We start from the raw sequence: 49829 nt of genomic DNA, 5'->3' as shown, positions 1-49829 counted from the left end.
TTCGAGCCGGCGATCGGTTCACAATCATTTATAAAGCATTTTTTATTGAAAATAAGCTGGTTGGCACAGGCGAGATTATTGCTGTAAGTTACACCAATCGCGGCAAAACCTTTTCAGCTATTCGTCATAAAAACAAAAATGGAGAATATGAATATTTTACACCTGAAGGCAACAGCCTTAAAAAAGCCTTTTCTCGTTATCCACTAAAATTCAGCCACATCAGCTCAACTTTCAGCCTATCACGGATGCATCCAATTTTACATCGGAGAAGACCACATAAAGGAGTAGATTTGGCAGCACCTATCGGAACCCCAATTCGCGCTGTAGGGGATGGTAAAATTGCAATTATCGGCCGGCAAAGCGGCTACGGTAATATGATTAAGATTATTCATAACAAAACATATAGCACGGTATATGCCCATATGCTTAAATTTCAAAAGGGGCTGGTGCAAGGTGACCGTGTCAAACGAGGCCAAATCATTGGTTATGTTGGGCAAACCGGACTGGCGACAGGCCCCCATTGTCATTACGAAGTACATATCAATCATCAACCGAAAAACCCAACAACGGTTGAACTGCCCCGCTCCTCTCCGGTTCCCGCACGGGAACTGGCTTCTTTTAAAAGCACAGCCAGTACCTTGCTGGCACAAATGCGCCTTTTTGAAGAAGCGCAATTTGCTTCCGGCCAAAATGTAATGCACGGTTAACCTAAGTTCCTGCCGACAATTGTAAATTCTTGCGTCGAGTTTTAGTTACATAAAAAAATAACGGCAAACACAAATCGCTGCGATAATTCCTGCCAAATCTGCTAATAATCCTGCAGGTATTGCGTGCCGGGTATGGCGTATTCCAATTGCGCCAAAATACACTGCGACCACATAAAATGTGGTTTCCGTGCTGCCCATCATAGTAGCTGCTGTTTTAGCAATAAATGAATTGCCGCCGTGCTCATGAATAAGCTCTGCCATGATTGCATTTGCCGCACTCCCGGAGAAGGGGCGGATTAAAGCTAAAGGCAGTAAATCTGCCGGCATGCCAATAGCGGATAAAAATGGAGAAAGCCAGTTATACAGTAAATCAAAAAAGCCGGATGCCCTGAGCATCCCAATGGCAACCAGCATAGCAATCAAGTAGGGAATAATACTGACGCTGGTTTCAAAACCTTGTTTGGCGCCTAAGATAAATGCATCAAATACATTAATTCTTTTTACTGCTCCAAAAAATGGGATTCCGACGATAAACAGTAGAAATACCACATTGGAGATATGCGTTGCCCAATCAATCATATTTCCCCATCTGGTTTTATTTGATAGCGAGGTAATTTAGCAAGCTGTTTAACCGCAACTATGCCAACCAAAGTCGAAATAGCTGTAGCAATTAGCGAGGTGATAATGACATTACTTGGATGCAAATTTCCATTAGCAGCAAGGTAAGCTATTGCGGTGGCGGGAATAAGTTGCACGCTTGAAGTGTTAATTGCTAAAAACATACACATTGAATTACTGGCTGTATGGATATGGATATTTAAACGCTGCAATTCCTTCATTGCCTGCAGGCCAAACGGGGTAGCGGCATTGGCAAGCCCCAACATATTTGCTGCAATATTCATGATGATTGCACCCATTGCCGGGTGTTCTGCCGGTATCTCGGGAAAAAGCCTGCGTAAAACAGGCTTTAACGCCCTGGCCAGGACTGCAACCAGGCCGGACTCTGAGGCTATTCCCATAATGCCTAGCCACAAGGCCATGATGCCGGTTAAGCCGATAGCAATTTCAAATCCCAGTTTGGCAGAGTCAGTGACTGCATGAACAACTTGATCGATGCGACCTTGAATAATCCCAACAATCACAGCTGTAAACATCATTCCCAGCCAAATTATGTTAAGCACTGTTGTCCTCCAGTCGCATTACCCGCTATCATCACAATTTTATCAGGAAAAAATAATGGCTCAGTCAACATTTTTTAAATGGATTTTTTTGCTTTTTTGGGCGTTTATGCCCGCGGCAAGTCTATGTTTTGCCGTATCTAACGCCGAGAATAAGCTGATTGAGCAATTGTATCACAAGCTCAGTCATTTGCCGCAAAATGACATGCAAAACCGCATCACAGCCATAAGCAGTTGGTTTTTAGGGAAGCCATATCTTCTGGGCGCATTGGGAGAAGGCAATCATGGAGCTTATGATCAATTTCCCTTACACCGCTTTGATGCCTTTGATTGTGAAACCTTTGTTGATACTGTATTAGCCCTTGCCCTGGCAGAAGATGCGCAAACGTTTAAACAATGTATCAATCAAATCCGCTATCGCGACGGCAAGGTATCATTTTTTAATCGCAATCACTTTGCGTCGCTAGACTGGAATCTCAATAATCAGAAACAAGGTTTTTTAAAGGACATTACACCGGGTTTCACAAACAAACACAATAAACCTGTGGCCAAAATTGCTAAAGCTTATATCGACAAACCGGCATGGTATCGGCATTTCGACTCAAAAATTATTCGCATTGCGGATGCTGATGAGCGGCTGATAAATCAAAAGCTCCAATCACTAAAGGAGAGGGGGGGGAAACTTCAAGGCGCTGTTTCTGTCATTCCCTATATTCCTTTATCAGTCTTATTTACGAAAAAAGGCGAACCTAATCAGCATTTGTTTAAACAGATTCCTAATGCATCAATTATTGAAATCGTAAGGCCTAATTGGGATTTACGATCCAGGATAGGAACCTGTCTAAACGTTTCCCATCTTGGTTTTGCAATTTGGAAAGATGATACCCTCATGTTCCGCGAAGCTTCTTCTATCCACCAGCGCACCGTTGATGTACCCTTGATAGACTATTTGCAAGACGCGCTAAAAAGCCCGACCATTAAAGGCATTAATGTACAGATTGTATTGCCGGAAAAAACGTTTAAGGGAGATTGCAGAAATGTGGGGAAAAATCCTTAAGAGGCTCTAAAAATCATCGCTTAATGAATGGCGTCATGAATTGATAACTCCGTCCCCCCAAGGGCAAAAGAACTCCTGTGGCCTTAGCATATGGGTAAATTGCTCCCCAATATTTTCGGTAAATAGCAAGCAATTCGCCATTGTTTTCCATTTCCACAAGCGTAGAATTGATCAAGTCGATTAAGCGCTGATTTTTTTTCAAGCTCATTACCATCATCCCATGGTGAAGGCTGACAATAGGCCCTGTCACCCTGTAAGCTCCTGCCGATTCATCGACCCAGTATTGGGCCGCTCCTGCATCCAAAAAAATGGCATCGACTTGTTCCCTGTTCAATCCATCCAATAAATCGGGAAGATTTTTGAAAAATTTAAAATGAATGACATCTTCCTGTTTTTGATAAGCATCATCAATAAAAATTAAATCAAAAAAATACTTCATTGGAACCAGGGTATTTTTCACAACGCCAACCGTCTTATGATCCAAAGAAGAAAATTGGCTTGCAGAGCGCGTTAAAAAAACCGCATTTCCAATAAAATAAGGATTACTAAATGCATACCTGCCCATGTGGATAGGCTCTAGTGAAATGCCAACAATAATTGCATCTACTTTATTTTCGTTTAAAGCGGTCAGCAATTCATCAAAGCGCATCGGCACCATCGTGCATTGATATTGAATGAGCTTGCACAGGCGCTGCATTATTTCAATATTAAATCCATAAGAATAATGTTTATTGAGCAGCGAGATCTCATAAGGAGGATTATAAATCAGGGTGCCAACCTTTAAAGTATTGTTCAGTGTTGCAGCATGAAGCTTGCATGTTATGAACAAAAGCAATACCACTATGATTTTATTTTGCATAAGTTCGATGCTCAGCAAGAAATGAAAGAAAATGATTGGTGATTCAAATCAGATAATATGTTCCCATCGCTATCGTTCTATTGAAAGGTAATTGATAAAATTCTATATTCAAATTTGCAGAATAATTTCTCACCAAAAAAGAAAACAATCGTTCCTGCCAATAAAACCACAATGTTTTTCTTTTTTTAGATGCTACAACATTTGGAATTTCAATCAGATAAGTTGCCGTATCAACGTTAACCTCAAAAGGCAGAATTCCCCGATCATTGGCGACGTATAATGCCTGAGGCACAGAGACGGTATCCTTAAATCCATAATGCAGGGTCAGTTCGCAAATATTTTCTTTCATGCAATTGATTTCAAATCGATTCTGCGAACTGACATATGGGATACTTTCTACTGTGTAATTTACAATCAGAATATGCTCTGGCAAAGTTCGGTTCAGCTTCAAAAAATGCAGAAAACTGCCCCCGCTTTTATCATAAATATCCGTGATAAATATGGCTGTTGTCCCAGGAAGCCTGTTTAGACTTTTATAATCAAACTGCTTTAGAATTTTCGATAATTCGTCTTTCTTCATGTAATAAGCTGAACGCAAAAACTGCCTCCCGCTATGCCAGGTATACATAATAAATGCGCATACTAATGCAAATACAATGGGAACCCAGCCTCCTGTTGCAATTTTTTGAATATTTGCACCCAAAAATGCCAAATCAATAAAGCCAAAAAAAGAAGCCAACAGCATTAATTTCATCCAACCCCATTTCCATTTTTTAACGGCAAGATAAAATACAAGTGTTGTTGTCAATGCCATATCCAGGTTAACTGCTATTCCGTATGCGTGAGCCAAGGCATTGGAACTTTGAAACACTAAAATTAACAAGACGGTGCCGATTGCCAGGATCATATTCATTTGGGGAATATATATTTGTCCGCGCATCCCTGAAGTTTGAACTATGGGTAGATGCGGATATAGCCCAAGCAAAACAGCTTGTTTGGTTAACGAAAAAGTAGCCGTAATCACCGCCTGGGAAGCAATCACAGTCGCAAGCGTTGCAATGATTAAAAGCCATATCGAAAAGCCTGGCGGCGCTAACATGTAAAAGGGATTGACAATGGCTTCGGGGTTATTTAGCAGATAAGCGCCCTGGCCAAAATAATTCAGCAAAAGTCCAGGCAATGCTACTGCAAACCAACTGATGCGAATGGGTTTTTTACCAAAATGACCGAGATCGGCATACAATGCTTCTGCGCCGGTAATTACTAAAAAAACACCACCTAAAAGGGCATATCCTCTCCATCCATTTTCCATGAAAAACCGAACTGCATAGACTGGATTTATGCCTTTTAAAACCATCGGATTATCAATAATCTGTATGATGCCAAGAACTGCTATGGTTATAAACCAGATAAAAATGATCGGCCCAAAAACAACACCGATTTTTGCTGTACCAAATGACTGCAGGGAAAAAAGAATGATCAGAATGACTAGTGTCAGCGGTATGACCCAATCTGAAAGGGAAGGCATAATCACATACATGCCTTCCACAGCAGAAATAACCGAAATAGCCGGCGTCAACATCCCATCGCCGAGCAACAATCCCGCTCCAAATATTCCTAAAACAAAAAAAATTTTTGTCCTGTTGCCGATATAACCTCTAATAAGCGCAAGAAGTGACAGGATGCCGCCTTCGCCTTCGTTATCAGCACGAAAAAGAATAATTAAATATTTAATCGAAATAACGAGGATAAGAGACCAAAAAATGAGCGATAACACCCCTAAAACATCGGGTATGTTAATTGGAATGCCGTTCAGCGACTCACGCATCGCATACAATGGGCTGGTACCGATATCGCCATATACCACACCCAAAGCTGCCAAGGACAATGAAAATGCTGAATGAGACGTGTTGTTAGTCCCTTCGCTCAAAGCAGAAAATCCTTTATAAACCTTTAAAAAAGAATATCAGCGCCTTTAGGATAAATCAATTGCTCCAACATTGCCCATTATCGACTGCGGTAGATGCAAAGGATTAAATAACAGAGCCGCAAATGGATCAGCCGCTGTTTTGGGCACAATCAACATCCGCACCTTTCTTGCATCGCCATCATATTCAAATAACCATTCAGCGCGATAACCTTCCGGCGTTTTGGAGATTCGCTGAGCTTCCTGTAAAAGGTGAAAAAATCCCCATGTACCTTGAAATTCTTTTACGGCCTGGGCATCGGAAAAAGTATCGGTGATGCGGATGAAGGTTTCATTCTCCATACTATCCTGTCCCGGCCAAAGAAATGTTATCCACTCCTGAGGGCCATTGCGATATGGGTAAGTCTGCCCGTTGACTGCTATCAATATTTCTTTTAAACCGGGCGTTGGAATAGGATAAATTGCGTAGTGTAAAGCCAAATCACTATCCCCGTGGGGAAATAAACTGCGGGAAACATTTTGTATTTTAGCTATTGCGGCTAAAAAGGATGGGGAAAAGGTGAGTCCCATTCCCAACCATTGATTTGATGCATACCCTGCTCCTTGTTGCCGGAGAAATGGCTCAAGGATAGCCATAAATTGAGCAAAAACACCCTGTTTCGGCATAAAGAAAGCATTAAAACTGGATAAATCCACATCTTTTCCTTGATGGTTAAAAGGGAAACGCGTTGCCAACTGCTGTTGATAAACTTGTAAAACGGTTTGCTGCCAAACAAACTGCAATTTCTGTTGCGTTTCATCCAGTACAACCTGAAAGCTCTCTTTTACGGGCCGCAATAATAGTTTTTTGAACACCTGACGAGCCTCGAGAGATGAAATTTGATTGGTCAAATCTTCAATCACCGCAAAAGTTTTAAATAGTTCCGTATCACGTCCCTGATTGCTGCATAAACCTGCGGCATAGTTCAGGGAATCATTGCCAGGATCAGAACTCATTGCCATCCTTTTCATGTCCTCCTGCAAGGCTGCGAGCTGCTTGGTATATTTAACCAATAAACCCTGCCCGCTGCCGGCCAATGAGCCAATTTCTTTCATTTGCTGTCGTATACGCACCGGGACGTGGTCTATCTCTTCAGCATTCAGCATTTTTTGTAAATTGATATTTTGATTAAAAACCGCAAATAATTGAGAGATGGGACCTGGTATTTGCTCCATCGCCTGCAATTGCTGATGAGCGTTTTCAAACGTACTGTACGGTGAAATTTGAATAGAACCAATCAATTGCAGCCAAGCATGCAAATATTTTGACAAATACAGCGAATAAAGCCCGGAAAGAATAAACTTTTTCTGCTTTTCATCAGATGTATTTTTTACGACGAAAGATGAGTAACCAGGACCTGTCAGCGCCATATGAATCACCCAATCCTGATTTGCATTAAATCGCGCATATTCACGAAAGGCTGGTTTTACAAACTGTTTAAATCCTTTTAGGGTGTAAAATACCGGTAGTTTATATTCGCTGTGCCAGGTATCATCATTTGCTTCCAGCAATGCGGCAAGATTAGTGTAGCCCAAAGCCTTAAGGCCCTGCATCTCTATTAAAGAAAAAATATTGCTGATGCCATTAGCTGACAAATCATTGCGGGCAGCTTGAATGAGATCACTCTGATAATCAGTCAACCTGCACTGTTTATCGGAACTTGGGCAGAATAGATTTTCCAAAAAGATTCTGCTTAGAAGCTTTAATCCGTCAAAGTCTTGCCCTTGTTCTTCGAAATGCAATTCTTTCATATTCTTCCAGATATCTGCCAATTCATCCCTTGCAAACTCTATTTCCATCTGTTGTGGGAAATAAAGCATTAAATAAAGCTTTAAAGCAGCATAATAACTGCCCCGCAGATTCTCTCGCTCTTTGCTGTCTCCTTTTTGCCATTGTTGGTGAAATTCATTTAATGAACGCTCAAGAAAATATTTTGCCGGTTTGTAAAAATCCTTATCCATCATCCTCGCAAGCAACATTTCACATAACTCAAGCTGACTGGCAAACCGGTTCATGCCAAATGTTTGATACCAGGAATGTTTTTTATCGAAATTTCTTAGCTGTTCGACATGGTTAGCCGCCTTGATGAGAAAAGCCAGCTTCACATATTGACCGGTATTTTGGGTTAAAAATTCACTTCCTTTCCTCGCCAGGTCATTTCCATATTTTAGTAACCGCGAGGTGGTTAAGTAAGCTTTAGTCAGAAGACTCAAGCCGCCAAGAAGCAGAACGAGAAGCAACATCATTTGGCCAAGCCTTCGCCACGCTCTCAGTTTGCATCTTCGTCGGGTATAAACGGGCTTGGGTTCATCATTAAAAAGCTTCTTCTGTAAAAAATCATGAATAAAATACGAAGATACTTGAGATCCCTCTTTTATCGCGCCTGTAAAATAAATGCCTTGCAGATTCAGTTTTTCCTGGTAAATCGAATCACGCGATAAAAGCTTAATGGCCTTGATTAAAAGGGTAGAAAATTGATAAAAATATTGCGGAAAACGCAGCACCGCAATTTTGTCTTCCAAACTGGCCGGCACATGGAGCTGGTTGAGTTGACGAATGGCTAATTTTTTTTCAAGGGCATCGATATTCTGTTCAAGTTTACACTCACTTTGCCCTGCGCCAAAGAGATCAATACCCCAAATCTGCTTTCTAGCATTCGCGTTTAAAGACGAAAAAAATTGTGAAAACCCCTCGATCTGCTCGCATTTGCTTATCAGAATATAAACAGGAATACATGATCCCAGGCGATGATAAAGCTCGGCAATTCTCTTTTGAATCTCTGAAATATTGGTATAAAGATTTGCCTCATCCATCATCCATTCATAACTTAAAATCAGTAAAACACCTTTTAATCCATGCCTTTTATGAATGCGCTTTAACTCTTTCTGTAATCTTTGCCAGCTTCCGCTGGCTTCCGGACTGAGAAGTGAAGAGCCCTTGCTGTCAATAAAGACTGCTTCCTCCGCAAACTTCAGGCTGAAATCGGCATTGCCCGAACCGGCTGGTTCTGAAAAATGGAGGTCTGATTGGTTCAGTAATGCCGTTTTACCTGCATCGGTTGGCCCAATTACGAGAAACCAGGGAAGAGCTTTGCTTCGTGCACGCCGCTGGAAAGGTCTGGCAGGATAAAATCTTTTAGCATTGTCAAACAGACTAACAATTCGCTGCCTTGCGGCTCTTGGAAAATCTTTATAAAGCTTATTTTTAAAAAGTAACCATGCGCAATAGATCCCAGCTGCAATACCTGCAATCAGCAGCAATGAAACGCCTATTGCCAGCAATGTTTGCCGGGAATAAAACCCAAGAATAAACATCACGGCCGTTATTGCAGTTGATAGCAAAACCACTGCAAGGGGACGGGATTTAATTGGGTTATATATTAAAAGTCTAAGATCCATTTTCTCTCCACTGACTCGCCTGGGACTTGCTGGTGTATGCGTGCGAAGCTTTCACGGTCAATACGCAGCGATTCAACTAAACATCAACATGAAGGCCCTGAGCTTTTATCTTTTGTTGATAGATGTGATCAATGAATTTTCTATCCTGTTTTACCTGATACCCTATTGCAAATTGGTAACTGGCAAAAAATCCAAACATCAAAAGCACTGAACCTATCGCCATTTTTAGCACGGAAAATCGGTTTTTTGGGGGCATGAATGCCGACGCTTTGGGCTCTGCGACATATAGACCCGGATCATTGAATTGACGAATATGTTGAACCTGGGCAAATAGCTCTTTTTTTAATTGCAGGAGAATAAATTTATCATTTAAACGATATTGGCCTTCATAACCAAGCTCCAGACAAATGTAGTATATTTCCAAAATATCAATCCACTTTTCGGCTTGTAAACGCATATCTGCCAGGAATTTAAAAAATCGGGCACCAGCTGAAACCTCGCCAAAAAGCTCAAGTTGCAGGGGGTAGCCCAACCAGCTGTTTACTCCTTGCACGTGAATCATGCATTCATCAACCAAGGCAACCAAAGCGTATTTGGCTTTGTAAATGAACTCTGGATCAACCATTTGTTCAGTAGCTTCCAATTCAAAGCTTGTTAATGCTTCCTTGATGCGGTTGCGAAAAGGTTGAATTGAGCCGCCTTCCTGGATTGCGCAAATTTTAGGACTTAACTCTGCCATTGCTGTAAAAAAATTTGCAAGAGTTGGTAAAATAGTATTGGCTTGAAGCATGGCTTTCCTATTGATATTACATTCAAAATCAGTTGACGAAGAGCTCTTAGTCATAACAGATGAGCTCAAATGGCAATGCTGCCAAATCCTGACTGATAAAAAAAGAAATTCTGCCCTCAGCGATCACTTCCCTCCATTCGGCACATCCTTTATTCATTAAAAAATAATGATAATTGCGCTTTGCAAGTAAATCTTTTCCTGGAGAAGCAAGATAAGTTAAGGAAATACCTTGTGTAAAACTTTTTACAATATTTATCAGCCTGGAAGGAGCGGCAACTTTGATACATTGAAGAATCCGGTTTATTAACTCCTGAGTCAGGTTTTCATGGTACAGGGCTAGACAAAATTGCTTTTCTTCCAAGTCTGATTCACTGAGGCAATCAGATTGATACTGCATTTCAAAGACATGCTGTAGAGGTATATCCAGCGTATTTACAGGCGTGATTCGTTCGACCAGCTCATCAAATCTCACTCTGAGCTTTTTAAATACATCGCCAAGGTTTTGCAGCTCAAACCGAGGCAAATCAGGCTCGCTCAAGGGGGAGTCTGTATATCCCCATAATTCGCCAATCATGAAGGAGCACAGTGAATATAAATAAAAGGGAGGCAAATGGGGAGACTGTTGAATCAGATTCATTTGAGGCAAATAGGTGGTTATGGTTTTGATTAAATTAAAATAGATAAAATCTCCATAGCTAAATTGATTTTGAACATGACGGTATTTTTCTCTTTGCTCCTGCAGTAATTTTAAAAACTGCCTCATTTTGCCAATCCATGATGCAATCCATGCAAAGAGGTTGCCGGATGCGCTGATTTTCAACAAGGGAGGTATGAAATTTCGGCTTAGGCGGTAACTGGCTTGCTGGGCATTGTACTCAAGTTCTGCAATTTGTATAGCAGATGATCCGCTTGGTATATCGTCTTCTAAAGTCAAGCGTAAATGCTGCTTGCCAAGTAATACCTCCCTCTCCCGAGAAGCATCATAAAGATCATGCACTATCTGATAATCCGCCACCCAGGCAGGCGGCTTTTGTAATGCTTGATAACCGCTGATACCCGAGACATAATCTGTCTCGGGTATCGTCAGAAACACCTTCAAGGGAGTTATTGACTGCTCGGGAAGCTTAAGGCTCAGCACATCATCAAATTGATGATTAAAATCTATCCAACGTCCATCTTTTAAAAGCGCAACACAGCAATTGAGGCGAAAAACACCCTGCGGCAGAAACGATTCCTCCCAATGAAGCTCCGCTAATCCCCAGCAAAAAGAATGAGCATGACAATAGGTTAAACTTTGCTGCTTTTGCAGAAAACTGTCCCAGTGCTGAAAATGCTGCTGGCCAAGAAGAACCCCTTCCGCCCAGACTACTTTTCTAAAAGCCATTATTGAATCTCCAGGGCATCATTCTTAACGACGATGTTTAAAGGTTTTAACCAGGAGTTGACCTGGCCAGGCAGGCTTTTTATTGCCTTCCAATCCAGGGCATGATGTTTGCGAAAAATCCCCACCACAGCAATATATTCAGCCTGTGGATGTCTTGGCATTTTGATGAGCTGTTTTTCACCAGGAACTAAGGTTAGTTCCCGTTTATCAAGTAAGGAAGAACCCAAACAGGCTTTATCCGACTTCCATAATTGCCTGAAAGTAGCCTCTTTAAATGGCAAGGCATCGGTTAACTGATAAATTTTGATTCTTACCGGCAAGGCAACCAGTTTGGGATCTGGATTTAAGTACTTATCAGCGGTCAGTTGCACTTGAACCGGGGGCTTTGGCAAAGAATTGCAAGCAGATAAAAAAAGCAAGCCGCATCCAAAAACTGCTTTTATAATATTCATATCCCTATTCCTCGTGTTCTTCGGCAAAAAGACGATTCAATCAAGATGAAAGCAAGAAAAACAGGGGAAGAGATGTAAGATGCATTGAATTTCCATAGAAGTTCCTTCTAAAAATGCTGAAGTTGGGTTTAATCAATTTCCTGTAAATTACACAAACTTTAAAGCAGGTTTGTGAAGGCGCTAAAAATATCACTTAAGCCCCAAAAGCACAAGTGTTGATTGCGAAATAGCAGCAGATGCTTAATAATGTATTTTTAATTGCTTGTAACTGCTCCATATGCAACAGTGGGTAGTTACCGTTGTTTTTGCGGAACAGCACACTTTATTACAGGAGTTATAATGCCAGTTAAAAAGTCCGCTGGTCAGTTAGCTTGCGTCTGTTTTTTTTCCCTGATTCTCTGCGGTTGCTTTCAGCCACCCTACAACCATTTCCGCGAAGATAAGCGCGCATTGCGCCAGACTGGTTTTGGCGCGGCCTTTGGAACTGCGGTCGGCGCCATGGCTGGAACAGTTGCAGGCAGCGCTGGAGCCGGGGCAATTGTCGGCGGTGTAACGGGAGCCGCTGTCGGTATGTATAAAAACAGTAAAAAAGCCATCATCCATGAATTAAAGCAGCAGGATATTGAATTTGTGCAATATGGCGACACACTAACTCTCATTGTACCAACAGATAAATATTTTGAATTTAATAGCCCAAGATTAAACGACATTTGTTATCCGGGCCTTATAAACATTATTCGTCTTTTAAAGTTTTATCCCTGTACGCCTATCTATGTCGCAGGTTTTACTGATGACATCGGCTCCAGGCGTCATAAAAAAATGCTGTCTCAGGCACAGGCCGAGACGATGTTGACTTTCCTTTGGGCCAATAATATTGACGCTCACCGCCTTCATGCAGAAGGGTATGCCGACAAATATGCAATTGGCGACAATAAATTGATAAGGGGCAGCGCTTATAACCGCCGCATTGAAATCCAGTGGTTAAATGCCGCAGCGCCGCAAAAACCGCTTTCGTTCATGGGGGTTACCAAATAGCTGCTGTTTTTTTGCGATCACAGCTATAGCAATTGTCCAGAATGCTTGCTTTTGATACCATGAACGTTTAACTATTCAAGTTTGTTTTCATGCGATCTAGGTTTATCGGCGGTATTCTTCTCATCGTTGGCACATCCATTGGAGGCGGCATGCTTGCCTTACCCGTGGCCAACGCTGCTACTGGCTTTTGGCAATCCTCGCTGTTTTTATTTTTATGCTGGGTTGTCATGACACTTGGCGCCCTTTTCATCCTCGAAGTTAATCTATATCTGCCGCCTGGTAAAAACATGATTTCCATGGCAGCGGCAACCCTTGGTAAACCGGGCATGATCGCAGCCTGGTTAAGTTATCTTTTTTTATTATACACCCTGCTTTCGGCCTATATTTCTGGTGGCGCTGATGTTTTGGGAGGATTGCTCAGGTATGCCGATCTGCATCTCAGTGAGTGGTTCCTGGCTGCACTCTTTACCCTTCTATTTGGCCTTGTAGTCTATGGCGGAATCCGTAAAGTGGATCTATTAAACCGGGGGTTAATGTTTGCCAAACTGGGCACTTACTTTATCCTGATCTTACTCATTGCGCCTTATACCCGTCTTGAAAATTTTGACAATGGGGATTTTCGCAACATCACTGCCACAGTGATGATTTTGATTACTTCCTTTGGATTTGCCATCATTGTTCCTAACCTTCGCGAATATTTCAATGATGATATCAAAGCACTGAAAAAGGTCGTTTTGATCGGTTCCCTGATTCCTTTATTATGTTATCTGGCCTGGGATGCCGTCATTATGGGCAGTTTGCCCTCCGGCGGAGACCATGGTTTGGTTGAGCTGATGCGCGACGAACATACCACAAGCTCCCTTGCTATCATGCTTTCTAATGCAGTCAATAATCATTTCATTTCTTCCTTGTTCAATTTTTTTACTTCAGTTTGCATGCTGACCGCATTTCTTGGCGTTTCCTTATGCCTTATCAGCTTTCTTGGCGACGGGTTGAATATGGTACAAAAAGGCCGCCAGGGGCTCGGGTTATTTTTGTTAACCTTTCTCCCCCCTCTCCTCATCGTCGTTTATTATCCTGGAGCTTATTTGCATGCCTTAAACTATGCCGGTTTTCTTTGTGTAATCTTGCTATTATTGCTGCCGGCAATGATGTCATATGCAGGGAGAAAACGTTTTTCAAACCCATATGTTGTACCTGGAGGCAAAGCAACCCAGCTGTTTGTGATTTTAGCTTCCTTTCTCTTATTGTTCATTGCCTTTTAAGCAAGCTTGCATATCTGCCAGGGATACTGAATACTAAGTCTGAATATATTGACAATTATTGCAATTTTAAATATCATATTGTTTAATTTTTATTCAATAAGGGTGCGTGGTGCCTGATTCCAAATTGATAGGCGGTATATTACTGATTGTAGGTACTTCTATTGGCGGCGGCATGCTGGCTCTTCCCGTAGCCACGGCATCAGCTGGAATGGTTTCCTCCATAATTTTCCTCATTTTATGTTGGCTTATCATGACTGCCGGCGCCTTGTTGATTCTTGAAGTGAATCTTCGTTTGCCTGTAGGCAGCAACATGGTTTCCATGGCCCGCTCAACACTTGGGCTTCCGGGACAGGTCATTTCCTGGGTTACCTATCTTTTTTTTCTCTATACCCTGCTTGCGGCTTATATTTCCGGAGGGAGTGATGTTTTTCAGGATTTGCTGCATAAGGCACATCTCGATATACCCGCCTGGCTTACCTCTGTTTTATTTACTTTATTATTTAGCCTTGTTATTTACAGCGGCATTCGTGCTGTCGATTTTGTGAATCGTGGACTTATGTTCGGCAAGCTTGGCGTTTATCTGCTGCTTGTTTTAACCATCAGCCCCCATGTTCATGCCTCGATGTGGAAAGGTGGTTCATTTGCAACCATAACCGGCAGTTTGATGATCCTGATTACTTCCTTTGGCTTTGCATCCATCGTCCCCAGTTTACGGGAATACTTTAATGACGATATCAAAGCGCTGCGCCGGGTTATATTATTTGGCTCCCTAATCCCTTTATTCTGCTACATTATTTGGGAAGCAGTGATTATGGGCGTAATCGAACGGGAGGGCAGCCATGGTCTTGTGGTTTTAATGGGGAGCAACCATGCAACCAGCGGTTTAACTGCGGCGCTTAGTTCAGCTGTGCACAGTAACTGGATCACAGCGTTTTTTGGCTTTTTTACCTCCATTTGCATGATTACCGCATTTCTTGGGGTATCTCTTGGCTTGTTTGATTTTTTGGCTGACGGATTAAAACTTGCCAAGCAAGGAGTTCAAAAAAAATGCACGTTGGCTTTAACTTTTTTGCCGCCCCTTGCCGTTGTTCTCATAAATCCCGGCATTTATCTGAAAGCGTTAAACTATGCGGGTATTTGTTGTGTGATTCTGCTGCTGTTACTGCCCATGCTGATGGCATGGAGAGGTCGTAAAATGCAGGCCGCCGCCCAAGTTATCTTCCTCCCTGGCGGTAATGTAAGCCTCGCATTGATTGGTATTGCATCCCTCATATTACTGGCCTATGCGGGAAATTTACTATAAATATCAATGCCCGCTTCCAACTGTCTGACTGAACTTTAATAAAAGGGCGCTGAACTAACCATTATTTATAAAGCTTACTTTTAAAACTCCAGTAAGGAATTGATATTGAGTTTTTGCGCAACCTCGAGTTTTGCCGCATCCTTAAATAAGTCTTCTATTTTCATGAAATCAGGCCATAAAGTTTGTAATAAAGTCAATGTTTTATAACCCATTTCAATATCATTACTTAACAGTTGGTCAAGAGTCGCCAACATTTCCCGATCTTTTCCCTGAAATGGCAAAGGCGATTTCTCGTGTGTCTTCATGCGCTTAAACATCTCTTGAAAGGTGCTGGAAATCAGTTTGGGAATCGGCAAATTTCCGTCAAAAACCCGATGATCAGCACTGATGGATACCGGTAAAATATCTTTCGCTATGAATTGCCGAGCTTCCTTATCCCAAACCGGTCGGCGCTCAACTTCAAGCAAGGTAAATTTTAATGCCTCATTGGCCCGGAGCGGCGATTTTGCCTGTTGGTACCCGCAAAAACCGATATTACTGAGAGATACAACTGAATTGCCAGGCATAGGATAAGGATAGACTCCATTTTGAAAGTCGTATAAAAACTCAGCCAATACTTCTTTGAGATATGGATGTTTTTTTTCAAGTTTTTCACGTTTTTTATAACAATACACCATTAGACGCACTATTTGTTTTATTCGCATCGATAAGGTTTGCAAAGGCATCTTATGACAATTGGCAAAAACAATGGTGCCGATATGATCGCCGCAATTCGGAAGCTTTACGACAAGGGCCGTGTATGCTTCCTGACTTTGATAGAGCTTGTGATGGCTTAAGAAATTACGGAATGAATCTTCCAGCATCAAGCCTTGGCTAATGGTTTGCAACATGAGCGTTGTCAGGGTTTCAGAGGGATATTTTTTATTAAAAATATCAAGGCAGCTGACATCAACGCCAAACTGCCCAACCATCGTTGGATCGCTCGGATTGCTCCATTGCGTCATGAACACCTGCCGGAGGGGAGAAAGTTCTATTTCCCTGTGCAAATGATTGTGTTCCTGTATTTGGGGTAGCAGTTTAAGTCCCAAAGAAGTAAAAAATTGCCATTTCATGCTGGGTTGCAAATTAATTTTTTTAAGCTGCTGCTCGTGCTTTTTATTCAGGGATAAAATAAATTCAGCCGTTCCCTGCACACCCAGTAAGGTACATATTGAAAGAACATATTTATATTGCAAAAAAACTTCTGTCAGTAACAATCCTTCAAGATATTCAAGCTTCCGGCTTACCGCCTGAGGATCTGGCAAGCCAATATCCCGATATAAATCTGCTTCGGAAACATGTCGATGTTCGTCTTCAAGTATCGCTGAAAACACTCTTGGGGCGATATCATGTTTTTTTAAGCAACGAAATATTTCTTCTATCCATCCCTCACCAATTAAATTCAACAGGACAACAGCCGTTTTAGGGCACTCTTCCTGGCGGATGAAGTTACATAAGGTTTCAATATCTTCACAATAGGCAGGCGGTAGAGCATAAGGAGCGCAAAGCATATAGACGATTTTCGTAAAAACCAGCCCATGAAAAATTTCATCAAGCAGCTGAACATGCATTCTCTCGCGGTGTGAACGCGAAGCCATTTGAGAGGCAAACTTTAAAGGTATCTGTATTGCAAGAACTTCGAGCTGAGCCAAAAGAGAAAAAGTGTAAATATAGAAAATCTTGTCGTGTTTTAGCTCAAAAGGAAGTCCATGCTGAAAAAGCGTTTGCATACGATGATGGATTAATTCCTTTTCTTCAGGATTTAGCGTTGCCCATCCTTCCTGTATCCATTTTTCTGAGCCCCAGCAAGGCCTTAATAACGCATTCAACTCATTCACAAGAGATTCCATTTATACTACCGTTCGCTGCATCATACAGAGGCAAAAAGCAAATGGTCAAGTCATGAGGGCTGGTCTTTTTTCTTTGCATAAGCGATACTTCCACTGCTTAAATCAGTTCTGCAATTATGGTAAAAGTAAAACCTTTTTTAAAATGGGCAGGCAATAAATACCGCTGCCTTGAGCATATTCTGAATTCCTTGCCGCCCGCGAAACGCTTGATTGAACCGTTTACCGGTTCTGCCGCAGTTTTTATCAATACCAATTACCCAAATTATTTTCTGGGGGAGGAGAATCAAGACTTAATCAACTTGTTCAGGCATTTAAAGGAAGAAGGAGAGCATTTTATTTCCTATTGTGAAGCTTTTTTTATTCCCCAAAACAATCAGGCTGAACAGTATTACAAATTAAGGCACTATTTTAATCATTGCCAAAATGCCAGAGAGCGTGCCGCAATTTTTTTATATCTGAACCGTCACGGTTATAACGGCCTATGCCGTTATAACCGGCAGGGAAGTTATAATGTGCCTTTTGGCCGCTATACCAAACCTTATTTCCCTCGCAAAGAAATGGACTATTTCCACCAAAAAAGCCAGATTGCAGAATTCAGCCATGGTGATTTTCGCCAAACCTTTGCCATCGCTCAAAAGGGCGATTTAATATACTGCGATCCACCCTATGCTCCAAGATCAAAAACCAGCAATTTTTCTTCTTATATTCAAAAAAAATTTGGTGAAAGCGAACAAATCGCCCTGGCTCAGCTTGCCAAAGAATGCGCCCTCAAGGGAATTACAGTCATCATTTCCAATCATGATACTGAATTTACCCGGCATCATTATCAGGGCGGAGAAATAAAAAGCTTTATTGTCCAACGCTCAATCAGCTGCATCGGACAAAACCGCGAAGCCGTCAGGGAGTTACTCGCGGTTTTCCGCTAAGCCAAATTTCATGCACCGCAGCCGCAGTACTTTTCAAAAGCAAGGCTGCTTTGCCAATACATCATTGAATGGTCTGGTTAACATCTCGCCTTTCTTGGCTCATGTGCGAGCGCACAATTGTCTTTGAGAAAAAAGGCAATAATCATGACCAAGAGCAGAGATAAGGGCAAAATAGACAAGGCCAGCTGATAATCAAAAGCTGAATAAATATGTTCTTCAGCTATTGTTGAGGTGCCCTCAAAAGTATCAAGCAACTTGCCAACCAACGGTTGAAAGATAACTCCGCCAAGAGTCACAATCATGTTCGTAGCCGCAAATACCGTTCCTGATAATTCTGCGCCGCTATTCTCTTTCGCCATGACAAATACAATAATTTCTGTCGCACTGAAAAATCCGTATAAGAACAGTAATATGTTCAGGCTGGCATAGGAGAGCCCAGGCCAATAAAGCACAATGCAAATACAGATTAAAGACATTAAAGCGCCAATAAATAATGGCAACACCCGCTTCCCGCTCGCATCAGACAAGTAACCTGCCACTGGCGCGCCAACTGCCCATCCAAGAAACATGGCTGAAACCGTTTTTGCAGCTTGAAGCTTGGTTAAGTGGTGCGCCTGCTCCAAATAAGTTTTACCCCATAACTCGCCGAATACGGATAATGAAGTATATAAACAGGCTCCCACCAAGCCTATCAACCACACTTGCGGTGACATCAGAACCTTCAATACATGATTAAAAAATACTCTTAATGGCTGGGATTTGACTTCGATGCCGCCTGGGCCATCGCGTACGATTAAATAAATAAAAATACTTAAAAATGCGCCAAAAAAGACCATAAGAAACAAGACTCGCTGTAAACCAATCACAACCACAAGTTCAGTCAGCTTTACTTCGCCATAGACCAATCCCATCATACCTAGAGTCGTGATCAGGCCGGCAACGAGAGAAAAGTAACGCCTGGGCAACCAGTGCATGGCCAATGATAAAACACCGACAAAAGCGAAAGACGATCCAAACCCCACCAAAAATCGCCCGCTGCCGGCAATCAACATTGACGAAGAGTAAGTAAACATAAAAGAGCCAATCGTGCAGCAGATGCAAGCGAATGTCAGCAACTTTCGGGGGCCGAAACGGTCCATGAGCATGCCAACGGGTAATTGCATAGGTGAGTAGGCAAAATAATAAAACGCAGACAGCTGGCCAAATGAATAAGCCGAAATATGACCAAAAGCCGCGCTTAGCTCGCTTTGCAATGCACCTGGGATGATCCGTAAGACAAATTCATAGCAATAAAATATCGCCCCAATCGTACAAACCAAAGAGCCAAAAAAAATCTGTCTTTTGGCGGACAGGTTAATTGTTTGCATTTTTATCCGCATGAGCATGGGTTTCTCTTAAGAAAAAAGTCAAAATCGCGGCAATTAAAATGCCAAGCGGAATAATTGACAAGGCAAATTGATAATCCTGAGCTGTGTAGAATTGCTGCATCTTATCGATATGCAAGTCATGCAAGGGAAAATAGGTTGAACGCATATGGGCACTCCAGACCAACAAATCTCCAACTAAAGGCTGTAAAAACATAGCGCCAATCATGACAATCATATTCGTCATCGCTATGGCAGTCCCTGCCGCCTCCCTTGGGCTCAATTCGCGACCAACTGCAAAAACAATGGCTTGAGCGCTGTATAATAAACCCAATAACAGCATCAGTACATTTAAAACAGTATGGTTAAGACCTGGTACATACAGAATGATCACCATGATAATGCCGGCGCCAGCCGCCCCCACCAGCATAGGTAATTTTCGCCGCTTCAATTTATCGGATATCCACCCCATTAATGGTGCGCCAATGGTAAAACCTAAGAATAATAAAGAATTAGAAAAATGCGCATTGGCTTCTGTTAAACCCTGGGCATGGCGCAAATAAGGAATTCCCCAAAGCTCGGCGAATACTGTCGTTGGCAAATAGACTAAACAGCCGTAAAAGCCGTTTATCCAAATTTGCTTGTTCCGCGAAATAAGCATCAAATCAGACATATTTCTTTTGAAGCTGCTGACAGTTCCTCCGGACTTTTTGGATCGCCTGTGATCCCTGATGCCATACCACAGGATGATCATTAAGCCAACCCCGAATATTGCGGTATAATTTGCCGTACTTTGCCAACCAAGCCGGATGACCATGTACCCCAATAAATTATCTCCCGCCATGGCGCCAATGGTGCCTAATGCTGCGGCAATACCTGCAACCAGAGCCAGCTTATCTTCCGGCAGCCAAATAGTCGCTAGCTTTAAAACGCCCACAAAGGCAAAAGCCGAACCCAGGCCTACCAAAAAACGACCTAATGCGGCTACCGAAAACACTTGCGTATCAGCAAACATCAAGGTGCCAATAACGCAAAGTCCGCAAGCCACAGTTAAAAGGCGTTTTGGGCCGTATCGGTCCATTAGGACGCCAACAGGCAATTGCATTGGAACGTAGGCGTAATAGTAAAAAGCCGATAAGAAACCAAAGCCTGCGGCTGATAAATTAAAATGATTACGCAATTCAGTTTCCATAACACTCGGTGAAATTCGCAACAAGTATTCATAGGCGTAATAGATGGCACCTAAAGTACAAATAAACCAAGCAATCAAATTATGTTTCTTATTGTCATGAATAAGCAAAACGATCTCCTTAACGTAATAGGTTAAGCTGAGTTTAAAAATTGAGCGGTGCTATACAGCACCTTTTTGGCTGACCCCGCTCGCGATCGCTGCGTTGGCTACAGCAACGGGCACACGTTCGCGCAGGCGCGGATCAATAGGCTTGGGAATTATATAGTGTGGGCCAAATTCCCACTCGGTTACACCGGGATAATTATCTTTTACTTCCTGCGGCACAGGCTCATGGACAAGCTGACGGATTGCATCAACAGCAGCTATGTGCATGGCCTGGTTAATACAGGTCGCACGAACATCCAACGCGCCACGGAAAATATAGGGAAAACACAAAACATTGTTTACCTGATTCGGATAATCGCTGCGCCCTGTCGCAATAATCAAATTATCGCAAATGGCTTGAGCCAATTCCGGTTTAATTTCCGGATTGGGGTTGGAAAGGGCAAATATAATCGGCCTTGGCGCCATTAATTTTAATAAATTAGCGTTCAATAAATCCGGTTTGGCGACCCCTATAAATACGTCAGCGCCTTCCAGTGCGTCTCCTAACGTTCTTCGCTCTGTGGCCCGCGCAAAAGCATATTTATATACATTCAAGTCCTCACGGCCAGTATGGATAACTCCTTTGCTATCCAGGAGCAGCATATTTTTTTTATCTGCGCCCAAAGCAACCAAAAGCCGCATGGAAGCGATTCCGGCAGCGCCCGCGCCGATACATACAATCCTCGCTTCAGATAAGCGCTTGCCTTGCAGTTCCAGGGCATTGAGCAGCCCTGCCGCAACCACAATGGCAGTACCGTGCTGATCATCATGAAAGACTGGTATGTTAAGCTGCTCGCTCAATGCCTTTTCAATATCAAAACATTCTGGCGCCTTGATATCTTCCAAATTGATGCCGCCGAAAGTAGGCGCAATGCTCTTTGCGGTGGTAATGAAAGCCTGTGGGTCATTGGCATCAATTTCTATATCAAAAACATCGATGCCGGCAAAGCGTTTAAATAAAACAGCCTTGCCTTCCATGACAGGCTTACTCGCCAGAGGCCCTACATCACCAAGACCCAGCACCGCTGTTCCATTGGTCATAACGGCAATTAAATTCCCCTTGGAAGTATAGCGGTACACCGCATCATGATTCTCAGCAATGGCCAATACCGGTTCTGCAACGCCTGGAGTATACGCCAGTGATAAGTCATTTTGAGAGTTGGTAGGCTTGGTCACATGTACGCCGAGTTTTCCAGGAACAGGAAATTCGTGATAATGCAATGCCCGTTCTTTTAAAACATCTTTATTCAAAGTGCTTGCTCACTCTTCAAATAATCCAGCAAAAAATCATATAGAAAAATTTATTCAATGAACAGTTTTTTTCGCAAAAAAAAGGCGCAAATTGCTGCGCCTATGATTTTTAGCTTATTTTCTATTATAAAATCAATACATTAAACTTCAGTTTGAGATGCATCAAGCTTTTTATAGCGATCACGGAATTTTTGAACGCGCCCGCCAGTATCTACTAATTTTTGTTTACCCGTGTAGAATGGATGGCAGTTAGAACAGACTTCAATATTCAAATCATGATCTAAAGTAGAACGGGTTTCAAATGAGTGACCGCAACTACAGGTCACTTTCACGGTGTTATATTCAGGATGAATTGCAGATTTCATAATACCACTCACTAAATTTTACATTCAGCACCGCCACTTGAGCGCTGCAGCATATTCTATATCCAGCTGTAAGATATGCTTTATTACCTCAAGCACCATGCCCTTTATAAGCTAATGCGGAACATTAACAGATAGAGCGATATAAATCAAATACAATTTGGCTTTTGATAACATTAGCGCCAATGAGAGACAATCGCATTTGATCCACGCTGCAAGCCTGGTTCATGATACCAAACATATGCCGGTTGCTCTGGGTCTGGTTTTTCTGCGCTTATAATATAAGCTATCGTATGGTATCGTAACCATTGCTGTTAGAGAAGGCGTTATCATGAATAACGCTTCTTTTTACATTGCCAAGCGTGGGACATAAAAGGACAGGCGCCCGTCTCAACACTTCCTATTTATTAAACAGGCGTCATCTGCAGGCTGATAAATTAGGTTGAAACAACATATGAAAGACTGGAGTGCCAGGTTAATTCCCAAGGTTCTATCAGGAGACAAAAAATTACAAAATAATTTTTTCTTATCCATATTATTAAGTATCATTCCGGCTGCTTTTGCAATCGGCACAACGGTATTTAATTATTCGATTTTTCTCTCTATTTATCCCTCAAGCTGGATTCCTTATTGGATGCTCGGGGAAGGATTCACCATTTTCATACTGGGAAATATCTTCTCCCTATACACCCCGAAAAATTTTAAAAAATACATCCAGGCCAATTTTTTGGCAATCAGTCTTATCCTGATTTTAATATTGCTTCTAAACTGGTCAACCTGGTACTGGGCTCCATTTATCAGTATTTTGCTCTTAAGGGCATGCTCAAGCCTCCTTGGGGCAATTATCTGGAGTTTTATCTCTACATTATTTTTCTATCGTCAATATAAAGCCATTTTCAATCGCTTTACCATTACTGCCTCGCTGTCATCAATTATTGCGCCGCTTTTATATGCGGGTATAACTTCTGTTCTGAATGTATCGGTATTGCCTCTTTTGTTTCTGATTTTTTTAGTGATTGCTTTTTTTCTTACAAGCTTTACCGCGCAAATCATTGACACAGAACCAAGTGGGGAAAATCATAAGAAAACCGTCTCCAGCTCGCCGATACGTTATCCGTTGTTTAGGGTGCTAGTCATCATATTTATACTTTTTAGCACTATATTTCAGGCGGCCGAGTTTTTATTTAGAAAACAATTAGAAATGAATTTTGCTGATAAAGAACAAATCGGTACCTTTGTCTCACTCTTTATGTTATTAGGCAATGCAGGATCATTAGGCACACAATTCATCGCTTCATCAGTTTTTTCAAGGGTTAAATTTCATATTATTCTGCAGTTTATTTTTTCACTGATTTTAATAGCAGGAATAATTTATTGGATAACGCCTGCGCTTTGGCCAGCTGTAATATTGTGTGGAATTGGAATTGTGTTCGACTATGGTTGGCTTTCTATGATTTATAAAAATATTATCAACATTTTCCCGCCACTCATTATCATAAAAAGTCAAATTTTCATTAAATCTTATTGCAATCCGCTTTCTTCTTTGATAGCCGCATTTTTTGCACTGCTTTCCACTCAATCAACCATTATTATCAATTACTTTCCCATATTCTTTATCGTGCTTTCCATCATAGGCATTATACTCTCCATTCAGTTGTTTAAACGTTATTCCCTAACGCTAAAAGAAATGATTATGACCAGCGGCTTTTCCTTTGCAATGCAAGATGAGAAAGAGAAAGAATATATAAAAAATTTGATTTTGACGACAATAAACAAACCTTCCGCGGGTTCAATGGAGATTGCATTAGTCACGCCGAGGCTGTTTGAAACGCCTCCTTCTTCGCTCTATAAGATACTCGCTGATAATAGCAAAAAAGAACTTCATAATATTGTCATCAAGGTTTTGGATCAATACCCTTCAACTATTTTAGATTCTAATAAATTAATCGAACTGTATCAGAAAGCGGACTTAAATCAAGAAACCCAGGATTTACTGTATAAGCTTTTAAGTAATGTTCATTCAGGCATATTAATTAAAGATGCAAAAGCGCGGCTGGAAGAAAATCCTACCGCAAAAAATGCATTATTAATTTTATTAAAACACGGCGACATATCTGACTATATTTTTGCTATTAATTTAACGAAAAAATTTGCTGATTCAACAAGTGCTAAAAACCGTATCATTGCCGCAAAATTACTGAGTTCATTAGGACCAGGCCGGCTGTATGATATCAAAGAAAAATTGCTGACAGACAAAGAACCATTAGTGCGCATCACAGCCTTTCACCATTTACCCGCGCAAGATGTGGTAGACATGTTGCCAATTTTAGGAAAATTTCTTAATCACAATACCATAAAAATCCTGCACCAAAGGTTTGAAATAGCAGAGTTGCTTCCTCTGGCAAATCAACTCATGGATCTTTATTACAAGAATCCACATGAATACAGTGAATCCGCACAAAATTTTATTGTTCCCCTGCCTGATCAAGGCGTGGAACCCTTTATTATTGAATTCCTGAAAGAAAAAAACACTTATTTAAGAACAATTATTGCCAGGCAATTATTGGAACGAAAAAAGAGCGTGACTTTCTCTAAAAAATTATGCGAATCGTTACTGGATGCAATGCATTTTGAAGTCAAGCTCATTCAACAATATCAATTGTTGATGGCTTTAGAATCCCTGCGACAGCTAAAACCCTTGTTGCATAATCGTATTTATTACGCCAAAGAACGTTTTTTATATTGGTATGCGGCGTATCATGTAAATACAGCCAATATTTCTTCCAATATCCCAAGAATAAACCCCTTTCATGTAACTCCTGACAATAAAAACATTCAAGATAAAGGCATTGAATTTCTCACCACTCATGAAAACAAACTGCTCGTTTGCAAACTTATAGAAAAGGCCTTTGATGATACAGTGAATTTAAACGTGGCGGAGCAAGACTGGCAAAGCATATTGCTTGATGACCCCTGGCTTGTTAATTGCTTATCGCAACATCCAATTGGAGATATGGCAGACATGAATCTTTTACAAAGGACTATCGCGCTTCAACAAACCGATTTTTTTGAATCATTACCCGATGAAGTGTTATACGAGCTTGGACAATCATGCGAGATTTTAGATTGCGCTCCTGAACAGATAATCATCACTGAGGGGGAGGAAGGCGACAGCCTGTATGTCCTTGTTCAAGGAGAAATATTAATTTATAAAAATAATGAACTGCTTGCTACCCTCAAACCTTTTAATTGTTTTGGGGAAATGGCTTTGTTTGGGGCAAATAAACGCACTTCTACAGCCATAGCAAAGGATCGCGCAATGTTGCTTGTTTTGAACAAAGCGGACTTTTTCACCATCACCAATGCGTTCCCGCAAATTTTGCAGAATATTACTCGAATTATCTCGCAACGGTTTCAGGAACAAATTGCCATGTTGGAAAGTAAAATACAAGCTCTTGAAACAATGAATCGCAAAGCAGGCAATTCTTTTACTATATAAATTAAATCTTTAAATAAAAGCGCTTGATATATGGTACGCCTCCCAGTGACGATGAGATCCCTTACAATGCATTAAGCAAATTTTGATCATGATTCACTTTAATTGAACCCAGACTGGCGCATGATCTGAAGGCCTTGCAGCTCTCCTTGGCTCGATATCAATCCCGCTTTGCTCACAACGCTTCAGCATGTCATCGCTCAACAAGATGTGATCAATTCTTAAGCCGTTATTGCGCCGGAAACCGCCTGCGCGATAATCCCACCAGCTAAATTTTTGCTCATCGGGATTAAGCGTGCGAAAGCTGTCTTTTAAACCCAGTTTTAGCAATTCAAAAAATGCTTCTCGCTCCGGCGGGCTAACATGGATACACCCCTCCCAGGCTTTCGGGTCATGCACATCGATATCTTTTGGCGCGATATTAAAGTCGCCCACCACTGCAAGATTGGTATATTGCTTAAGCTGATGAGCAATATAATCCCTGATTTTTTCAAGCCAACTTAACTTATATTGATATTTATCAGAACCGATTTCACTTCCGTTTGGCACATATAGATTAAGCACGCGGCACCCTGCGGTAGTTGCAGCGATCATCCTGCGCTGCGTATCTTCAAATCCTGGTATTTCACAGGTTACTTCTGCTATCGGTTGCCGGCTGATAAGGGCAACGCCATTGTATGTTTTTTGCCCAGAAAACGCCACGTTGTATCCTAAACCCTCAAATGGCTCTTTGGGAAAGTATTCATCTAAAATTTTAGTTTCCTGCAGAGCCAAAATATCAACATTGGTTTTTTTTATCCAATCGAGCACTTGCGGCAAGCGTACTTTTAATGAATTAACGTTCCAGCTTGCAAGTTTAAGCATACCATTTTCCTTTATATTCAATTAGCAGGGGAGCATGGTCTGAAAAACGCTCATCACGGTAAATTTCCGCGCTGTGCACACTGCTTGCCAGACCTTGGGTAATGACTTGATAATCTATGCGCCAACCAACATTTTTTTCAAAAGCAAGCCCCCGGTTTGACCACCAGGTATATTGCTCTTCCTGCTGATTAATGACTCGAAACGCATCGATAAACCCCATAGAGCCAAATAAATCGTCCATCCATGCGCGCTCTTTGGGCAAAAATCCTGAGTTTTTTTGGTTGCTGCGCCAGTTTTTTAAATCAATTTCTTTATGGGCAATATTATAGTCACCGCAAATAATCAGCTCCCTTCCCGCGGATTTCAAAGCCAGCAAATGTTTGGCAAAACGGGCAAGAAACTCGTATTTTATTTTTTGGCGCTCATCGCCGCTGGTGCCGGAAGGCAAATAAAGGGAAATTACGCTTAAACCCGGATAATCAAACTGGATATAGCGCCCCTCCATGTCACAAATATCAAACCCCAGTCCTTTAACGATTTTTTCAGGCTTGTGGCGCGCATAAAGCGCGACCCCGCTGTAGCCTTTTTTGACCGCATCATAATATTCACAGTGATAATCGGCAGGAAAATAGAGCGACTCGGGCAGGAGTTGCGTTCTTTGTGCTTTCGTTTCCTGGATACAAACAAAGTCCGCCTGTTTTGCATTGAGCCATTCATAAAAACCCTTCCGAGCAGCGGCTCGAATCCCATTTGCGTTAAAACTGATAACTTTCACAACGGTTCACCTTGACCTACCGGGCGCAGCTTCATGGCAATTCTTGCCAGACGCTCACCCAATTTTTTTGCCAAATTCATTTCGTCCTGACTAATATCATAGTCATTATTCACCCCCCCTACATGCGTAGCCCCATAAGGCGTCCCCCCTGTTTGAGTGGTATTGAGCGGCGGCTCGGTATAAGGCAAGCCGACAAGAACCATGCCATGATGAAGCAAAGGCAGCATCATGCTGAGTAAGGTGGATTCCTGCCCGCCGTGCATGGATGCCGAAGAAGAAAATACTGCAGCAGGCTTGTTCACCAACTGACCGGAAAGCCAGAGAGAGCTTGTCCCATCCAGAAAGTATTTTAATGGGGCTGCCATATTGCCAAACCGGGTCGGACTTCCTAATGCGAGCGCTGCGCAATCCCGAAGATCGTCAAGCGTTGCATAAGGCGCGCCAATATCAGGGACGGACTTCTCCACTGCCTCACAGGTAGCGGATACTGGAGGTACAGTGCGCAGACGAGCCTCAATTCCATCGATGAATTCCACACCGCGGGCGATATACCGGGCAAGTTTTGCTACAGCGCCAGTTCGCGAATAGTACAGTACCAAAACATAGGGTTTTGCCATTGTAGCTCCTGTTCATTGAGGGCGCATCATCAATTACGTTTATGAAACGATAGTTTGTATAATTTACAGTCAGAAATAGTAATGGATGACACGCCCTAAAACCATAGTTGGCTGAATAAAAATACCAAGGTAATCAAAAAACCAACCATAGGAAATAATAACGAGTAATTTTTCCCGGCTCCCGCATCAATACCTTTCACTTTGATGACGATTAGAGCGAGATTAATGACTGCAAAAACGCACAAAATGATGCTGCTTGTCGCCTTTGCCAACACTTCGATATTAAACCCCAAGGCTAAAAAAAGAATGATAAAGACCACAAAGGCCGTGGCCCAAATTGGCGTTTGGGTTTTTGGATTGACGCTTGCAAAAAAAGCCAGTGTTTTTTGCTTCTTTGCCATTCCGTAAATCACCCGTGAAGCCATAATAATCTGGGCAAAAGCGCCATTAACGATTGCCACCATGCTAATGAGAGATATTAAAAAAGGTGAATATCCTTTTTGTGTAATAAACGCGGCAAGCGGCGCATCAGTTGTACTCAACAGAGACATGGGCAATACCAATATCATCGCCAACGCGACAATAATATACAAAAAACTCGCCAAGGCCAGCGCCAGGAAAATTGCGGCCGGCAGCGTTTTTTCAGGATTTTTTATTTCTTCTGCGATGTTAACCATATCTTCAAAGCCAATATAGGCATAAAAAGCAATAAAAGCCCCTGAAATAACCCCGGCCCAATCCTTGAGCATGAAAGGCGGCTTCTCTTGCCAAAGCACGGGCAATTTTTGAAAACTGTCTGCGGCATAAAACAGAATAAGCAACAGGCCGAGAAGTTCAATCAGGGTAATGATCATAACCATTACGGCAGACTCAGTGATGCCCAAAACAGCAACCGCGCCCATACAAAACAACAGCAAAAAGACAGCAAGCCATTGGGGAAGTGTCACAAAAACCTGTAAATATCCAACAAATCCCTGCGTGATGGCTGCAGCAGACACAACGCCCGTCAAAACGACAAGCCAGCCAATTAATTGGGACAACCATTTTTTTTGAAAGGCTTCTTCAACATATGCCGCTTCTCCAGCGCTCAATGGATATCGGGAGCTCAATTCCGCATAGGAAACAGCAGTAAAAAATGCAATCAATGAGGCAAGCAAAAAAGCCAGAGGGGTATAAATACCTGCCTGGGCTGCAACCTTGCCTATCAGCACATAAATGCCCGCCCCCAAAATGGTGCCCAAACCATAAAAGGTGACCAGCATAAGCCTTAAGGATCTCTTAAGGCTGACAGATTGTTTTATCCTCAAGGATCTGCCTTTCAAGTTTTTTACTTCTTTGGAATAAAAAATGGATGATAACCCAAATCAGATCAAACCTCACGGATGGGTTTTGAGGTCGGCATCTTTGCTGGTTGTGGAATGTACGGTATTAGTGTTGCTCATACGCAAATTTAAGAAAATCCCGGATTATAACTGGTCTAATCCGGGCTGGCAGGTGAATTGAATTTTTTGGCTTATTGAAGCTTCAGGTTATCGAGCTTAATCTCCTCTTGAGCTTTAACAGGAGCTTTTGGCTTAAATAGGCCAAAATAGCGGTGATAGGATTCTGCATCTCCTTTACTGACGCACTCTTTGTAAGCTTTCTTTTCATCTTCTTTTGAAACATTGGTTGCCTGATGGCGGCTCGCATATTTTTCATACTGTGTATGCAATTCCAATGCGATAGAAGATAATTTTTTAACCTCTAATGGTTTTTTATTCGCATTCACGGAAGTATTGTTTAGTGCTTCAATACCGCTGGTTTGATCCAGTTCTTCATTTTGCCTATTAACTTCTTCAACCTTGGGCAATATCTCTTCGCCATCATGGACTAATGTCTTGATTCTATGGTTGTTTTCAATAATCAAGGGCTCTTTTAAATGGTGCGCCAAGGTACTGATGCCACGGGCTCCTAATTTAAACGGCAGAAAAACCGTTGAAACAGCGAGGCTAACCGCGAGAACCAGGCGGGATACGCCTTCCAGCAGCCTGCTGAAAAATGAAACGACACTGATGCCGAGATTAGACAGGCGGGTTTCATTTTGGGCAGGAAACAACAGCCCATAAACTCCTTTAAATAATTCGATAGGCAATGCTGTCAGGATCAAGGTGATGCCTGCAAGGAGGTTGTATAATGCCCTAAGCGGCGCTGCCAAATCTCTTAAAACATAAAACCAGGATTTATAGGGCTTAACTCCTTCCTTAATATTTTTACCAATTTCACGAAGAATTATCCAGCTGTCCTTGGGCCTGAAGGTTAAAACACTCTCTAGCCGCTTGCCGTTATGCTCATAGGCATGGGTCCATTTAGGCAATTTTGGCACAGGCGGCTCTTCCATTTCTGATGAAAATGACTCCAAAGACTCGCTGGCAGAGGAAACGGAAGCCAACGTATAAGGCGATACATCTTTAACTTTGGCTTTAAAGTTATACCATAACTGTGCAAAAGAGGGGCGCTTTTTGGGTATAAAAGTGACCATTTTATCCTGCTCGGCCCGAACCGCTTTTAAATGACCTAGGTATAAATCAACGGTTTTTTCAGCTGTTTCGCCGCGCATCAACAAGTCACTGCGGAAAATAAACTGCAGCGTTTTAAAGAAGCGAACCAAAAGACCAATGCGAAATACGCTGTAATCACGAACTTCATTGACTTTTTGCGGGGCGTAAGTGTTTTCAAACCAATCCTTGTATTCATCTTTAAGGCCGGTATCGCTTTCTTTCGCATCTTTAAGCAAATGCGGAAATGCTTTGGCCGATGCTTCAAATCCGGCATTAATTCCTTTGAAATAGGATAAACCAAGACCTGCATCCCCAAGTAAAAGCACGCGGCGATCATTCACTTTTTTGTAGACTTCTTTGGCAAAGGTAGCCGGCGCTTCATTGACACTGATGGTTGCCTTGTCAAGGGCTACAATATCATCTTCTCCGGTGAAGTGCCGCAATCGCAAGCCAAGGTATCCTTTAAGCTGCTGCATTAAAATCTCGGGAACCTGGGCCATCCTTTCCTCATCCGTGCCTGAAAAGGGTTTAACAGGATTGCCGGATTTGGCAAATTTTTCAAGGATTTGATAATGCTCTTTGGAAATCATCATTTGAAACGTGATGGGGGTCTTACCCTGAGCATCGGTTTTACCCACATATTCATCGCAGGTCAGCCCATAATTCTGCATGAAACGTACAAGGGTTGGCAGCGGAATAGCAGGCGCCTCGCCTTCTATTTCAAAACGAAACTGCAAAACAAAATCAAACTCTCGCTTGACGGTATTGCCCGCGTGATAATTTCTGGCTGCAGCTGTTTGAATATCCTTTTTAAGAGGCTCAATATCTTGCTCACCCAACGTTTGAGGGGCATCAATATCCGTTGCTATATTCCTAACTTCTTTTCCATCAATTGTTTTCATGGAATACTGGATTTTACCGTCGTTGCCGCGGCTTACATGAATTGCATTCTCTTGGAGTTCTTCATCATCTCCCTGCCCTGCTACAACTTGATACTGACTGATATTTCCCATAGCCTGCTGGGAAACCACGCTTCGCGTTCCATCTGCGCCAATGATTAAGCCGGCATTGGGATATGTTTCAAATATTTCCTTTTGAACATCAGCGACGCCATGGCCCGTAATCAGGTGAGCGCCTAATTCCACAGCACGGTTTTTCAGCAAATGTTCAATTTCAGAAATGCGGATGTATTTGTTCTTTTTCGTGCGCCTCACCAATTCCGCAATGGCAGGATCAGGATTCGGATTGGAGCTGACCTTTAAGAACTTCTCAATTTGCCGGTAATCAACCATTAAGGTATGGTTGCGCTTGTATTCATCATATTTTTCAAGAATAACAAGCTTCATGTCAGGCTTGTTATGCAACAACCCAATTGCATTTAAAAGCCCAATAGGGCCTGCGCCTACAATCACGGTTTCGACTTCTTCATTTTTGGGAGCTTCTGAAATTTTCAGAGGATTAACAATGTTCTTAACCTGCTTATATTTTTTTTGGATGTCGTTTTCAACATTACTGATATTATAGAGGGGGTCAATCACCGCGCCATGGAATCGTGCTGTTTTGATGAGAAAAGCAAGCAAATCATCCCAGGTTTTAGCGGCCTTATTCTGTTTGACTTCTGTTGCTACATTCTTGTCTTTACAATTTTTAAAGATATGATCAATGAATGAATCATACTGCAGAAGTTTGGTTAAATCCGATTTAGTGAGCGGTTTTTTGCTTAAAATGTTTTGAACCTGGCTATTTTCTTTATCCTCATAACCTTCAAGCAGCTTCTCAATGAATGGTTCCGCAAGAAGAGTTTCATCTTTTTCCAGATAATTGCGGATGAGAAGCGTTTTCGGTTTTTGTTCACCTGCGTCTTCACCAATATTGATTGCTTCAATCAAGGAAAAAAAATCCGTACCGACAATGACGTTTTCAACTTCATCCGGCTTGTAAATAGAGAAAGAATTTGCAGGCATGATAACACTCTATATTTGGGGTTGCGCAATAATTATAATTCAGAACACATTTTTTGTCTACTTTTTGTAGACAGTGATTATTATCTGATCAGCAATAAGCTGCAACAAAAAAGGATTTAATTTTTTAACGCGATGTTCGACTTTTTGCACGAAGCATATCCATAACAAAGATGTTTTTGTTTATGACATATCTGTTATAATCCTCACTGACCCGGTACATCAGCAACCTAAATTTAATCGGACTACTGCCATGAAACCTCTGACACGCGATGTTCTTGTAACACTCCTTGTCAAATTTACCCTGCTCACGGCTTTATGGGTACTGTGTTTTAAGGGTATTGAAAAACCCCAAAAAGACGCACGCCAATGGCTACTAGGTTCTGAAGTAAATAAAATCCAGTCCACTTCGCCCAAGCATTTACAAAACATACAGATTAAGGAAGCTTAACCTTTTCAGATTAAGAGTTTGCTCTGTTATCTGAAAGAATGCTTGCCATTTTTAAAATATTGATAGCGAGGTATACCATGTTTGGTTTTGATGTTGTCGATCTCTCCCGTCTGCAATTTGCGCTCACTGCTTTATATCACTTCCTGTTTGTGCCCCTTACCCTCGGATTATCGGTACTCCTCGCCATCATGGAGACAGTTTTTGTCATGACCGGCAGAGAAATCTGGCGGCAAATGGTTAAGTACTGGGGCATTCTTTTTGGTATCAATTTTGTTTTGGGTGTTGCCACAGGGCTAACGCTGGAATTTCAGTTTGGCACCAACTGGGCTTATTACTCTCATTATGTTGGCGATGTTTTTGGCGCGCCGCTCGCTATCGAAGGCTTGATGGCTTTTTTTCTGGAAGCAACGTTTGTCGGCTTGTTTTTCTTTGGCTGGAATAAATTAAGCCGGTTTCAACATATGTGTTGCACATGGCTTTTGGCCCTGGGGACTAATTTATCAGCACTCTGGATTTTAATTGCCAATGGCTGGATGGGAAATCCGGTGGGGGCGCAATTTGATTTTGAAACGATGCGCATGGAAGTCAATGATTTTTTTGAAGTGCTGTTTAACCCCGTAGCCCAAGCTAAATTTGTTCATACCATCAGCGCCGGCTATGTGACCGGCGCTATTTTTGTGCTGGCAGTTAGCGCTTATTTCCTGCTGCGCGGGCGAAATGAAGCATTTGCCAAACGGTCAATGACCGTGGCTGCATCATTTGGCCTGGCTTCAGCCTTATCTGTGGTCGTACTGGGCGACGAAAGCGGCTACGTTGCAAACCACACTCAGAAAATGAAACTGGCCGCAATGGAAGCGATGTGGCATACAGAAAAACCGCCGGCAGGTTTAACCGTTCTTGGATGGCCCAATGAAAAAACCATGTCTACCGATTACGGCTTTGAAGTGCCTTATGTTTTGGGCTTAATTGCAACCCGTTCTATTTCTGAACCGCTGGAAGGCATGAATGAACTTGTCGCAGAGGGCAAAGAAAAAATTCGAGAAGGCATACTGGCTTATGACGCGCTTACCCGATTACAAAAAAACCCCAAGGATGAGCAAGCAAAAGCCGACTTTAAAGCCCATGGCGAATTTCTGGGATACGGCCTCTTGTTAAAAAAATATACTGAAACAGTCACCGATGCCAGCGAAGAGCAAATTGATAAAGCAGCAAATGATTTACGCCCTCACGTGACACCATTGTTTTTCTCATTCCGGATTATGGTAGCCTGCGGTTTCTTTTTTATTTTCCTCTTTGCAACCGGGTTTTATTTGTCTATCAAACGTAAATTGCACACAACCCGCTGGTTTTTGCATTTGTCCTTCTGGTCGCTGCCTCTGCCCTGGATAGCCGCGGAACTTGGCTGGGTTGTGGCGGAGTATGGACGTCAGCCATGGGTGGTCAATGGGATACTGCCCACCCATCTTGGCGTGTCATCGATCAGTGTTGCGCAAGTACTGACTTCACTTTCGGGATTTATCATTTTTTATACCGTGCTTGCTGTGGTTGAGGTTTACTTGATGATTAAATACATCCGGCTCGGCCCTGATAATATGGCTCATTAAGATAAAAACCTGTTCTAAAATCGAAACGATTTTTGGAGAAAGCTTATGACCTTGGATTATGAAACATTGCGGATCATCTGGTGGGTTTTGCTGGGTGTCTTGTTAATTGGTTTTGCAATTATGGACGGTTTTGATCTGGGGGTTGCCATGTGGCTGCCTGTCATGACCAAAACAGACATGGAGCGCAGAATATTAATCAACAGCATCGGCCCTACCTGGGAGGGTAATCAAGTCTGGTTCATTCTTGGCGGCGGCGCCATATTTGCCGCATGGCCCGCGCTTTATGCGCTTTCCTTTTCGGGATTTTATCTTGCCATGCTTGTCATATTGCTTGCGCTTATTTTGCGTCCTGTTGGATTTAAATACCGGTCAAAACTTGACAACCGTACCTGGCGAACCATTTGGGATACCTGCCTCTTCATCGGCGGCTTTGTGCCCGCTTTGATTTTCGGCGTCGCGGTCGGCAACGTGTTGCAAGGGGTGCCGTTTAATTTTGACGACAGCCTCCGCGTTTTTTATACAGGAACTTTTCTGGCTCTGTTAAATCCATTTGCTTTATTATGCGGTGTGCTTTCTGTCATGATGTTAGCCATGCACGGTGCGTTTTTTTTAAATATAAAAACAGAAGGCCATTTGCAGAACAGATCAATTGCGGCCGCCAGGGCATGCGCACTTCTGACTGTTTTGTTATTTATTGCAGGCGGAATATGGGTTTATTATGGGATTGACGGGTATAGCCTGACGAGCCTCCTTGCCCATGACGGCCCTTCTAATCCTTTGCATAAAACTGTAATTCGCGAGAACAATGCCTGGTTCGCAAATTACTTGGGCTTTCCTTTGCTTATGGGCGTCCCCATTGCTGCAATTCTTTCAGCGCTATTGGCCATATTGTTGACGAGATTTGCCGGAATTGCATTCATATTCAGCTCAATTACAGTGGGCAGCATTATTGCCACTGTTGGCGTCAGCATGTTTCCCTTTATTCTTCCTTCCTCAAGCAACCCTTCCCAAAGCCTGCTGGTTTGGGATAGCTCGTCAAGCCAATTGACCCTTTATATCATGCTTGCAGCAACAGTTGTATTGATGCCGATAATTCTCGCGTACACTGCCTGGGTATATCGGGTATTAAGAGGCAAGGTTACAGAAACTGGGATTGCTGAAAATCAGGAATCTGCTTATTAGGAGGTCTTATGTGGTATTTTTCCTGGATCTTGGGCACAGGTCTTGCTTGCACATTTGCGATTTTAAATGCCATCTGGCTTGAATTGCGCATCGATCAAAGCGCATCCAAGCTTGCATCTGAATCAACAGATGAGTCAGCTCAGGGTAACAATTACTAATTGATGCTTTTGCCGCAGTAAAAAGATATTGCGGCAAAATGCGGGCGATTAATACCCATACCTCTCAACAGGATGTCAGGAGGCAAAAAAGACAGTGGATCTCTTCCGATTAAAGAAATGGCTATCTAATCGAATCAACGAGGGCAAGCGCTTCACCCGCTTTGTCATAAAGCACTTTATTGAAGACGATTGTACCTATCGCGCTTCGGCGTTGGCTTTTGCCACATTACTCGCCATCGTGCCTTTGATGTCGGTCGGATTTTCAATTCTGTCATCTTTTCCAGTTTTTCAGAAACTCGCCCAGCCGCTGCAGGATTTTATTTTTGAGAATTTTGTGCCGGCTACAGGTAAAATCATTCAGAATTATTTACAGCTTTTTGCAAGGCAAGTCACAAAACTCTCTGTAATTGGCGTGATTTTTCTCTTTGTCACCGCTCTCCTTGTCATGTATACCATCGAGCGCTCAATGAATAAAATATGGCGGGTCAGCACTTCAAGGCATGGCGTCACCGCTTTTTTGCTTTACTGGGCCATTCTGTCGCTTGCACCATTTCTGCTTGGTTTAAGCCTGGCTGCAAGTTCGTATTTTGTTTCTCTTCCCCTCATCAGGGGTTATTATGCGCCATCCCTGGTTTTTAACAGCATTCCTTTTTTCCTTTCTCTCATTGGTTTTACTTTTCTTTACGTGGTTGTTCCAAACTGCCCGGTTAGAATCACACATGGAATCATCGGTGCTGCTGTTGCTGCGTTATTGTTTGAAACAGCCAAGCATGCCTTTGCTTTTTATCTCAGTCAAATTGACACTTACGAATTACTGTACGGCGCTTTTGCTACGATACCGATTTTTTTAATCTGGATATACTGGGTTTGGCTGATTACCTTGCTCGGCGCTGAAATCAGTTATGCGCTCTCGGTGCATCACAAAAGGCGAAAAGGGGCTCCCCTTGATGGTTTTTCCCATGCGCTGTTGTGGCTACAATGCTTGTGGAAGGCTCAACAGCATGGACATAGCGTATCGCTTGAAACGCTGACTGAGGTCAGTGAGCAGCCATTTGAAATTGACGTGGATAAAATGCTTGCCAAATTCCTTGAACTTAAACTGATTACAGCAACAATCGAGGGCGACTATATATTGAGCCGCGACCTAACCCGGCTTAGTTTATATGAATTCCTCAAACTGTTGCCCTATCGTCTGCCTACTGGCAGTGAGTTAAAAACCATTGATTCGCCGGATGCCAAAAGATGGATTGCAGAAATTAAAAAGGTTAACCAGGAATTAAAAGAAAGCCTTGGTATGACCCTGGATCAGCTTTTCCGCCATGGCTAGGCCAGTGCCCGGCCAAGCCCGGATTACGATTTCGTCAAGTCCAGGCTGGCTGAGCTTTAAACTGTCAGGAAATACATTCATTTATAAAATGTAACGGGCCAAGTCCTCATCGGCAACAAGTTTTCCTAAATGATGATTGACATACTCAACATCAATTTCGACAATCTCTCCTGATTTATCGGTGGCTTCAAAGGAAATGACCTCCAATAACCGCTCCATCACCGTATATAACCGCCTCGCACCAATATTTTCAGTACGCTCATTCACCTGCCAGGCAACCTCTGCGATTCGTCGGATGCCGGATGGTAAAAACTTGAGTGTCAGGCCCTCAGTTGCCATTAACGCGCAATACTGTTCCGTCAATGAGGCGCTGGGTTCTGTTAAAATCCGCACAAAATCATCAACACCCAAGGCCGAGAGTTCTACCCGAATAGGCAACCTTCCCTGGAGTTCAGCAATTAAATCAGATGGCTTGGCCACATGGAAAGCCCCTGATGCGATAAACAAAATATGATCAGATTTTATCATGCCATATTTGGTTGAAACCGTCGTCCCTTCCACCAAAGGCAACAAATCCCGCTGCACGCCCTCGCGAGAAACATCTCCGCCGTATTCCGGACGCTTGGTAATCTTGTCGATTTCGTCAAGAAATACGATGCCGTTTTGTTCTACATTTTCAATGGCGCGGGTTTTTATATCTTCCTCATTAATCAATTTCGAAGCTTCTTCTTCACATAAAATTTTCATTGCCTTGCGTACGGTAAGCTTTCGGGTTTTTGTCCGTCCGCTGCCGATTTGTTGAAACATGGATTGCAATTGGTTGGTCATTTCTTCCATGCCGGGGGGAGCCATAATTTCAACCCCCACCGGGGAGGCTGCCACCTCAATTTCAATTTCATTCTCATCAAGTTTCCCTTCGCGTAACTGCTTGCGAAATACCTGGCGTGCAGAACTTTCCTTTTCTGCGGCAACGCCTCGGGGCGGCGGCAGCAGTGCATCCAGAATCCGCTCTTCTGCTGCGTCTTCGGCCTGGCGCTGCACTTTTTTCATCGCCAGTTCGCGCTCCTGTTTCACTGCAATATCAGCGAGATCTCGGATAATAGAGTCAACATCACGCCCAACATAACCGATTTCCGTAAACTTAGTCGCTTCCACTTTAATAAAAGGCGCTTTTGCAAGTCGTGCGAGCCTTCGCGCAATTTCGGTTTTTCCGACACCGGTGGGGCCTATCATCAAAATATTTTTGGGCATGATTTCATTGCGAAGCGTGCTATCTTCTATTTGCATGCGGCGCCAGCGGTTGCGAAGCGCAATAGCAACAGCACGCTTTGCCTGGTCCTGCCCAATAATGTGATTATCCAATTCTTCTACTATCTCGCGGGGAGTCATCACGGATTTAATTTCTGTCATCGAATTACTCGCTATCTAATTCTTCTATGGTTAAATTGTGGTTGGTATAAATGCATATTTCACCGGCAATGGTCAATGCTTTTCGGACAATCTCACTGGCAGGCAAATCGGTATTTTCAAGCATGGCGCGGGCCGCTGCCTGCGCAAATGGGCCGCCTGAGCCAATTGCCATTAAACTCTCTTCAGGTTCAATCACATCGCCGTTTCCTGTGATAATCAGGGAAGACTTATGGTCTGCGACCGCTAATAAAGCTTCCAACCGGCGAAGGATTTTATCCGTACGCCAATCCTTTGCCAACTCTACCGCAGCGCGCACCAGATGGCCCTGATGCAATTCCAGTTTACTTTCAAAGCGTTCAAAAAGGGTAAAAGCATCAGCAGTTCCCCCTGCAAATCCTGCAATGACTTTGTCTTTATACAAACGTCTGACCTTACGGGCATTGCCTTTCATGACAGTGTTGCCCAATGTCACCTGCCCATCGCCCCCAATAACGACTTTATTTCCTCTTCTGACGGAGAGAATAGTTGTACCGTGAAATTGTTCCAAAACGATTCCTCACAAAGTTAAAGATCACAAAATGGGGGCGATTGACAAAAAATCAATGGCTCGAATGCATTTTCAACGTTTTGGGCTTAGGCAAGATGGTTATCTACTCTTTTTAAACAGGCGGCTGTCTGCCCAAAACAAGAAAAACCACAAAGGCTATGAGAAATACAAAAAAGAGGATCTTTGCTATTCCGGCAGCTGCCCCTGCAATGCCGCCAAACCCCAAAATACCCGCAATGATTGCAATAATAAAGAATAAAGTCGCCCAACTTAACATGACTTTCTCCTGGCTGTTGGTTAACAAATCCTTTGCAGCGTAAATTGTGTTAATTATAGCAAAATAGATTTACGGGGAGGCATGAGCCAGGATCTGTTTTTGTTCGGCCAAAAGCCCTTCGCAGCGCCTACAAGTTCCTTTTAATTCGATAATATCCTGTTTCAGCTTGAAATAATTCTGATCAGCAAGTTTTAAAACTAGAGCCTGCACGGTTGCGTCATAAACTTCGATAACTTGATGACACTCGTTGCAAACCATAAGCACTTCGGAAAACAAGTGTTTTTCAGGCTCACAACACAGAGTGTAACTCTGGATGGAGTCAATTTTATGCACAATGCCGCGTTCGGCAAAGAACAGCAGGGCTCGATAAACACTGGGCGCTTTGGAGTTGGGTTTTGTTTGCAGGAGCTTGTCCAGTACCTCATAAGCTTTAAGCGGTTTTTTAGCCTGCCAGAGGATATAGAGAATTTCTCTGCGTAAAGACGTGAATTTAACCTCCAACGTCGCGCAGTAATCGCGAAATGAGTCGGGATAAATCATGATGTCTTAAGAAAAGATACTCCGCGTAAAAGAGGCGGGATTTTTAAATGTTCCGCAATACTTTGGCCAATATCGGCAAATGTGTCGCGTCTTCCAATAAATTTACTTTTAATTTTTGGCCCAAACATTAATACGGGAATATGTTCACGGGTATGATCAGAGCCTGGAAACGTTGGATCACAGCCATGATCAGCAGCTATAACCACACAATCTTCAGGTTTAAGCAAGGCTTCAAGTTCAGGAATGCGGGCATCAAACTGTTCAAGCGCATGTGCATAGCCTGCCGCGTCACGGCGATGGCCGTAAGCAGAATCAAAATCTACAAAATTGGCGAACACTAAACTGCCGGACGGCGCATGTTTCATGGCTTCAAGGGTAGCGTCAAATAGAGCCATGTTGCCATCGGCTTTGATGGTTTCTGTAATTCCCTGGTGCGCATAGATATCAGCCACTTTGCCTATTGCGATGACTTCGCGGCCGGCATTCTTCAGCATGTCCAGCAAAGTCGGCTCTGGTGGCGGGATAGAATAATCACGCCTGTTGCCTGTGCGTTTAAAAGAACCTCGGGAACCGGTAAATGGCCGGGCTATCACCCGGCCAATTTGATACTGATCCACCAGCGTGCGTGCTATCTCGCAAATGTCATAAAGTCTTTGCAATCCGAAATGCTTTTCATGTGCTGCTATTTGAAATACGCTGTCCGCTGAAGTGTAGACAATGGGCTTGCCCGTTTTGATATGCTCTTCCCCCAATTCTTCGATAATCACTGTACCTGAGGCATGTTTTTGGCCAAGAACGCCGGGCAATGCGGCACGTTTAACAAACTCATCAATCAATTCAGGCGGAAAGCAGGGAACGGTTTCAGGAAAATAGCCCCAGGAAAACATGACCGGCACGCCCGCGAGTTCCCAGTGGCCGCTCGGCGTATCTTTACCAAGACTTTGTTCAACAGCATATCCATATAACCCTTCCGGTTCAGGAAGCGTTGATAAATCCAAAAGGCGAATACCAGAGCTGGCTACAGCCGCGTGATAGATGCCGTATCTTGTTAAATTAGGCAATGACAGCGGACCCTTGCGCAGATTTTCTACATCAGCATGACCCGCTTCGCACATCTTATGGATATGGCCAAAGGTATCAGCGCCTTTATCGCCATAACGTCCGGCATCAAGACTTTCGCCAATGCCAAAAGAATCCATTAATAAAACACAAACGCGTCCAGTCATTGTTTATCCTTGGGCCTGCCGGCAATATGTTTCCTTTAATTTAACAATAGCAAGCAAGGCAATAACAAGACCAACAGGAATGATCATCGCTGCTGTTTGATAATCAGCAAATGAATAAACGGGAATCTTGTCAACGATTTTCATTTCTCCATGCCACATTAATATCCTGCTGAATAAATTTTGATAAACCACATATCCCCCCTGGGTCAAGATAGACACCACACTGACAGCTGTTGCTGTCATGGCAGGGGAATTACTTTCTGCAACAAGGGCATAACTGATAACTTGGGCAGCTGTAAAAAAACCAAGCAGGAAAAATAAAACCGCCATTCCAACCACTGAAAGGGGAAGGTAGAGGATCCCTAAAAAAATAATTAAAGAAACACTGACGCCAACCATCATCGGCGGCTTGCGCAAGCCCAGTTTATCGGAATACCAGCCAATTACGGGCCCACCGATAATGGCGCCTAGAAAAAGCATGGAATTTACCATAGAGGCGCTTTCCTTATCAATTCCCAGACGCTGCATCAAATACAGGGAACCAATCATTGCCCCCAACACGGCCACCGGCATGTTCATTAAGCTGGTATACAATGCGGCACTCAGTGTTTGCAGGTTTAAATAGGCTTTTTTAGCGGTGGTCATGATGCTTAACTCAGGCTTATCATCCTCCTTGTCAAATCCGTTCGGATTGTCTTTGATCCAGTAAGCCATAAAAAAGAGCATTGCCACACCCAGCCAACCAACATAGATCAATGAATCACGCCAACCCGCATAAAGCACAAGCTTGGTCAAGGGATACTGCGCCAGCATACCGCCGCTCATCGCCAAAGTCACAACAACTCCTGTGACCAAGGCCATACGCTGAGGAGGGAACCAGCGTGACGCAATTCTAATCGGCCCCAGGAAACAAAAAGCACTGCCAATCCCCGTGATAAAACGGCAAAAAAGCGCAAAATAAAAAGAATGGGCTTTCGCCATCAAAAATGTGCTTAAGACGCAAAGCAGCATGGCGATTAAAATCGTTTTCTTCGTTGAAAATCGGTCAAGCAGCATGCCGGCGATCAAGAGAAAAATAACATTAGACACGTAATAAATACTGGATAAATATGCCATCTTATCCGCTTCAATATGAAAATCCTGCATGATGCTGTCCGCAATCGATGCAAACATGTTTCCCTGGATAAATTCATAAAAGAAAAATAAAGAGGCAGCAAAGCAAACCATCCAGGGCAACAGAGATATTTTTATCAGGTCGAACCGATTATAGTTTTCAACCGCCTGCTGCATAAAAACTCCTTAATCTGTTAAACGTTTACAATTAGTCTCGCGGGTCAGAAAGAGCGCCAGCAAGGCAGCCAGAAAAGCGATGGGAAATATCCACATGGCGTACTGAAAATCAGCGACCGTATACTGCGCATTATTGCCGGCATGCTGATGCATCAAAAAGCCAAACAGAACCTGGCCTACTCCGCCCCCACCCATAATGATGACCGAAGCAATACCCGTTGCCCCGCCAGTATTACCGGCAGAATTGCTTTCAGCCACCAGAGGGTAGGTAATAACCTGGGTACTGGTAAATACGCCCAAAGCGAAGAATAGTAAACTTAAAGTGGTTTCAGATAAAGCAGTGCCGGCAAATAAAGGAATAACGAGCAACAATGCCGCCACGGCACCGATATACATTAATGGCTTTCGGCTGCCCATGCGATCAGAAAGCCAGCCGACCAAAGGGCAACCAATAATACTGCCGACTAAAATCAAACTTACGATGTTGCTTGCGGCAATTTCAGGCAAATGATGCACTGTGGCGAGGTAACTTGCGCCCCATAATGCGCATAAAACCATAATGGGCAAATTCAGGCAGGAGGTATAAATGCCGGCGAGCCAGTTTTGCGGATTGGCCAGCGCTTTTAGAAAATCGGGCTTTGCGGTTTCTTTTGCCTCACTTACAAGCGCAGGGCAAGACAATTTTGGAGTATCTTTAACAACTAAAAGAATCCAGGCAAACAGTAGAATACCCACTCCCCCATCAATGAGTAAAGAATCGCGCCAGCCAAAATGGGCATTTAGATAAGCCAAAGGCGTATGCGCCATCATGCCGCCAATAAACGCCATGGTCACAACACAGCCGATTACCAGTGCCTGGCGGCGAGGCGGAAACCAGCGCGATACCAACACCACGCAGGATAAAAAACAAAATGCATTGCCAATGCCTGAAAGAAAATGGAAGAAGGACGCGACTGCAAAAGAGCTGGTCAGTGCAAATCCAACAGTCCCGATAATACAGACCAACATGGCAGAAAGAATCACAAGCCGGGTAGAAAAGCGGTCAAGAATAATGCCGGCAGGCAGGAGAAAAAGGATGTCGGCCCATAAATAAGTGCTGGACATCCAGCTGAGTTCTGCGGCATCAATCTGAAATTCCGCACGCAGCGGTTCATTGATTACATCAAACAGATTCAACTGAAAAAACTCATAGAAGAAAAACAATCCGGCAGAAAGGCAAACCAGCCACGCCATCCAATCGCCTCTTGGCAGCGAGGCCTGTGAATCTAATGCAATCGAGTCAGACAATGTCACTCCTAGACTGAACTGAATAAATTGGCGCAAATTATACCAGAAAGCTCGGCAAATTGGTATCTTTATTGAACACTTTTTTGAAATTGACGATGCTTTATTTGCCATGAAAACCTGCGGCTTGACGATAAGTTTAATGGCAGCAATAGCGGGGACTGGGACAAGGCCGCCCAAAAGCATTCGCTCACTTTGTTTGCTATAGTTTTAAAATAATTCATGACTTGAAATGATAGGTAACTTAAAGCAGCAACAATAACCTGCCATTCGAAAAGGAGTTCTCCATGGCAATTAAAGTGAAAGAGTGCGGCCGGACCCTGTTAAGAGATCCATTACTGAATAAAGGCACAGCATTCACTGCTGAAGAAAAAGAAGCTTTGGACCTGATGGGTCTGCTGCCTTGCAGCACAGAAACCATAGAAGACCAGCTTTTACGCTGCCGTGATGCCTATTCTGCTAAAATAACTCCGCTTGAACAGCATATTTATCTACGCGCGCTGCAGGACCGCAATGAAATTTTGTTTTACCGCTTTATCATCGACAATCTCGAAGAGATGATGCCAATTATTTATACTCCTGTCGTGGGAGAGGCATGTCAGTATTTCCACCATATTTATCGCCAACCGCGCGGGTTATTCATCAGTTACCCCGAGGTGCACAAAATGGATGCTATTTTAAGTTCATTAGCCAAGCGCCGCGATGTACGTGTCATCGTCGTCACGGATGGTGAGCGAATTTTAGGTTTGGGCGATCAGGGAGCGGGCGGACTTGGAATACCGATTGGCAAGCTATCGCTTTATACGGCCTGTGGCGGAATTGATCCCGCGCAAACGCTGCCTGTTATTCTGGATGTAGGCACCAATAACCAGGAGAAACTCGCTGATCCTGAATACCTTGGCTGGCGCCATAGCCGCATCAGCGGCGATGAATATGATGAATTTGTCGACCAATTCGTCAAAGGTGTGAAGCGCCATTTCCCGAAAGCGTTGTTGCAGTTTGAGGATTTTGCGCAGCTTCACGCATACCCCTTGTTGGAGCGCTATCGGAATGAACTCTGTACTTTCAATGATGATATCCAGGGTACTGCCGCTGTGGCAGTGGCTGCAATAATTGCTGCAACCAACGTCTGCGGGATCCCTTTAAAAGAACATCGAATTGCCCTATTAGGTGCAGGATCAGCTGGCTGCGGCATCAGCGAGCAACTGGTCTGCGCCATGATAAACCAAGGTCTTTCTGAATCAGAAGCGCGCTCGCGATTTTACCTGGTTGACCGATTCGGTTTGCTGCACGACAAAATGGCTGATTTATTGCCTTTTCAAAAGCCGTTTGCCCGCAACCATGGAAACCTCCAAGGCTGGGATCTCAAAACTCCCCCGCAAATCGGCCTTCAGGATGTGGTGAATAATGCCCAACCCACCATTTTGTTAGGAGTCTCAGGACAGCCGCAACAATTTACGCAAGCTGTCGTTCAGTCTATGGCAAGCTATTGCCCTCGTCCGATTATTTTTCCGCTTTCCAATCCAACCTCTCGGGCAGAAGCCGCTCCCATTGACTTGCTCAACTGGACAAAAGGAAAAGCGCTCATCGCAACAGGCAGCCCCTTTGAAGCTGTCAATTATAACGGTCATTTGATTCCAGTTGCCCAGTGTAACAACTCCTATATTTTTCCGGGTGTCGGGCTTGGTGTGGTAGCGGCTCATGCAAGGCGGGTAACCGATGGCATGATGATGACTGCAGCGCTGGCTTTAAGTGAACTTGCGCCTGCCATGAAAACGGGTGAAGGCCGCCTGCTTCCGGAGTTAAACTCTATCCGCGAAGTCAGCCAACACATCGCAAAAGCCGTCATCAAAAAGGCCATTGAAGAAGATCATGCAGATAACATGACGGATGAAGACATAGAGAAAAAAATAAAGGAAACCATGTGGTATCCTGATTATCAGAAATTTGAACCGTAAACCAAAATTATTTTGCGCCAAAACACAGGCTCGAAGCGTCCATTCAGTCATGGCTTAAAAACTGTATTATTTCCTGCTGCATTTGCTGAGTCAGCTCATGTATCGATTCTTTTATAATGCTTTTAAGCTGAAAATCATAGCTTGCGCCATCAATTTCTATCCCATAGAAAATCAGCTTTTCCGGTAAATCTTCTATGGCTTTGCCAATCTGGATTGCCTGAGCAAGGCCGAGCTCATGGCTGGATAGCGCATTTGGCAAGCTTAAAATATCCTCATCTTCAAACCGATGAACAAAACCTGCTGAACCATGGCTTTGGACGGCATCAACAATAAACGCAACATCCGCCCCTCGCATCCATTGCAGCAATCCAAGGCCTGGGCGGTCGCAAATAATGAATTGTAACTGATGAGGTGCAACTGATTGGAATACCTCCTGAGCTTGCAGCTGTTTGACCACCTCCCACCCCAGAGAGTCATCTCCAAACGGGGAGCCTATGCCAAGAACTTTTATCATGTTCTTCTGAGGTGCAGTTTTAAGAAATGTGTCGAGCAGGAAATACAAGGGTCATAATTTCTAATGACCATTTCGCTGTAAGCACGCAATTGTTCCTCAGTATGTTTTAAACCAAACTGATACAACGATTGGCGCAAATCGCACTCCATGCGCGCCTGGTTCTGGCTCGTCGGCGGCACGATACGGGAAGATTGGACAAAACCATTTTCATCCAGCATATATTTATGCCAAAGTAATCCGCGAGGCGCCTCGGTGGCGCCGTATCCGGTTCCAGGCTTTACCGTATAGGCGCAGCGAGATGACTCTGGATAAACATAATTTTTTAAAATCCGCTCCGCCTCTAAAACGCCGTAGAATATTTCAATGGCACGAGCGGCAATGCTGTGGTGCATATTGTAGCTTGGAAATTGAAATCCTGTTTTCTTAACCGCCCCCTGAATGGATTCCGGCAGGCAGTCAAAATTCAAGTTCACTCTCGCCAGAGGACCTACGAGATAAGGCTTCCCCTGCAAAAGGCAATGCAGCGCCGTGGAATAAGGCACCTGAAATTCCTTGAAATAATTTTCAAACTCTGAGGGCAGAATATTAAGCCCGCCATCAGAAACAATATGCCCTTCATTCATCGGATACTCTTTTGCATTCCTTAGGGAAACACAGGTAAATTTCTGGGTATTATCCGGCAATGGAAGCAGTAAAACCCAGGCTAGCAAAGCTTCACAGTCGGTTATGGCTGCCTGAATTTTTTCAAGCATTCTTTTAGCTTCACTTTGACTGGGGGCTTTATAAAATCCGCCAATTGCGGCGCCGACCGGATGAACCGAACGCCCGCCAAGAAAACGAATCAACTCATTGCCTAAAGCCTGCAGACGCAATCCGCGGCGCACTTCTTCAGGAAATTTTTTTGCCATCTCTGGCGCTGAAGGAAAACCCAAAAAATCGGGAGCCGCTAAAAAATGAATATGCAGGCTATGGCTTTCAATCCATTCCCCGCAATAAAACAAGCGGCGCATTTCGGAAACCCAATGATTGGGCGTTAAAGAAAAACACTGCTCAATGGCATGAGCCGCGCTCATTTGATAGGCAACAGGACAGATGCCGCAAATTCTTGCGACAATATCCAAGACCTCATCATACCTTCTGCCTTCCAAAAATTTTTCAAATAATCTCGGCGGCTCATATATTTTCAACTGCAAAGTTTGAATATGCTCGCCTTTAATGTGAATTTTCAGCGCGCCCTCACCTTCAACCCGGGCAAGAATAGGTACCTGAATCAGTTTGGTTTCATTTTTTGACAATTTTAATTCCTTTAAAATAGCCTGCCGCCTGCTGAAAAGCCGGCGCCTGATTATTAATATGCATAAAACGCCTGGCAACGTCAGTTTTACTCAAGCCAGCCCGTTGAAACGATCCTCCAAGCGATCGCGCGTTAGGGTTTTCAGAAGGCCCATAACAGGCATAACAGGCGCGCAGCACCCCAGGGCATAATGCCCCGCATCCAGTTTGGGTGACAGGCCCCATGCAGGGCTCTTTTTTTGTAACCAGCACGCAAACATAACCCAACCGCTTACATTCCATACACACTGCATCGCGTTTAATGTTGGGCTTTGCATCAAACAACAATGAGCGTATGGCGCTCATGACCTGCTCGGTATTCACAGGGCAGCCCCAAAGCTCCCAGTCTACTTTTACATGGTTGCCAATAGCGGTTGAAGTATCCAGGGATTGTATCATCTCGGGACTCGCATAAACGCTGGCCATCCAGTCATCATATTGGGCGGCATTGCGTAAAGCCTGTATACCGCCTGCCGTAGCGCAAGCGCCTATAGTCAGGAGATATCTTGTTCTGGCGCGGATATGGTTTATCCGTTTTATTTCATCAGGGGTTGAAACACTTCCTTCGACAAAAGTGATATCAACCTGGGATTCCGTATCAATATACCCCGCCTCGGCAAAATGGGTGATGTCTACCAATTCTGCCAATGTCAAAAGCATCTCGCCGGAATTTAAAAAGGCTAACTGGCAACCATCGCAGGAAGTAAATTTATAAACGGCAAGACGCGGCTTTCTCATCACATCCTCCAGCAAAGATTCTAAAACCCCGGCTCAGAAAATAGGGATTTCACTTTTGGATAGGCAAAAACCGGACCATCCTTGCAGATAAATAATCCCCCATACTGGCAATGCCCGCAATGGCCAATACCGCATTCCATGTTGCGCTCCATGCTGAGATAAATCGCGCTTTCCGGTATATTTTTTTCCCCAAGAATTTTGACAGCTGCTTTCATCATCATTTCCGGTCCGCACATCATAATGATGGTTTTTTCTGGCGATAAAGGCAAAGGATGCAATAAATCCGTCGCCAATCCCGCTCGCCATGGCCATTTCGGGCCCGCAACGTCGGCGGCAATCCTGACTGTGACGTCAGGCATTTTTTGCCATGATTCATATTGCCTGCGGTAAATCAAATCATCGCTGTGCTTGACGCCCTGGATTATAAATACTTTTCCATATTGATTACGCCTTGCCATAATATACTTGATGACTGACACAGTAGGCGCACATCCAAGCCCACCGCTGATGATGACCACATCCTTCTGCCGCGCTTTTTCAAGCGGCCAGCCAGAACCAAATGGCCCCCGCAAGGCAATATAATCACCTGCCTTAAGATTCTGCATGGCCCTGGTTACCCGTCCTACAGCACGAATCGTATGGCTGATGAATTTTTTTTCAGCCGGATCGGATGCAATAGAGATTGGTACTTCGCCAACACCGAAATGATATAGCATGTTAAATTGCCCGGGCTTAAATGAAAAACAGGAATCCGGCCCTATAAGGCGGGCTTTTAGAGTGAAAATGGCAGGAGACTCCTGGATGCGTTCAATAATTTCTGCAGCAACAGGTAAACAGGGATTTGGCTCCATGGCATTTATCCTTCTTCCTTGATATTGGACTCCCCGGAGATAGCCGCCAGCTCTTCAGTCAAATCAATCCCTACGGGGCACCAGGTCACGCAACGCCCGCAACCCACGCAGCCGCTGGTGTCGAACTGATCAAACCAGCTGCCTACCTTATGGGTCAGCCATTGGCGGTAACGCTTTTTCGTATCCTCTCTTATGGGCTTGCCGCCAAGATAGCTGTGCCCCGCAGTAAAGCAGGAATCCCATTCGCGCTGATGCTCGCTGCTTTTCCCATCCAGCGCCGGTTTATCTGATTCGCTGTGGCAAAAACAAGTAGGGCAAACCAAAGTGCAATTGCCGCAAGAAAGACATCGTTCGGCAACATCATCCC

Annotated in this window: 43 protein-coding genes (2 of these 43 running past the window's edge); 13 read left to right on the top strand and 30 right to left on the bottom strand. The window is 43.4% G+C overall.

Annotation, left to right across the window (positions count from 1 at the left end):
* Positions 1 to 707, top strand: partial view of a peptidoglycan DD-metalloendopeptidase family protein gene (locus tag Llon_RS00785; protein WP_058528169.1) — the 3' portion only. It extends 634 nt beyond the left edge of the window; 707 of the gene's 1341 nt are visible here — the last part of the coding sequence; its start codon lies beyond the left edge, outside the window; the stop codon is at positions 705 to 707.
* A gap of 45 nt (positions 708 to 752) precedes the next feature.
* Here Llon_RS00785 and Llon_RS00780 read toward each other — a convergent pair whose 3' ends face one another.
* Together Llon_RS00780 and Llon_RS00775 are read right to left on the bottom strand one after the other, a co-directional pair.
* A complete protein-coding gene (locus tag Llon_RS00780) occupies positions 753 to 1286 on the bottom strand; it encodes a spore maturation protein (RefSeq protein ID WP_058528168.1) in 534 nt (177 codons plus the stop codon).
* Positions 1283 to 1888 (bottom strand): nucleoside recognition domain-containing protein, encoded by a 606-nt coding sequence (locus Llon_RS00775; protein WP_058528167.1) that lies wholly within the window; start codon positions 1886 to 1888, stop codon positions 1283 to 1285. Before Llon_RS00775 ends, Llon_RS00780 begins: the two co-directional genes overlap by 4 nt.
* Positions 1889 to 1943: 55 nt before the next feature.
* On the opposite strand from Llon_RS00775, the gene Llon_RS00770 reads away from it, so the two are divergent.
* Positions 1944 to 2942 (top strand): N-acetylmuramoyl-L-alanine amidase-like domain-containing protein, encoded by a 999-nt coding sequence (locus Llon_RS00770; protein ID WP_058528166.1) that lies wholly within the window; start codon positions 1944 to 1946, stop codon positions 2940 to 2942.
* A 13-nt stretch (positions 2943 to 2955) separates the two neighbouring features.
* On the opposite strand, the gene Llon_RS00765 is transcribed toward Llon_RS00770, so the two are convergent.
* From Llon_RS00765 to tssJ, 6 genes are all read right to left on the bottom strand, one after another.
* Positions 2956 to 3801 (bottom strand): transporter substrate-binding domain-containing protein, encoded by an 846-nt coding sequence (locus Llon_RS00765; protein ID WP_058528165.1) that lies wholly within the window; start codon positions 3799 to 3801, stop codon positions 2956 to 2958.
* A gap of 43 nt (positions 3802 to 3844) precedes the next feature.
* Positions 3845 to 5731 (bottom strand): potassium transporter Kup, encoded by a 1887-nt coding sequence (locus Llon_RS00760; RefSeq protein ID WP_058528164.1) that lies wholly within the window; start codon positions 5729 to 5731, stop codon positions 3845 to 3847.
* Between the two features lie 45 nt (positions 5732 to 5776).
* Entirely contained in the window at positions 5777 to 9166 is a 3390-nt protein-coding gene (locus Llon_RS00755) for a type VI secretion protein IcmF/TssM N-terminal domain-containing protein (protein WP_058528163.1), read from the bottom strand.
* Positions 9167 to 9242: 76 nt separating this feature from the next.
* Positions 9243 to 9956 (bottom strand): type IVB secretion system protein IcmH/DotU, encoded by a 714-nt coding sequence (gene icmH, locus Llon_RS00750; RefSeq protein WP_162261936.1) that lies wholly within the window; start codon positions 9954 to 9956, stop codon positions 9243 to 9245.
* 46 nt (positions 9957 to 10002) lie between these two features.
* Positions 10003 to 11340 (bottom strand): type VI secretion system baseplate subunit TssK, encoded by a 1338-nt coding sequence (gene tssK / locus Llon_RS00745; protein WP_058528161.1) that lies wholly within the window; start codon positions 11338 to 11340, stop codon positions 10003 to 10005.
* A complete protein-coding gene (gene tssJ, locus Llon_RS00740; protein WP_058528160.1) occupies positions 11340 to 11792 on the bottom strand; it encodes a type VI secretion system lipoprotein TssJ in 453 nt (150 codons plus the stop codon). Before tssJ ends, tssK begins: the two co-directional genes overlap by 1 nt.
* A gap of 339 nt (positions 11793 to 12131) precedes the next feature.
* Between tssJ and cmpA the strand changes: the two genes are divergently transcribed.
* The 3 genes from cmpA to Llon_RS00725 all read left to right on the top strand — a co-directional run bounded on the left by cmpA (position 12132) and on the right by Llon_RS00725 (position 15395).
* Entirely contained in the window at positions 12132 to 12827 is a 696-nt protein-coding gene (gene cmpA, locus Llon_RS00735) for a C-OmpA-like family protein CmpA (RefSeq protein WP_058528159.1), read from the top strand.
* A gap of 89 nt (positions 12828 to 12916) precedes the next feature.
* Positions 12917 to 14092 carry an amino acid permease gene (locus tag Llon_RS00730; RefSeq protein ID WP_058528158.1) on the top strand — a complete coding sequence of 392 codons (1176 nt, stop codon included), beginning with the start codon at positions 12917 to 12919 and terminating at the stop codon, positions 14090 to 14092.
* 109 nt (positions 14093 to 14201) lie between these two features.
* The gene (locus Llon_RS00725) at positions 14202 to 15395 is read left to right on the top strand and encodes an amino acid permease (RefSeq protein ID WP_058528157.1); all 1194 of its coding nucleotides are present in this window, start codon (positions 14202 to 14204) and stop codon (positions 15393 to 15395) included.
* Between the two features lie 80 nt (positions 15396 to 15475).
* Here the strand turns inward: Llon_RS00725 and Llon_RS00720 are convergent, their stop codons facing one another.
* Positions 15476 to 17272 carry a 2-oxo acid dehydrogenase subunit E2 gene (locus Llon_RS00720; RefSeq protein WP_058528257.1) on the bottom strand — a complete coding sequence of 599 codons (1797 nt, stop codon included), beginning with the start codon at positions 17270 to 17272 and terminating at the stop codon, positions 15476 to 15478.
* 128 nt (positions 17273 to 17400) lie between these two features.
* Between Llon_RS00720 and Llon_RS00715 the strand changes: the two genes are divergently transcribed.
* Positions 17401 to 18210, top strand: a complete 810-nt coding sequence (locus tag Llon_RS00715) for a Dam family site-specific DNA-(adenine-N6)-methyltransferase (protein WP_058528156.1) — start codon at positions 17401 to 17403, stop codon at positions 18208 to 18210.
* A gap of 77 nt (positions 18211 to 18287) precedes the next feature.
* Here the strand turns inward: Llon_RS00715 and Llon_RS00710 are convergent, their stop codons facing one another.
* The 4 genes from Llon_RS00710 to rpmE form a co-directional block, all read right to left on the bottom strand.
* Positions 18288 to 19577 carry an MFS transporter gene (locus Llon_RS00710; RefSeq protein ID WP_058528155.1) on the bottom strand — a complete coding sequence of 430 codons (1290 nt, stop codon included), beginning with the start codon at positions 19575 to 19577 and terminating at the stop codon, positions 18288 to 18290.
* Positions 19564 to 20868, bottom strand: coding sequence for an MFS transporter (locus Llon_RS00705; RefSeq protein WP_412754096.1), 1305 nt, complete (start codon positions 20866 to 20868; stop codon positions 19564 to 19566). Before Llon_RS00705 ends, Llon_RS00710 begins: the two co-directional genes overlap by 14 nt.
* Before the next feature lie 57 nt (positions 20869 to 20925).
* Positions 20926 to 22161: a malic enzyme-like NAD(P)-binding protein gene (locus Llon_RS00700; protein ID WP_058528153.1), complete on the bottom strand. Its 1236-nt coding sequence runs from the start codon at positions 22159 to 22161 to the stop codon at positions 20926 to 20928.
* 140 nt (positions 22162 to 22301) lie between these two features.
* Complete coding sequence (rpmE, locus tag Llon_RS00695) at positions 22302 to 22526, bottom strand: 50S ribosomal protein L31 (protein WP_058528152.1); 225 nt, start codon at positions 22524 to 22526, stop codon at positions 22302 to 22304.
* Between the two features lie 451 nt (positions 22527 to 22977).
* Between rpmE and Llon_RS00690 the strand changes: the two genes are divergently transcribed.
* The gene (locus Llon_RS00690; RefSeq protein ID WP_058528151.1) at positions 22978 to 26022 is read left to right on the top strand and encodes a cyclic nucleotide-binding domain-containing protein; all 3045 of its coding nucleotides are present in this window, start codon (positions 22978 to 22980) and stop codon (positions 26020 to 26022) included.
* Between the two features lie 93 nt (positions 26023 to 26115).
* On the opposite strand, the gene xth is transcribed toward Llon_RS00690, so the two are convergent.
* From xth to Llon_RS00665, 5 genes are all read right to left on the bottom strand, one after another.
* Positions 26116 to 26883 (bottom strand): exodeoxyribonuclease III, encoded by a 768-nt coding sequence (xth, locus tag Llon_RS00685; protein ID WP_058528150.1) that lies wholly within the window; start codon positions 26881 to 26883, stop codon positions 26116 to 26118.
* The gene (locus tag Llon_RS00680; RefSeq protein ID WP_058528149.1) at positions 26876 to 27658 is read right to left on the bottom strand and encodes an exodeoxyribonuclease III; all 783 of its coding nucleotides are present in this window, start codon (positions 27656 to 27658) and stop codon (positions 26876 to 26878) included. Before Llon_RS00680 ends, xth begins: the two co-directional genes overlap by 8 nt.
* Positions 27655 to 28275 (bottom strand): NAD(P)H:quinone oxidoreductase, encoded by a 621-nt coding sequence (gene wrbA / locus Llon_RS00675; protein WP_058528148.1) that lies wholly within the window; start codon positions 28273 to 28275, stop codon positions 27655 to 27657. The genes Llon_RS00680 and wrbA overlap by 4 nt, the downstream gene beginning before the upstream one ends.
* Positions 28276 to 28370: 95 nt before the next feature.
* Complete coding sequence (locus Llon_RS00670; RefSeq protein WP_237758227.1) at positions 28371 to 29582, bottom strand: APC family permease; 1212 nt, start codon at positions 29580 to 29582, stop codon at positions 28371 to 28373.
* 206 nt (positions 29583 to 29788) lie between these two features.
* The gene (locus Llon_RS00665; RefSeq protein ID WP_058528146.1) at positions 29789 to 32776 is read right to left on the bottom strand and encodes an FAD-dependent monooxygenase family protein; all 2988 of its coding nucleotides are present in this window, start codon (positions 32774 to 32776) and stop codon (positions 29789 to 29791) included.
* Between the two features lie 250 nt (positions 32777 to 33026).
* Between Llon_RS00665 and cydP the strand changes: the two genes are divergently transcribed.
* From cydP to Llon_RS00645, 5 genes are all read left to right on the top strand, one after another.
* Positions 33027 to 33224, top strand: a complete 198-nt coding sequence (gene cydP / locus Llon_RS00660) for a cytochrome oxidase putative small subunit CydP (protein ID WP_058528145.1) — start codon at positions 33027 to 33029, stop codon at positions 33222 to 33224.
* A 77-nt stretch (positions 33225 to 33301) separates the two neighbouring features.
* Positions 33302 to 34828 carry a cytochrome ubiquinol oxidase subunit I gene (locus Llon_RS00655; RefSeq protein WP_058528144.1) on the top strand — a complete coding sequence of 509 codons (1527 nt, stop codon included), beginning with the start codon at positions 33302 to 33304 and terminating at the stop codon, positions 34826 to 34828.
* Between the two features lie 45 nt (positions 34829 to 34873).
* Positions 34874 to 36010 carry a cytochrome d ubiquinol oxidase subunit II gene (cydB, locus tag Llon_RS00650; RefSeq protein ID WP_058528143.1) on the top strand — a complete coding sequence of 379 codons (1137 nt, stop codon included), beginning with the start codon at positions 34874 to 34876 and terminating at the stop codon, positions 36008 to 36010.
* A gap of 8 nt (positions 36011 to 36018) precedes the next feature.
* Positions 36019 to 36168 (top strand): cytochrome bd-I oxidase subunit CydX, encoded by a 150-nt coding sequence (gene cydX / locus Llon_RS11160; RefSeq protein WP_065238248.1) that lies wholly within the window; start codon positions 36019 to 36021, stop codon positions 36166 to 36168.
* Between the two features lie 94 nt (positions 36169 to 36262).
* Positions 36263 to 37495 carry a YihY family inner membrane protein gene (locus Llon_RS00645; protein ID WP_237758226.1) on the top strand — a complete coding sequence of 411 codons (1233 nt, stop codon included), beginning with the start codon at positions 36263 to 36265 and terminating at the stop codon, positions 37493 to 37495.
* 81 nt (positions 37496 to 37576) lie between these two features.
* On the opposite strand, the gene hslU is transcribed toward Llon_RS00645, so the two are convergent.
* From hslU to Llon_RS00615, 7 genes are all read right to left on the bottom strand, one after another.
* Positions 37577 to 38905: an ATP-dependent protease ATPase subunit HslU gene (gene hslU / locus Llon_RS00640; protein WP_202813335.1), complete on the bottom strand. Its 1329-nt coding sequence runs from the start codon at positions 38903 to 38905 to the stop codon at positions 37577 to 37579.
* Between the two features lie 4 nt (positions 38906 to 38909).
* Positions 38910 to 39452 carry an ATP-dependent protease subunit HslV gene (gene hslV / locus Llon_RS00635; protein ID WP_058528142.1) on the bottom strand — a complete coding sequence of 181 codons (543 nt, stop codon included), beginning with the start codon at positions 39450 to 39452 and terminating at the stop codon, positions 38910 to 38912.
* 112 nt (positions 39453 to 39564) lie between these two features.
* Positions 39565 to 39729 carry a DUF1328 family protein gene (locus Llon_RS11155; RefSeq protein ID WP_065238247.1) on the bottom strand — a complete coding sequence of 55 codons (165 nt, stop codon included), beginning with the start codon at positions 39727 to 39729 and terminating at the stop codon, positions 39565 to 39567.
* Positions 39730 to 39798: 69 nt separating this feature from the next.
* Positions 39799 to 40269, bottom strand: coding sequence for a Fur family transcriptional regulator (locus tag Llon_RS00630; RefSeq protein ID WP_058528141.1), 471 nt, complete (start codon positions 40267 to 40269; stop codon positions 39799 to 39801).
* A complete protein-coding gene (locus Llon_RS00625) occupies positions 40266 to 41495 on the bottom strand; it encodes a phosphopentomutase (RefSeq protein ID WP_058528140.1) in 1230 nt (409 codons plus the stop codon). Before Llon_RS00625 ends, Llon_RS00630 begins: the two co-directional genes overlap by 4 nt.
* A gap of 3 nt (positions 41496 to 41498) precedes the next feature.
* Entirely contained in the window at positions 41499 to 42785 is a 1287-nt protein-coding gene (locus tag Llon_RS00620; protein ID WP_058528139.1) for an MFS transporter, read from the bottom strand.
* A gap of 9 nt (positions 42786 to 42794) precedes the next feature.
* Entirely contained in the window at positions 42795 to 44072 is a 1278-nt protein-coding gene (locus Llon_RS00615) for an MFS transporter (RefSeq protein WP_058528254.1), read from the bottom strand.
* 284 nt (positions 44073 to 44356) lie between these two features.
* Between Llon_RS00615 and Llon_RS00610 the strand changes: the two genes are divergently transcribed.
* On the top strand, positions 44357 to 46027 hold the full coding sequence (locus Llon_RS00610) for an NAD-dependent malic enzyme (protein ID WP_058528138.1): 1671 nt from the start codon (positions 44357 to 44359) through the stop codon (positions 46025 to 46027).
* Positions 46028 to 46070: 43 nt separating this feature from the next.
* Here Llon_RS00610 and Llon_RS00605 read toward each other — a convergent pair whose 3' ends face one another.
* The 5 genes in view from Llon_RS00605 to Llon_RS00585 are tightly spaced (at most 20 nt apart) and all read right to left on the bottom strand, a layout consistent with a single transcriptional unit that may run on beyond the window.
* Positions 46071 to 46541, bottom strand: coding sequence for a hydrogenase maturation protease (locus tag Llon_RS00605; RefSeq protein ID WP_058528137.1), 471 nt, complete (start codon positions 46539 to 46541; stop codon positions 46071 to 46073).
* Positions 46538 to 47836, bottom strand: a complete 1299-nt coding sequence (locus Llon_RS00600) for a Ni/Fe hydrogenase subunit alpha (protein WP_058528136.1) — start codon at positions 47834 to 47836, stop codon at positions 46538 to 46540. Before Llon_RS00600 ends, Llon_RS00605 begins: the two co-directional genes overlap by 4 nt.
* Complete coding sequence (locus tag Llon_RS00595) at positions 47823 to 48611, bottom strand: NADH-quinone oxidoreductase subunit B family protein (protein WP_058528135.1); 789 nt, start codon at positions 48609 to 48611, stop codon at positions 47823 to 47825. The genes Llon_RS00600 and Llon_RS00595 overlap by 14 nt, the downstream gene beginning before the upstream one ends.
* Positions 48612 to 48631: 20 nt before the next feature.
* Positions 48632 to 49471, bottom strand: coding sequence for an FAD/NAD(P)-binding protein (locus tag Llon_RS00590; RefSeq protein WP_058528134.1), 840 nt, complete (start codon positions 49469 to 49471; stop codon positions 48632 to 48634).
* On the bottom strand, positions 49468 to 49829 hold the 3' portion of the coding sequence (locus Llon_RS00585; RefSeq protein ID WP_058528133.1) for a 4Fe-4S dicluster domain-containing protein. 766 nt of this gene lie beyond the right edge of the window; only the last 362 of its 1128 coding nucleotides appear in the window; its start codon lies beyond the right edge, outside the window — the gene reads right to left on this strand; it ends in the stop codon at positions 49468 to 49470. The genes Llon_RS00590 and Llon_RS00585 overlap by 4 nt, the downstream gene beginning before the upstream one ends.

Origin of the sequence: Legionella londiniensis (assembly GCF_001467825.1) — a bacterium.
GTDB lineage: Bacteria > Pseudomonadota > Gammaproteobacteria > Legionellales > Legionellaceae > Legionella_A > Legionella_A londiniensis.
Note: the sequence above shows the minus strand (reverse complement) of the source record. Positions and strands in the feature narration are given on the sequence as shown.

Bases quoted from the DNA above. Each gene is read 5' to 3' on its own strand.
- Llon_RS00780 (WP_058528168.1), bottom strand. From the start codon at position 1,286: ATGATTGATTGGGCAACGCATATCTCCAATGTGGTATTTCTACTGTTT.
- Llon_RS00770 (WP_058528166.1), top strand. From the start codon at position 1,944: ATGGCTCAGTCAACATTTTTTAAATGGATTTTTTTGCTTTTTTGGGCG.
- Llon_RS00765 (WP_058528165.1), bottom strand. From the start codon at position 3,801: ATGCAAAATAAAATCATAGTGGTATTGCTTTTGTTCATAACATGCAAG.
- Llon_RS00755 (WP_058528163.1), bottom strand. From the start codon at position 9,166: ATGGATCTTAGACTTTTAATATATAACCCAATTAAATCCCGTCCCCTT.
- icmH (WP_162261936.1), bottom strand. From the start codon at position 9,956: ATGCTTCAAGCCAATACTATTTTACCAACTCTTGCAAATTTTTTTACA.
- tssK (WP_058528161.1), bottom strand. From the start codon at position 11,340: ATGGCTTTTAGAAAAGTAGTCTGGGCGGAAGGGGTTCTTCTTGGCCAG.
- tssJ (WP_058528160.1), bottom strand. From the start codon at position 11,792: ATGAATATTATAAAAGCAGTTTTTGGATGCGGCTTGCTTTTTTTATCT.
- cmpA (WP_058528159.1), top strand. From the start codon at position 12,132: ATGCCAGTTAAAAAGTCCGCTGGTCAGTTAGCTTGCGTCTGTTTTTTT.
- Llon_RS00730 (WP_058528158.1), top strand. From the start codon at position 12,917: ATGCGATCTAGGTTTATCGGCGGTATTCTTCTCATCGTTGGCACATCC.
- Llon_RS00715 (WP_058528156.1), top strand. From the start codon at position 17,401: ATGGTAAAAGTAAAACCTTTTTTAAAATGGGCAGGCAATAAATACCGC.
- Llon_RS00710 (WP_058528155.1), bottom strand. From the start codon at position 19,577: ATGCAAACAATTAACCTGTCCGCCAAAAGACAGATTTTTTTTGGCTCT.
- rpmE (WP_058528152.1), bottom strand. From the start codon at position 22,526: ATGAAATCTGCAATTCATCCTGAATATAACACCGTGAAAGTGACCTGT.
- Llon_RS00690 (WP_058528151.1), top strand. From the start codon at position 22,978: ATGAAAGACTGGAGTGCCAGGTTAATTCCCAAGGTTCTATCAGGAGAC.
- xth (WP_058528150.1), bottom strand. From the start codon at position 26,883: ATGCTTAAACTTGCAAGCTGGAACGTTAATTCATTAAAAGTACGCTTG.
- wrbA (WP_058528148.1), bottom strand. From the start codon at position 28,275: ATGGCAAAACCCTATGTTTTGGTACTGTACTATTCGCGAACTGGCGCT.
- Llon_RS00665 (WP_058528146.1), bottom strand. From the start codon at position 32,776: ATGCCTGCAAATTCTTTCTCTATTTACAAGCCGGATGAAGTTGAAAAC.
- cydP (WP_058528145.1), top strand. From the start codon at position 33,027: ATGAAACCTCTGACACGCGATGTTCTTGTAACACTCCTTGTCAAATTT.
- Llon_RS00655 (WP_058528144.1), top strand. From the start codon at position 33,302: ATGTTTGGTTTTGATGTTGTCGATCTCTCCCGTCTGCAATTTGCGCTC.
- cydB (WP_058528143.1), top strand. From the start codon at position 34,874: ATGACCTTGGATTATGAAACATTGCGGATCATCTGGTGGGTTTTGCTG.
- cydX (WP_065238248.1), top strand. From the start codon at position 36,019: ATGTGGTATTTTTCCTGGATCTTGGGCACAGGTCTTGCTTGCACATTT.
- hslU (WP_202813335.1), bottom strand. From the start codon at position 38,905: ATGACAGAAATTAAATCCGTGATGACTCCCCGCGAGATAGTAGAAGAA.
- Llon_RS11155 (WP_065238247.1), bottom strand. From the start codon at position 39,729: ATGTTAAGTTGGGCGACTTTATTCTTTATTATTGCAATCATTGCGGGT.
- Llon_RS00630 (WP_058528141.1), bottom strand. From the start codon at position 40,269: ATGATTTATCCCGACTCATTTCGCGATTACTGCGCGACGTTGGAGGTT.
- Llon_RS00625 (WP_058528140.1), bottom strand. From the start codon at position 41,495: ATGACTGGACGCGTTTGTGTTTTATTAATGGATTCTTTTGGCATTGGC.
- Llon_RS00620 (WP_058528139.1), bottom strand. From the start codon at position 42,785: ATGCAGCAGGCGGTTGAAAACTATAATCGGTTCGACCTGATAAAAATA.
- Llon_RS00610 (WP_058528138.1), top strand. From the start codon at position 44,357: ATGGCAATTAAAGTGAAAGAGTGCGGCCGGACCCTGTTAAGAGATCCA.
- Llon_RS00605 (WP_058528137.1), bottom strand. From the start codon at position 46,541: ATGATAAAAGTTCTTGGCATAGGCTCCCCGTTTGGAGATGACTCTCTG.
- Llon_RS00595 (WP_058528135.1), bottom strand. From the start codon at position 48,611: ATGAGAAAGCCGCGTCTTGCCGTTTATAAATTTACTTCCTGCGATGGT.